This window comes from Pseudomonas sp. NFACC45 (assembly GCF_900113505.1).
Taxonomy (GTDB): Bacteria; Pseudomonadota; Gammaproteobacteria; order Pseudomonadales; family Pseudomonadaceae; genus Aquipseudomonas; species Aquipseudomonas tehranensis.
This window is the reverse complement of the sequence record NZ_FOPO01000016.1, coordinates 1-57,671: the sequence shown is the minus strand read 5'-3', so window position 1 is coordinate 57,671 and position 57,671 is coordinate 1. Positions and strand designations below refer to the sequence as shown.

The 57,671-nt window shown below is 59.6% G+C and carries 44 protein-coding genes, 3 tRNA genes and 1 pseudogene (1 of these 48 running past the window's edge); 32 read left to right on the top strand and 16 right to left on the bottom strand.

All coding sequences use genetic code 11. The annotated features are described in order from the left end of the window. On the top strand, positions 1-233 hold the 3' portion of the coding sequence (locus BM132_RS25795) for a hypothetical protein (RefSeq protein ID WP_047229061.1). Its footprint begins 172 nt before the window's first position; 233 of the gene's 405 nt are visible here — the last part of the coding sequence; its start codon lies off the left edge, out of view; its stop codon occupies positions 231-233. Positions 234-243: 10 nt separating this feature from the next. Here BM132_RS25795 and BM132_RS25790 read toward each other — a convergent pair whose 3' ends face one another. After that, positions 244-552 carry a YhbY family RNA-binding protein gene (locus BM132_RS25790; protein WP_003177852.1) on the bottom strand — a complete coding sequence of 103 codons (309 nt, stop codon included), beginning with the start codon at positions 550-552 and terminating at the stop codon, positions 244-246. A gap of 107 nt (positions 553-659) precedes the next feature. Between BM132_RS25790 and rlmE the strand changes: the two genes are divergently transcribed. The 16 genes from rlmE to BM132_RS25710 all read left to right on the top strand — a co-directional run bounded on the left by rlmE (position 660) and on the right by BM132_RS25710 (position 16,187). Further along, positions 660-1,310: a 23S rRNA (uridine(2552)-2'-O)-methyltransferase RlmE gene (gene rlmE / locus BM132_RS25785; RefSeq protein ID WP_047229060.1), complete on the top strand. Its 651-nt coding sequence runs from the start codon at positions 660-662 to the stop codon at positions 1,308-1,310. A gap of 192 nt (positions 1,311-1,502) precedes the next feature. Continuing rightward, positions 1,503-3,416, top strand: a complete 1,914-nt coding sequence (gene ftsH, locus BM132_RS25780) for an ATP-dependent zinc metalloprotease FtsH (RefSeq protein ID WP_047229059.1) — start codon at positions 1,503-1,505, stop codon at positions 3,414-3,416. 8 nt (positions 3,417-3,424) lie between these two features. After that, entirely contained in the window at positions 3,425-4,276 is an 852-nt protein-coding gene (folP, locus tag BM132_RS25775) for a dihydropteroate synthase (protein WP_092459606.1), read from the top strand. A gap of 16 nt (positions 4,277-4,292) precedes the next feature. Further along, on the top strand, positions 4,293-5,630 hold the full coding sequence (glmM, locus tag BM132_RS25770; protein WP_092394281.1) for a phosphoglucosamine mutase: 1,338 nt from the start codon (positions 4,293-4,295) through the stop codon (positions 5,628-5,630). A gap of 66 nt (positions 5,631-5,696) precedes the next feature. Continuing rightward, complete coding sequence (gene tpiA / locus BM132_RS25765; RefSeq protein WP_092459604.1) at positions 5,697-6,452, top strand: triose-phosphate isomerase; 756 nt, start codon at positions 5,697-5,699, stop codon at positions 6,450-6,452. Positions 6,453-6,456: 4 nt separating this feature from the next. After that, positions 6,457-6,840, top strand: coding sequence for a preprotein translocase subunit SecG (secG, locus tag BM132_RS25760; protein WP_047229055.1), 384 nt, complete (start codon positions 6,457-6,459; stop codon positions 6,838-6,840). A gap of 21 nt (positions 6,841-6,861) precedes the next feature. After that, positions 6,862-6,947, top strand: a tRNA-Leu gene (locus BM132_RS25755). A 97-nt stretch (positions 6,948-7,044) separates the two neighbouring features. Beyond that, positions 7,045-7,121, top strand: a tRNA-Met gene (locus BM132_RS25750). Between the two features lie 140 nt (positions 7,122-7,261). Next, positions 7,262-7,720, top strand: coding sequence for a ribosome maturation factor RimP (gene rimP / locus BM132_RS25745; RefSeq protein WP_025211790.1), 459 nt, complete (start codon positions 7,262-7,264; stop codon positions 7,718-7,720). A 59-nt stretch (positions 7,721-7,779) separates the two neighbouring features. Then, positions 7,780-9,261, top strand: coding sequence for a transcription termination factor NusA (gene nusA, locus BM132_RS25740; RefSeq protein WP_047229054.1), 1,482 nt, complete (start codon positions 7,780-7,782; stop codon positions 9,259-9,261). Between the two features lie 27 nt (positions 9,262-9,288). Beyond that, the gene (gene infB, locus BM132_RS25735; protein ID WP_092394272.1) at positions 9,289-11,811 is read left to right on the top strand and encodes a translation initiation factor IF-2; all 2,523 of its coding nucleotides are present in this window, start codon (positions 9,289-9,291) and stop codon (positions 11,809-11,811) included. 159 nt (positions 11,812-11,970) lie between these two features. Beyond that, the gene (gene rbfA / locus BM132_RS25730; protein WP_003177871.1) at positions 11,971-12,372 is read left to right on the top strand and encodes a 30S ribosome-binding factor RbfA; all 402 of its coding nucleotides are present in this window, start codon (positions 11,971-11,973) and stop codon (positions 12,370-12,372) included. A 3-nt stretch (positions 12,373-12,375) separates the two neighbouring features. Continuing rightward, on the top strand, positions 12,376-13,293 hold the full coding sequence (gene truB, locus BM132_RS25725; RefSeq protein WP_076383530.1) for a tRNA pseudouridine(55) synthase TruB: 918 nt from the start codon (positions 12,376-12,378) through the stop codon (positions 13,291-13,293). A gap of 142 nt (positions 13,294-13,435) precedes the next feature. Further along, positions 13,436-13,705, top strand: coding sequence for a 30S ribosomal protein S15 (gene rpsO / locus BM132_RS25720; protein WP_024684882.1), 270 nt, complete (start codon positions 13,436-13,438; stop codon positions 13,703-13,705). Positions 13,706-13,880: 175 nt separating this feature from the next. Then, positions 13,881-15,986 (top strand): polyribonucleotide nucleotidyltransferase, encoded by a 2,106-nt coding sequence (gene pnp / locus BM132_RS25715; RefSeq protein ID WP_047229052.1) that lies wholly within the window; start codon positions 13,881-13,883, stop codon positions 15,984-15,986. Positions 15,987-16,111: 125 nt separating this feature from the next. Continuing rightward, positions 16,112-16,187, top strand: a tRNA-Thr gene (locus BM132_RS25710). 10 nt (positions 16,188-16,197) lie between these two features. Here the strand turns inward: BM132_RS25710 and BM132_RS25705 are convergent. Then, on the bottom strand, positions 16,198-16,743 hold the full coding sequence (locus BM132_RS25705) for a hypothetical protein (RefSeq protein ID WP_092394269.1): 546 nt from the start codon (positions 16,741-16,743) through the stop codon (positions 16,198-16,200). Positions 16,744-17,042: 299 nt separating this feature from the next. On the opposite strand from BM132_RS25705, the gene BM132_RS25700 reads away from it, so the two are divergent. Beyond that, positions 17,043-17,348, top strand: a complete 306-nt coding sequence (locus tag BM132_RS25700; RefSeq protein WP_092394266.1) for a DUF6388 family protein — start codon at positions 17,043-17,045, stop codon at positions 17,346-17,348. 67 nt (positions 17,349-17,415) lie between these two features. On the opposite strand, the gene nadC is transcribed toward BM132_RS25700, so the two are convergent. Beyond that, positions 17,416-18,264 carry a carboxylating nicotinate-nucleotide diphosphorylase gene (gene nadC / locus BM132_RS25695; protein WP_092459602.1) on the bottom strand — a complete coding sequence of 283 codons (849 nt, stop codon included), beginning with the start codon at positions 18,262-18,264 and terminating at the stop codon, positions 17,416-17,418. 290 nt (positions 18,265-18,554) lie between these two features. Here nadC and BM132_RS25690 point away from each other — a divergent pair, with 290 nt between their 5' ends. From BM132_RS25690 to BM132_RS29020, 5 genes and pseudogenes are all read left to right on the top strand, one after another. Beyond that, a complete protein-coding gene (locus BM132_RS25690; RefSeq protein ID WP_092459600.1) occupies positions 18,555-20,762 on the top strand; it encodes a DUF1631 domain-containing protein in 2,208 nt (735 codons plus the stop codon). Between the two features lie 64 nt (positions 20,763-20,826). Continuing rightward, on the top strand, positions 20,827-21,387 hold the full coding sequence (gene ampD, locus BM132_RS25685) for a 1,6-anhydro-N-acetylmuramyl-L-alanine amidase AmpD (RefSeq protein ID WP_092459598.1): 561 nt from the start codon (positions 20,827-20,829) through the stop codon (positions 21,385-21,387). Continuing rightward, positions 21,384-22,220: a regulatory signaling modulator protein AmpE gene (ampE, locus tag BM132_RS25680; protein ID WP_092394254.1), complete on the top strand. Its 837-nt coding sequence runs from the start codon at positions 21,384-21,386 to the stop codon at positions 22,218-22,220. Before ampD ends, ampE begins: the two co-directional genes overlap by 4 nt. Positions 22,221-22,526: 306 nt before the next feature. Further along, positions 22,527-23,618 (top strand): annotated as a pseudogene (locus tag BM132_RS29025) (methyl-accepting chemotaxis protein); the annotation flags it as partial. Further along, a complete protein-coding gene (locus BM132_RS29020; protein ID WP_370695208.1) occupies positions 23,595-24,524 on the top strand; it encodes a methyl-accepting chemotaxis protein in 930 nt (309 codons plus the stop codon). The pseudogene BM132_RS29025 and the gene BM132_RS29020, both read left to right, overlap by 24 nt. Positions 24,525-24,645: 121 nt before the next feature. Here BM132_RS29020 and BM132_RS25670 read toward each other — a convergent pair whose 3' ends face one another. Then, positions 24,646-25,422, bottom strand: coding sequence for a TatD family hydrolase (locus tag BM132_RS25670; protein ID WP_092459596.1), 777 nt, complete (start codon positions 25,420-25,422; stop codon positions 24,646-24,648). Between the two features lie 20 nt (positions 25,423-25,442). After that, entirely contained in the window at positions 25,443-26,438 is a 996-nt protein-coding gene (gene cra / locus BM132_RS25665) for a catabolite repressor/activator (RefSeq protein WP_092459594.1), read from the bottom strand. Between the two features lie 289 nt (positions 26,439-26,727). On the opposite strand from cra, the gene ptsP reads away from it, so the two are divergent. From ptsP to BM132_RS25645, 4 genes are all read left to right on the top strand, one after another. Beyond that, positions 26,728-29,592: a phosphoenolpyruvate--protein phosphotransferase gene (ptsP, locus tag BM132_RS25660; protein WP_092459592.1), complete on the top strand. Its 2,865-nt coding sequence runs from the start codon at positions 26,728-26,730 to the stop codon at positions 29,590-29,592. Next, positions 29,592-30,533: a 1-phosphofructokinase gene (gene pfkB / locus BM132_RS25655; RefSeq protein WP_092394239.1), complete on the top strand. Its 942-nt coding sequence runs from the start codon at positions 29,592-29,594 to the stop codon at positions 30,531-30,533. Before ptsP ends, pfkB begins: the two co-directional genes overlap by 1 nt. A gap of 14 nt (positions 30,534-30,547) precedes the next feature. Beyond that, positions 30,548-32,290 carry a PTS fructose-like transporter subunit IIB gene (locus BM132_RS25650; protein ID WP_092459590.1) on the top strand — a complete coding sequence of 581 codons (1,743 nt, stop codon included), beginning with the start codon at positions 30,548-30,550 and terminating at the stop codon, positions 32,288-32,290. A gap of 200 nt (positions 32,291-32,490) precedes the next feature. Then, a complete protein-coding gene (locus tag BM132_RS25645) occupies positions 32,491-34,032 on the top strand; it encodes an alkaline phosphatase D family protein (RefSeq protein WP_092459588.1) in 1,542 nt (513 codons plus the stop codon). A gap of 53 nt (positions 34,033-34,085) precedes the next feature. Here the strand turns inward: BM132_RS25645 and BM132_RS25640 are convergent, their stop codons facing one another. Both BM132_RS25640 and BM132_RS25635 read right to left on the bottom strand, forming a co-directional pair. After that, positions 34,086-36,611 (bottom strand): PepSY domain-containing protein, encoded by a 2,526-nt coding sequence (locus BM132_RS25640; RefSeq protein ID WP_092459586.1) that lies wholly within the window; start codon positions 36,609-36,611, stop codon positions 34,086-34,088. 158 nt (positions 36,612-36,769) lie between these two features. After that, positions 36,770-37,933: a type III PLP-dependent enzyme gene (locus BM132_RS25635; protein WP_092394226.1), complete on the bottom strand. Its 1,164-nt coding sequence runs from the start codon at positions 37,931-37,933 to the stop codon at positions 36,770-36,772. Between the two features lie 625 nt (positions 37,934-38,558). Between BM132_RS25635 and BM132_RS25630 the strand changes: the two genes are divergently transcribed. The 3 genes from BM132_RS25630 to BM132_RS25620 all read left to right on the top strand — a co-directional run bounded on the left by BM132_RS25630 (position 38,559) and on the right by BM132_RS25620 (position 43,418). Then, a complete protein-coding gene (locus tag BM132_RS25630; protein WP_092459584.1) occupies positions 38,559-40,004 on the top strand; it encodes a DUF2599 domain-containing protein in 1,446 nt (481 codons plus the stop codon). 49 nt (positions 40,005-40,053) lie between these two features. Then, positions 40,054-41,625 carry a hypothetical protein gene (locus BM132_RS25625; protein WP_092459582.1) on the top strand — a complete coding sequence of 524 codons (1,572 nt, stop codon included), beginning with the start codon at positions 40,054-40,056 and terminating at the stop codon, positions 41,623-41,625. A 209-nt stretch (positions 41,626-41,834) separates the two neighbouring features. Beyond that, complete coding sequence (locus BM132_RS25620; protein ID WP_092459580.1) at positions 41,835-43,418, top strand: peptide chain release factor 3; 1,584 nt, start codon at positions 41,835-41,837, stop codon at positions 43,416-43,418. A gap of 497 nt (positions 43,419-43,915) precedes the next feature. Here the strand turns inward: BM132_RS25620 and BM132_RS25615 are convergent, their stop codons facing one another. Continuing rightward, the gene (locus BM132_RS25615; protein ID WP_092459578.1) at positions 43,916-44,275 is read right to left on the bottom strand and encodes a DUF6124 family protein; all 360 of its coding nucleotides are present in this window, start codon (positions 44,273-44,275) and stop codon (positions 43,916-43,918) included. Positions 44,276-44,960: 685 nt separating this feature from the next. On the opposite strand from BM132_RS25615, the gene BM132_RS25610 reads away from it, so the two are divergent. After that, on the top strand, positions 44,961-45,188 hold the full coding sequence (locus tag BM132_RS25610; RefSeq protein ID WP_092459576.1) for a hypothetical protein: 228 nt from the start codon (positions 44,961-44,963) through the stop codon (positions 45,186-45,188). 205 nt (positions 45,189-45,393) lie between these two features. Further along, entirely contained in the window at positions 45,394-45,855 is a 462-nt protein-coding gene (locus BM132_RS25605) for a hypothetical protein (protein ID WP_092459574.1), read from the top strand. 197 nt (positions 45,856-46,052) lie between these two features. Here BM132_RS25605 and BM132_RS25600 read toward each other — a convergent pair whose 3' ends face one another. The 8 genes from BM132_RS25600 to BM132_RS25565 form a co-directional block, all read right to left on the bottom strand. Continuing rightward, a complete protein-coding gene (locus BM132_RS25600; RefSeq protein WP_092459572.1) occupies positions 46,053-47,033 on the bottom strand; it encodes a peptide ABC transporter ATP-binding protein in 981 nt (326 codons plus the stop codon). Further along, positions 47,033-48,001, bottom strand: a complete 969-nt coding sequence (locus tag BM132_RS25595; RefSeq protein ID WP_092459570.1) for an ABC transporter ATP-binding protein — start codon at positions 47,999-48,001, stop codon at positions 47,033-47,035. Before BM132_RS25595 ends, BM132_RS25600 begins: the two co-directional genes overlap by 1 nt. 10 nt (positions 48,002-48,011) lie before the next feature. Then, positions 48,012-48,923: an ABC transporter permease subunit gene (locus BM132_RS25590; protein WP_092459568.1), complete on the bottom strand. Its 912-nt coding sequence runs from the start codon at positions 48,921-48,923 to the stop codon at positions 48,012-48,014. 10 nt (positions 48,924-48,933) lie between these two features. Then, positions 48,934-49,944, bottom strand: a complete 1,011-nt coding sequence (locus BM132_RS25585; protein WP_092394196.1) for an ABC transporter permease subunit — start codon at positions 49,942-49,944, stop codon at positions 48,934-48,936. Positions 49,945-50,020: 76 nt separating this feature from the next. After that, positions 50,021-51,616, bottom strand: coding sequence for an ABC transporter substrate-binding protein (locus BM132_RS25580; protein ID WP_092459566.1), 1,596 nt, complete (start codon positions 51,614-51,616; stop codon positions 50,021-50,023). Positions 51,617-51,691: 75 nt separating this feature from the next. Continuing rightward, positions 51,692-53,113, bottom strand: coding sequence for an OprD family porin (locus BM132_RS25575; protein WP_092394190.1), 1,422 nt, complete (start codon positions 53,111-53,113; stop codon positions 51,692-51,694). A gap of 171 nt (positions 53,114-53,284) precedes the next feature. After that, positions 53,285-54,886, bottom strand: coding sequence for an ABC transporter substrate-binding protein (locus BM132_RS25570; protein ID WP_092459564.1), 1,602 nt, complete (start codon positions 54,884-54,886; stop codon positions 53,285-53,287). A gap of 304 nt (positions 54,887-55,190) precedes the next feature. Beyond that, positions 55,191-56,816, bottom strand: a complete 1,626-nt coding sequence (locus tag BM132_RS25565; RefSeq protein WP_092394184.1) for an ABC transporter substrate-binding protein — start codon at positions 56,814-56,816, stop codon at positions 55,191-55,193. Positions 56,817-57,671: the final 855 nt, after the last annotated feature.

The window sequence follows — 57,671 nt, the reverse complement described above, 5'->3', positions numbered from 1 at the left end:
CTTTGGTGCTGGTTCAGGCCGAGGGCCTTGACAGTCTATGGCGCGACATTCGTGGGCAGTTGCTGCTCATGTCGTTGTATGCGTGCGGGATGTTTCTTGCTGTACGTCTCGGCTGGCCGGATGCGAGCCTGTGGCAGGTATTCAGTTATCTGGTGCTGGGTTTTTCCGGGTTGGTGCTGGTGTTGCAACCGGTACCCGGATGGAGCAGCAGGGTGCGCGAAGCACACCCCTGACCCTTTGGCATTACTTGAAGCGGTGAACGTTCGACAGTTGCTTGTTGACGCTGAAATTCTTGCGATAAATCAGTGCCATCTTGCCGATGACCTGCACCAGGTCTGCCTTGCCGGTCTTGCACAGTTCGGCAACGGCAGCCAGGCGGGCTTCGCGATCGAGAATATTGAGCTTGATCTTGATAAGCTCATGATCGCCCAAGGCGCGTTCCAGCTCAGCTAGAACACCTTCAGTCAAACCGTTGTCAGCCACAGTCAAAACCGGTTTCAGATGGTGGCCAATGGATTTGTATTGTTTCTTCTGCTCTTGAGTGAGCGGCATAATCTGACCCCTGCGTCTGATCTTGTAAAAAGCGGCGGCCAGTTTACCCGAGCGAGTCCGGGACCGCCCAGTTAATCACGACCCGTTTTATTTTTTAGAGGTGGCCCGTGGCCCGTTCCAAGACTAGCCAGAACTGGCTCAGAGAGCATTTCAACGATCCGTACGTCAAAATGGCGCAAAAAGACGGCTATCGTTCTCGTGCCAGCTATAAATTGCTCGAAATCCAGGAGAAGGATCGTCTGATCCGCCCAGGCATGACCGTGATCGACCTCGGCGCCGCGCCGGGGGGGTGGTCTCAGGTGACCAGTCGTCTGATCGGCGGTCAGGGGCGATTGATTGCTTCCGACATCCTGGAAATGGACAGTATCCCCGACGTGACCTTCATTCAGGGCGATTTCACCGAAGACGCCGTGCTGGCGCAGATTCTCGAGGCGGTCGGAAATACGCAGGTTGACCTTGTGATTTCCGATATGGCCCCCAATATGAGTGGATTAGCGGCTGTCGACATGCCTCGAGCCATGTTCCTCAGCGAGTTGGCCCTGGATCTTGCCGGGCGGGTGTTGCGCCCAGGTGGTGATTTTTTGATCAAGGTCTTCCAGGGTGAAGGTTTTGATGAATACCACAAGGGGATGCGCAAGCTGTTCGACAAAGTGCAGATGCGCAAGCCATTGTCGTCGCGCGATCGCTCTCGTGAGCAGTATCTGCTGGCGCGGGGCTTCCGGGGAATTGAAGGCGCAGCCAGTGATGAGCGTCTTTGATAAAGGCTGATAGTTTTTTTTGTCTCGCCTTGCAAGAGCCGTGTTACGAAAATTACGCGGTCAGAGTTTCACAAAGGGTTACAGACGGCGCCTGCCAGAGTCGTAGGTAATGTAGTAAGTTAGGCCGGTGAATATCATGCGAAGCGCGCGCCAGTAGCGGAGCTTGCTTCAGAGGGTAGTTAATTGAACGATATGGCAAAGAATCTGATCCTGTGGTTGATCATCGCCGCTGTCCTTGTGACCGTGATGAACAACTTCTCCAGCCCTAACGAGCCGCAGACCCTCAACTATTCCGACTTCATCCAGCAAGTCAAGGATGGCAAGGTCGAGCGCGTTGCCGTCGATGGTTATGTGATTACCGGCAAGCGCACCGATGGCGACAGCTTCAAGACCATTCGTCCGGCGATTCAGGACAACGGCCTGATCGGCGATCTGGTGGACAACCATGTCGTGGTAGAAGGCAAGCAGCCTGAGCAGCAGAGCATCTGGACCCAGCTGTTGGTGGCCAGCTTCCCGATCCTGGTGATCATCGCGGTGTTCATGTTCTTCATGCGCCAGATGCAGGGCGGTGCTGGTGGCAAGGGCGGGCCGATGAGTTTCGGCAAAAGCAAGGCCCGACTGCTCTCTGAAGACCAGGTGAAGACCACCCTGGCCGACGTCGCCGGGTGCGATGAGGCCAAGGAAGAGGTCGGCGAGCTGGTTGAATTCCTGCGTGATCCGGGCAAGTTCCAGCGCCTGGGCGGCCGTATCCCGCGCGGCGTGCTGATGGTGGGTCCTCCGGGTACCGGTAAAACCTTGCTGGCCAAAGCGATTGCCGGCGAAGCCAAAGTGCCGTTCTTCACGATTTCCGGTTCCGACTTCGTTGAAATGTTCGTCGGTGTGGGCGCCAGTCGTGTGCGCGACATGTTCGAACAGGCCAAGAAACACGCGCCTTGCATCATCTTCATCGACGAAATCGACGCTGTCGGTCGCCATCGTGGCGCCGGCATGGGTGGTGGTCACGACGAGCGCGAGCAGACCCTCAACCAGTTGCTGGTCGAGATGGACGGTTTTGAAATGAATGACGGCATCATCGTGATTGCCGCCACCAACCGTCCGGACGTGCTCGATCCTGCGCTGTTGCGTCCAGGTCGTTTCGACCGCCAGGTTGTGGTGGGGCTGCCGGACATTCGTGGTCGCGAACAGATCCTCAAGGTTCATATGCGTAAGGTGCCGATGGGTGACGACGTCGCTCCGGCAGTGATCGCTCGTGGTACTCCGGGTTTTTCCGGTGCCGACCTTGCGAACCTGGTCAATGAGGCGTCGCTGTTCGCTGCTCGGACCGGCAAGCGTGTCGTTGAAATGAAAGAATTCGAACTGGCCAAAGACAAGATCATGATGGGCGCGGAGCGCAAATCCATGGTCATGTCCGAGAAAGAAAAGCAGAATACGGCGTATCACGAGGCGGGTCACGCGATCGTTGGTCGTGTGGTGCCCGAGCATGATCCGGTCTACAAGGTTTCGATCATTCCGCGCGGTCGTGCCTTGGGTGTGACCATGTTCCTGCCGGAAGAAGATCGTTACAGCCTGTCCAAGCGGGCGTTGATCAGCCAGATCTGTTCGCTCTACGGCGGCCGTATTGCCGAAGAAATGACGCTGGGCTTTGACGGTGTAACCACCGGCGCGTCCAACGACATCATGCGTGCCAGTCAGATCGCCCGGAACATGGTCACCAAGTGGGGTCTGTCCGAAAAACTGGGCCCACTGATGTACGCCGAAGAAGAGGGTGAAGTGTTCCTCGGTCGTGGTGGCGGTGGCCAGCACGCAAGCTTCTCCGGCGAGACGGCAAAGCTGATCGACTCTGAGGTGCGCAGCATCATCGACCAGTGCTATGGCACCGCCAAGCAGATCCTCACGGATAACCGTGACAAGCTCGACGCCATGGCTGATGCCCTGATGAAGTATGAAACCATTGATGCCGAGCAGATCGACGACATCATGGCAGGTCGCGAGCCTCGCGAGCCTCGTGACTGGTCGGGCGGCGGCACCGGTACGTCCGGTACGCCTCCGGCGGTACAGGGCGAGCGTCCGGAGACACCGATTGGCGGTCCGGCTGCTGACGTTTAAGGCTTGAAATGACTTCTGTTCAGTCCTCAACCCGGTTGCCTTGCGGCAACCGGGTTCTTGATTTGTCCCATGTCCATGTCATGGGCATTCTCAATGTCACTCCCGATTCCTTTTCCGATGGCGGTCGATTCAGTCAGCTTGATGCTGCCTTGCGGCATGCCGAGGCTATGGTCGCTGCCGGCGCGACGCTGATCGATGTCGGCGGTGAGTCGACCCGGCCAGGCGCGCGGGCAGTTTCGCCCACCGAAGAGCTGGAGCGCGTGGCGCCGATTGTCGAGCGCATCCATCGCGAGCTTGATGTCATAATCTCGGTGGATACGTCCACGCCTGCGGTCATGCGTGAGACTGCGCGACTTGGAGCGGGTTTGATCAACGACGTGCGTTCCTTGCGGCGCGATGGTGCCCTGGATGCCGCAGCGGCTACGGGGTTGCCGGTGTGCCTGATGCATATGCTGGGCGAGCCCGGAACCATGCAGGACGACCCGCACTATCATGATGTGACCAGGGAAGTCGGTGAGTTTCTCGTGGAGCGCCTGGATCAATGTGCCGCCGCAGGCATTCCTGCGCAGCGGATCATTCTTGATCCCGGGTTCGGCTTTGCCAAGACGTTGGCTCACAACCTGAGCCTGTTCAAACATATGGAAGCCTTGCATGCCCTGGGGCGGCCCCTGTTGGTCGGGGTTTCGCGAAAGAGCATGATAGGCAATGCCCTGGGTCGTCCCGTGGGGGAGCGCCTGTACGGCGGTCTTGCGCTGGCGGCCCTGGCTATTACAAAAGGCGCACGCATATTGCGGGTGCATGATGTGGCCGAAACGATGGATGTTGTGCGGATGATCGCAGCAGTGGATTCAGCCGAATAAGAATGACGGAGCACTTATGAGCAAGAAATACTTTGGCACCGACGGTATTCGTGGTCGGGTCGGCGAATACCCCATTACCCCTGATTTCATGCTCAAGCTCGGCTGGGCTGCCGGCATGGCGTTCCGCAAGATGGGCGCCTGCAAGGTACTGGTTGGCAAAGACACGCGAATTTCCGGCTACATGTTCGAATCGGCGCTTGAGGCCGGCCTGACTTCGGCGGGCGCCGATGTGATGCTGCTCGGCCCGATGCCGACGCCGGCCATCGCCTACCTGACGCGCACGTTCCAGGCCCAGGCAGGTATCGTGATCAGTGCTTCGCACAACCCGCATGATGACAATGGCATCAAGTTCTTCTCCGGCCAGGGTACCAAGCTGCCGGATGATATCGAGCTGATGATCGAAGAGCTGCTGGACGCGCCGATGACTGTGGTTGAGTCGAGCAAGATCGGTAAAGTGTCGCGGATCAACGATGCTTCAGGTCGTTACATTGAATTCTGCAAAGGCAGCGTGCCCACCGGTACGAGCTTTTCGGGTCTGAAAATCGTCGTTGATTGTGCTCATGGCGCAACTTATAAAGTCGCACCAAGCGTATTCCGCGAGTTGGGGGCAGAGGTTGTCGTGCTCTCCGCCCAGCCTAACGGGCTGAACATCAACGACAACTGCGGTTCCACTCATACCGAGGCGCTGCAAGCGGCTGTGCTGGCCGAGCAGGCTGATCTCGGGATTGCCTTTGATGGTGACGGTGATCGGGTCTTGATGGTTGATCACACCGGCACTGTCGTCGATGGTGATGAGCTGCTGTTCATCATTGCTCGCGACTTGCACGGGCGCGGCAAGCTGCAGGGCGGTGTGGTGGGGACGTTGATGAGCAATCTCGGGCTCGAGCTGGCCCTGGCGGACCTGGATATTCCCTTCGTGCGGGCCAACGTCGGTGATCGCTATGTGATCTCGGAGCTGCTGGAGCGCAATTGGGTGATCGGGGGCGAGAACTCCGGGCATATCGTTTGTTTTGACCACACCACCACTGGTGATGCGATTATTGCTGCCTTGCAAGTGCTGATGGCGCTCAAGGCGCGCAATGAAGGACTGGCGCAGTCGCGTCAGGCATTGCGCAAATGTCCGCAGGTGCTGATTAATGTGCGTTTCGGCGGAGGTGCGAACCCTCTGGAGCATGCGACGGTCAAGCAAGCCAGCGAGCGCGTAACGCAGGCTATGGCCGGGCGTGGGCGCGTGCTATTGCGCAAGTCGGGTACCGAGCCGTTGGTGCGGGTCATGGTCGAAGGCGAGGATGAAGCACAGGTCCGCGGTTATGCTGAAGAGCTGGCGAAGCTTGTTAGTGAAGTTTCTGCCTGAATTCGGCTTGCCAGTCATCAATCGGTTGGGTAACATCTGCGCCCACTTTGACCGACGAGGTACAGCATGCGTCGCCCTATGGTAGCTGGTAACTGGAAGATGCACGGTACCCGCGCCAGCGTCGCTGAGCTGATCAACGGCCTTCGTCATCTGGCCTTGCCAAGCGGTGTTGATGTCGCGGTATTCCCGCCTTGCTTGTATATCAATCAAGTGGTTGATGGCTTGAAAGGCAAGTCGATTTCGGTCGGCGCGCAGAATTCTGCGGTGGAATCCATGCAAGGCGCGTTGACCGGTGAGATTGCGCCAAGTCAGTTGGTGGATGCAGGTTGTTCCCTGGTCCTGGTCGGGCACTCCGAGCGCCGCATGATCATGGGCGAGAAGGACGAGGCTCTGACTCGCAAGTTTGCGGCGGCCGAGGCTTGTGGTTTGATTCCGGTGTTGTGCATAGGGGAGACCCTTGAGCAGCGTGAGTCCGGGAAAACCCTTGAGGTTGTCGGGCGTCAGCTAGGCAGCATCATCGAAAGTCTGGGTATCGGTGCTTTTGCAAAGGCGGTCATTGCTTACGAGCCGGTCTGGGCCATTGGCACCGGACTGACTGCTTCGCCGCAACAGGCGCAGGATGTGCACGCCGCCATCCGCGCGCAGTTGGCGGCAGAGAATTCTGAAGTGGCACGAGGTGTGCGGCTTCTATACGGCGGCAGCGTGAAGGCGGCCAATGCGGTCGAACTGTTCGGCATGCCGGATATCGATGGGGGGCTCATTGGTGGAGCGTCCCTGAATGCAGATGAGTTCGGTGCGATCTGTCGCGCCGCGGGAAACTGAAAAAATGCTGGAAACAGTCGTAGTCGTTTTTCATCTGCTGGGTGCATTGGGTGTAGTTGCCCTGGTATTGCTGCAGCAGGGTAAAGGTGCGGATGCTGGTGCGTCTTTCGGTGCAGGTGCTTCAAATACTGTGTTCGGAAGCCAAGGTTCCTCTACCTTTCTTAGTAAGTTTACTGCTATACTCGCCGCCGGTTTCTTCATAACCAGCTTGGGGTTAGGTTACTTTGCTAAAGAGAAGGCTCAAGAGCTGACTCAAGTAGGTTTGCCAAACCCAGCGGTGTTGGAAGTACCAAAGCAACAACCGGCTTCTGATGATGTACCGGTGCTTCAAGAGCAACAGTCGGCCAATCCAGCGACTGACGTACCTCCAGCTCAAGAGCAGAAGTAAGAAGGTTTCAAACGCTGTATTGCCGAGGTGGTGGAATTGGTAGACACGCAACCTTGAGGTGGTTGTGCCCATAGGGTGTAGGGGTTCGAGTCCCCTTCTCGGTACCAATTATCAGGAGAGCCCGCGATTGCGGGCTTTCTTGTAGGTGGAAGGGTTACATTGACCCTGTAAGGGATCGGTCGTATACTTCCGCCCCAGCTTTGTCGCGGGATGGAGCAGTCTGGTAGCTCGTCGGGCTCATAACCCGAAGGTCGTCGGTTCAAATCCGGCTCCCGCAACCAGTTTCAGGGGCCCCTTCCAAGGGGCTTTTTGTTAGCTGGACACTTTATAACGCCGCTGTTCAACGGCGTTTCAGGGATGGGCTATTCGCCCATTTTTTTTTATTTGCACAGCATGCACAAACATGCACGAGGGGGTTCAGGTGTCGAGCAAGCTAGAACAGTTGCAGGCCTTGTTGGCCCCGGTGGTCGTGGCCCTTGGCTATGAATGCTGGGGTATTGAGTTTTCGGCTCAAGGTCGCCACTCACTGTTGCGCGTTTATATCGATAAGGAAGGCGGCGTATTGGTGGATGACTGTGCCATCGTCAGCCGTCAAATCAGCGGTGTATTGGATGTCGAAGATCCAATCACTTCCGAATACACCCTTGAAGTTTCCTCGCCTGGCATGGAACGCCCTCTGTTCACCCTTGAACAGTTCGCTTCGTTTGCCGGTGAACAAGTGAAGATCAAGCTGCGCTCGCCCTTCGAAGGTCGACGCAACTTTCAAGGCCTTCTGCGCGGTGTAGAAGAGCAGGATGTCGTGGTGCAGGTAGAAGACCATGAGTTCCTGTTGCCGATCGATATGATCGACAAGGCCAACATTATTCCCAGTTTTGACTGATACGTGCCAGATACTGCGGATCCCGCGGATCCAATGGCTTGCGAAAGGCGAGGCGTACGATGAGCAAAGAAGTACTGCTGGTTGTTGAGTCGGTATCCAATGAAAAGGGCGTACCGGCTAACGTTATTTTTGAAGCGCTGGAGCTGGCCCTGGCCACTGCTACCAAGAAGCGGTTTGAAGACGAAGTTGATTTGCGTGTGGAAATCAATCGTCACACCGGTGCCTATGAGACTTTCCGTCGCTGGACGGTAGTCGAAGAAGCCGACCTGGACGATCCGGCTATCGAAACCTGGCCAAGCAAGGTTGCAGAAACGCATCCTGGCGCCAAGGTAGGTGATGTAGTCGAAGAAAAGATCGAATCCATCGAGTTCGGTCGTATTGCTGCGCAGACCGCCAAGCAGGTCATCGTGCAGAAAGTTCGCGAAGCCGAGCGTGCGCAAGTCGTCGATGCTTATCGCGAGCGCCTGGGGGAAATCATCTCCGGCACCGTGAAAAAAGTCACCCGCGACAACGTGATCGTCGACCTGGGCAACAACGCCGAAGCGTTGCTGGCCCGTGAAGACATCATTTCTCGCGAAACTTTCCGGGTTGGCGTGCGACTGCGTGCGCTGCTCAAGGAAATCCGCACCGAGAACCGGGGCCCGCAGCTGATCCTGTCGCGTACCGCGCCGGAAATGCTGATCGAGTTGTTCCGCATCGAAGTGCCGGAAATTGCTGAAGGCCTGATCGAAGTAATGGCCGCCTCCCGTGATCCGGGTTCGCGTGCCAAGATCGCGGTCCGCTCCAAGGACAAGCGCATCGACCCGCAAGGTGCCTGCATTGGCATGCGTGGTTCGCGTGTCCAGGCCGTATCCGGCGAGTTGGGCGGCGAGCGTGTGGATATCGTCCTGTGGGACGACAACCCGGCTCAGTTCGTGATCAACGCCATGTCGCCTGCTGAAGTGGCGGCAATTATCGTCGACGAAGATGCCCATGCAATGGACATCGCCGTTGGCGCAGACAATCTCGCTCAGGCCATCGGTCGCGGTGGTCAGAACGTGCGTCTGGCTAGCCAATTGACTGGCTGGACACTGAACGTGATGACCGAATCGGACATCCAGGCTAAGCAGCAAGCTGAAACCGGCGATATCCTGCGCAACTTCATCGAAGAGCTTGAAGTCGATGAAGAACTGGCGCAGGTGCTGGTGGATGAAGGCTTTACCAGCCTGGAAGAGATTGCCTACGTACCGGTGGAGGAAATGCTCAACATCGACGGCTTTGACGAGGACATCGTCAACGAGCTTCGCGCTCGGGCCAAGGATCGTTTGTTGACCAAAGCCATCGCTACTGAGGAAAAGCTGGCAGACGCCCATCCGGCCGAAGACCTGCTCTCGCTTGAGGGCATGGACAAGGATTTGGCGATGGAACTGGCGGTGCGCGGCGTAATTACCCGCGAAGACCTGGCCGAGCAGTCTATTGACGATCTGCTCGACATCGACGGCATTGACGATGATCGTGCCGGCAAGTTGATCATGGCCGCCCGAGCCCACTGGTTCGAGTAATTAGGCGCGGCCTGAGGAGAGAAGTGCATGACGCAAGTCACGGTGAAACAACTGGCCGATGAGGTCAAAACACCGGTAGAGCGCCTGTTGCAGCAGATGCGTGAGGCAGGTCTGCCGCACACCGCCGCCGAGGAACATGTGACCGACAGTGAGAAGCAGTCCCTGCTGACTCACTTGAAGAGCAGTCACAAGGCGAAAGTGGAAGAACCGCGCAAGATCACTCTGCAGCGTAAAACCACCAGCACCCTGCGTGTTGCCGGTAGCAAAAGCATCAGCGTTGAAGTACGCAAGAAGAAAGTCTTCGTACAGCGCAGCCCGGAAGAAATCGAAGCCGAGCGCAAACGCGAACTGGAAGAACGTCGCGCAGTAGAAAATGCTGCACGTCAGAAGGCTGAAGAAGAAGCCAAGCGTCGCGCCGAAGAAGAAGCGCGTCGCCAGCCTGCTGCTGCGCAATCCGCTCCGGCCGAAGCCGTTGCGGCTCCAGCCCCGGCAGCCGAACCCGTGCGTGAAAGCGCGCCGGTCCTGGCAGCAGCTCCAGCACCTGCGGCCGATACTCGCAAGCGCGACGAACAGCGTCGTCCGGACAAACCACGTGCCGACGACAACCGTCGGGGCAGTGGCGATGGCGAGCGCAAAAACGCTCCTCATCGTGCTTCGGTCAAGGAAAAGGCGCCGGCGCCACGCGTTGCGCCACGTACCACCGACGAAGAAAGCGATGGCTTCCGTCGTGGCGGTCGCGGCAAGGCCAAGCTGAAGAAGCGCAACGCCCACGGTTTCCAGAGCCCTACCGGCCCTGTCGTGCGTGAAGTGAAGATCGGCGAGACCATCACTGTGGGCGATCTGGCCCAGCAGATGTCGGTCAAGGCTGCTGAAATCATCAAGTTCATGTTCAAGCTGGGTACGCCGGCGACCATCAACCAGGTACTGGATCAGGAAACTGCCCAACTGGTTGCCGAAGAGCTGGGCCACAAAGTGACCCTGGTCAGCGACACTGCCCTGGAGGATTCCCTGGCCGAGTCCCTGAAGTTTGAAGGTGAGGCGGTTTCCCGTGCGCCGGTCGTGACCGTAATGGGCCACGTTGACCACGGTAAAACCTCCCTGCTTGACTATATCCGTCGTGCGAAGGTTGCGGCAGGCGAGGCGGGTGGTATCACCCAGCACATCGGCGCCTACCACGTTGAAACCGACCGCGGCATGGTGACGTTCCTCGACACCCCGGGCCACGCTGCGTTTACCGCAATGCGTGCTCGTGGTGCCAAAGCGACCGACATCGTGATCCTGGTGGTCGCAGCGGACGACGGCGTGATGCCACAAACCATCGAAGCTGTTCAGCATGCCAAGGCAGCTGGCGTCCCTCTGGTGGTTGCGGTGAACAAGATCGACAAGCCGGGCGCCGATCTCGATCGCATCCGTAGCGAACTGTCGGTTCATGGCGTGACTTCCGAAGAGTGGGGCGGCGACACTCCATTCGTACCGGTCTCCGCGAAGATGGGTACTGGCGTTGACGAACTGCTCGAAGCCGTTCTGTTGCAAGCCGAGGTTCTGGAACTGACCGCTACACCTTCGGCTCCTGGCCGTGGCGTGGTCGTCGAATCCCGTCTCGACAAGGGCCGTGGCCCGGTTGCGACCGTTCTGGTTCAAGACGGTACCCTGCGCCAGGGCGACATGGTGCTGGTCGGTTCGAACTACGGCCGTGTACGTGCCATGCTCGACGAGAACGGCAAGCCCATCAAGGAAGCAGGTCCTGCTATCCCGGTCGAGATCCTCGGCCTGGACGGCACTCCGGACGCTGGCGACGAGATGAGCGTTGTGGCTGACGAGAAGAAAGCCCGTGAAGTGGCTCTGTTCCGTCAAGGCAAGTTCCGCGAAGTCAAACTGGCTCGTGCTCACGCCGGCAAGCTGGAAAACATCTTCGAGAACATGGGCCAGGAAGAGAAGAAGACGCTCAACATCGTCCTCAAATCCGACGTCCGTGGATCGCTGGAAGCGTTGAACGGCGCCTTGAACGGCCTGGGTAACGACGAAGTGCAAGTGCGCGTGGTCGGTGGCGGTGTCGGTGGTATTACCGAGTCCGACGCCAACCTGGCACTGGCCTCCAACGCTGTACTGTTTGGCTTCAACGTGCGTGCCGATGCCGGCGCTCGCAAGATCGTCGAGCAGGAAGGTCTGGATATGCGTTACTACAACGTGATCTACGACATCATCGAAGACGTCAAGAAAGCCCTGACCGGTATGCTGGGCAGCGATGTTCGCGAGAACATCCTGGGTACCGCTGAAGTGCGTGACGTGTTCCGTTCGCCGAAGTTTGGCGCGATCGCCGGTTGCATGGTGATCGAAGGTGTCGTTCACCGTAACCGTCCAATCCGTGTACTGCGTGAAGACATCGTTATCTTCGAAGGCGAGCTGGAATCCCTGCGCCGCTTCAAGGATGACGCTTCGGAAGTCCGTGCCGGCATGGAATGCGGTATTGGCGTCAAGAGCTACAACGACGTCAAGGTCGGCGACAAGATCGAAGTCTTCGAGAAGGTCCAGGTTGCTCGCAGCCTCTGACTCGCGTACTTCAAGAGCCGTACTGGGCAGCCGCATGAACATGCGCTGCCACTCAGGCGGACTCTAAACGCAACGCCCGGTCTGGCTTTTGTCAGGCCGGGCGTTTGCCGCTTTCAGACCTCACGGGTTTGACCGTGGGGCAGTAACAGGTAACAAGACATGGCAAAAGAATATAGCCGTACCCAACGAATCGGCGATCAGATGCAGCGCGAGCTGGCCCAACTGATCCGTCGCGAAGTCAAAGACCCGCGCGTCGGCCTGGTCACCATTACCGCAGTGGAAGTCAGCCGTGACGTCGGTCATGCAAAGATTTTCATCACCGTGATGGGGCAGGACAGCGCCGAAGAAATCGCCCAAAGCATCAAGGTGCTCAACTCGGCTGCCGGTTTCCTGCGTATGCAGTTGGCCCGGGAGATGAAGTTGCGCAGCGTTCCACAGTTGCACTTCCACTACGACGAAAGCGTCGTGCGGGGCGCGCATCTGTCGGCCCTGATCGAGCGCGCCGTGGCTGAAGACAGTCAGCACCCGGTTGCGGCTGAACCCGAAGACACCAAGGAGTAAATGGTGGCTCAGGTCAAACGTATCCGCCGTAACGTCAGCGGCATCATCCTGCTCGACAAGCCGCTGGGGTTCACCTCCAACGCGGCGTTGCAGAAGGTTCGCTGGCTGCTCAATGCCGAGAAAGCCGGGCACACCGGCAGTCTCGATCCGCTGGCCACCGGCGTGCTGCCACTGTGTTTTGGCGAGGCGACCAAGTTTTCCCAGTACCTGCTCGATTCCGACAAGGGTTATGAAACCCTGGCGCAACTGGGCAAGACCACCACCACGGCGGACGCCGAAGGTGAGGTGTTGCTGGAGCGGCCGGTGACCGTTGGTCAGGCTGATATCGAGGCTGTGTTGCCGGGTTTTCGCGGCCAAATCAGCCAGATACCGCCGATGTACTCTGCTCTCAAGCGTGATGGCCAGCCGTTATACAAGCTGGCCCGTGCAGGCGAAGTAGTGGAGCGTGAACCGCGTTCTGTTACTATTGCGCGCTTGGAATTGCTGGCCTTTGACGGTAATACTGCGCGGCTGGCAGTCGATTGCAGCAAGGGCACCTATATCCGGACCCTGGTGGAGGATATCGGTGAAAAGCTCGGCTGTGGTGCGTACGTGGCCGAACTGCGACGGACCCAGGCCGGACCTTTCACGCTGGCCCAGACGGTCACGCTGGAAGAGCTCGAAGCGGTACATGCCGAAGGCGGCAACGAAGCGGTCGACCGTTTCCTGATGCCATCGGACAGCGGCTTGCTGGACTGGCCGCTGTTGCAGTTCTCCGAGCACAGCGCGTTCTACTGGCTCAACGGCCAACCGGTACGTGCCCCGGATGCACCGAAGTTCGGCATGGTACGGGTACAGGATCACAATGGCCGCTTCATCGGTATCGGTGAAGTGAGCGAAGACGGGCGCATTGCGCCGCGTCGACTGATTCGGTCGGAATGACCGGAACCAGCCTGTGTAACAGCAGGTTGGCGAGTGTGGCTGTTAACAGGCACGGTCACTACTCATTTATAGATACAGGGATTTGTCCCTGGCCTGTTGGTACGGTTTCCTTGGGAACGGTACCTTACAAGAGGAAAGCCACATGGCACTCAGCGTTGAAGAAAAAGCTCAGATCGTGACCGACTACCAGCAAGCTGTTGGTGATACTGGTTCGCCAGAAGTGCAAGTTGCACTGCTGACCGCCAACATCAACAAACTGCAGGGTCACTTCAAGGCCAACGGTAAAGATCACCACTCCCGTCGTGGTCTGATCCGCATGGTAAACCAGCGTCGTAAGCTGCTGGATTACCTCAAGGGTAAGGACGTAAGTCGTTACAGCACCTTGATCGGTCGCCTGGGTCTGCGTCGCTAATCAGCGATTGCGCTATGAGGTTGGTTGTCTGCCTGTTGCCTGCGTTTTGCGCCGGCAGCCGGCAGGCTCCCAGCCTCAAGTTTTATCTGGACAGTCGTTGGGCCGATTCCCCGCACTGCCCAAGAATTTCGCAAGAAGACAAGTTCCCCAAGAGCCACAAAGAAGGTAGGACACCGTGAACCCGGTAATCAAAAAATTCCAGTTCGGTCAGTCGACCGTTACCCTCGAGACTGGCCGTATCGCCCGTCAGGCCTCCGGCGCAGTGCTGGTCACCGTTGACGACGACGTCAGCGTATTGGTGACCGTTGTCGGTGCCAAGCAAGCCGATCCAGGCAAGGGCTTCTTCCCTCTGTCTGTCCACTACCAGGAAAAGACTTACGCTGCCGGTAAGATCCCTGGCGGTTTCTTCAAGCGCGAAGGCCGTCCTTCCGAGAAGGAAACCCTGACTTCCCGACTGATCGACCGTCCGATCCGTCCGCTTTTCCCTGAAGGTTTCATGAACGAAGTGCAGGTTGTCTGCACCGTCGTTTCCACCAGCAAGAAGACCGATCCGGACATCGCTGCGATGATCGGTACTTCGGCCGCGCTGGCGATCTCCGGCATTCCTTTCGATGGTCCGATCGGCGCTGCCCGCGTTGCGTTCCACGAAAGCACCGGTTACCTGCTGAACCCGACCTACGAGCAACTGAAAGCTTCGAGCCTGGACATGGTCGTGGCCGGTACTTCCGAAGCTGTGCTGATGGTTGAGTCCGAAGCCAAAGAGCTGACCGAAGACCAGATGCTGGGCGCCGTACTGTTCGCCCACGATGAGTTCCAGGTGGTGATCAACGCCGTCAAGGAACTGGCCGCCGAAGCCGCCAAGCCAACCTGGACCTGGGCTCCACAAGCCGAAGCCACCGAACTGCTGGGCGCGATCCGTGCCGAGTTCGGCGAAGCGATCTCCCAGGCTTACACCATCACCGTCAAGGCCGATCGTTATGCGCGCCTGGGCGAGCTGAAAGACCAGGTGGTTGCCAAGCTGTCCGGTGAAGAAGGCCAGCCGACTGCCGCTGAAGTCAAAGCCGCTTTCGGTGAAATCGAATACCGCACCGTTCGCGAAAACATCGTCAACGGCAAGCCACGTATCGACGGTCGCGACACTCGCACCGTGCGTCCTTTGAACATTGAAGTCGGCGTTCTGCCAAAGACCCACGGTTCGGCGCTGTTCACCCGTGGCGAAACCCAGGCCCTGGTCGTTGCAACACTGGGCACCGCCCGTGACGCGCAACTGCTGGACACCCTGGAAGGCGAGAAAAAAGACCCGTTCATGCTGCACTACAACTTCCCTCCGTTCTCGGTGGGCGAGTGTGGTCGCATGGGTGGCGCCGGTCGTCGCGAAATCGGTCACGGCCGTCTGGCCCGTCGTTCGGTCCAGGCCATGCTGCCAGCCGCTGACGTGTTCCCGTACACCATTCGTGTGGTATCGGAAATCACCGAGTCCAACGGTTCGAGCTCCATGGCTTCGGTCTGCGGCGCTTCCCTGGCCCTGATGGACGCCGGTGTGCCAATGAAGGCTCCAGTTGCCGGTATCGCCATGGGTCTGGTGAAAGAAGGCGAGAAGTTCGCCGTCCTGACCGACATCCTGGGTGACGAAGACCACCTGGGCGACATGGACTTCAAAGTGGCCGGTACCGCCAAAGGCGTGACCGCACTGCAGATGGACATCAAGATCAAGGGCATCACCGAAGAGATCATGGAAATCGCCCTGGGCCAAGCCCTGGAAGCGCGCCTGAACATCCTCGGCCAGATGAACCAGATCATTGGTCAGTCGCGTACCGAGTTGTCGGAAAACGCCCCGACCATGATCGCGATGAAAATCGACACCGACAAAATCCGTGATGTCATCGGTAAAGGCGGCGCGACCATCCGTGCAATCTGTGAAGAGACCAAGGCTTCGATCGACATCGAAGACGACGGCTCGATCAAGATCTTCGGCGAAACCAAGGAAGCGGCAGAAGCAGCACGTCAGCGCGTCCTGGGCATCACCGCAGAAGCCGAGATCGGCAAGATCTACGTCGGCAAGGTTGAGCGCATCGTCGACTTCGGCGCGTTCGTCAACATCCTGCCGGGCAAGGACGGTCTGGTTCACATCTCCATGCTGAGCGATGCTCGCGTCGAGAAAGTGACCGATATCCTCAAAGAAGGTCAGGAAGTGGAAGTGCTGGTACTGGACGTGGACAACCGCGGCCGTATCAAGCTGTCCATCAAGGACGTAGCGGCAGCCAAGGCGTCGGGCGTTTAATCACCCCCTCGCTTAGTCGCTGAACAAGCAAACGCCCCGACTGGTTCGGGGCGTTTTGCTGTGCGGCGAAAATCCCTGTGTCGCGGGTTGCCTGGCCGCAGGGGACGATGCTAGGTTTAGCCACCGCCCGTGTAGCTCAGTCGGTAGAGCAGCGCACTCGTAACGCGAAGGTCGCAGGTTCGATTCCTGTCTCGGGCACCATTTCCCCTCGCTATTTCACCTTTCTGCTCAGTTCATCGACAGTGCGTTTGAGCTGATCCATCTCGCGATCCTGATCGCTGAGTTCCCGTTTCAGGGACGAAATTTCGCTGTTGTTCGAGCTCGAGTTGGAGCCGCTGTTGCGCTTGAGTTCTTCCACTTGCTTGGCAAGGTCTTTCAGATCGCTTTCCTGGTCCTTGAGTGTGCGCTTGAGATCCTCAATCTCCTTACTGCTGGAGTTGGAACTGGTCCCACTGTTGCGCTTGAGCTCCTCAATCTGGCGAGCTTGCTCGTGGAGGGTGCGCTTTTGATTTTCCAGCTCGGCGGCGTTGTCCTTCACCGTTTTTGGCAGGTTTTCCAAGGCCCCTACGCTGATGTTGGTCTTGACGAGTATGTCCTTATCAAATGAGTTTCGAAGAGCAGGAATTGTGTCGGACGCCAACGGCAAGTCGGAGGTGGCTTCGACAGCGGCTTGAGCAAGGCTGGCCATTGTCAGGCTGCCGAGCAGCAAGGTGGCGGTCGCAAGCCGGGTAGAGGGAAGCTTGGAAAAACTGCGCATCACTGGGTTCCTTGTGAAATGCTGATGTGGCACATGGCTATGGCCGGATGTTATGACATATGTTCCCAGCTTCCTGCGCACCTTGCGCAACTGTTTTTTGTGGAATAGATGTAAAGAGCCGTGTAAATCATCGGCAAAACATCCTATATTCGTGGTTGCACGAGCATCGCCAAGCAGTTTTCAGATGATCCCCGAATGGTTCTGAAGGCCAGGAAAACCGGGCTTGTAACGGTTTCTGCGGCAGAGAGATCCTTGATGATCCAGATCCATCTTCCATTCCCAAGATCAGCGAGAACGCCATGACCGTTAAAGAATTGACCCAGGAAGCCAGGCACGAAGAGGCGCTGAAGAAATACGTGCTGGATGCGCCCCAGTTGCTTGAAGAGATCAAGGACTTGTCCGCCGACGATCAGAAAGACCAGATCCAATGGGCGTTTGAGGATGAGGCCGAAGCCCAGGGGTTACAGCCTTGGGAGTTGACGCTCAAGTACACCAGCACACCTGAAGAGTTCGAGGAACAGCGCCTTGCCTTGCACAAGGAAGCCGCCGAGGTGCTGGGTGTGGAATGGGATGAATACTGCGAGATGAATAATCTTGTAGTTTGAGAGCAGCTACAAGCTGCAAGACAAGCGTCACACCGCTTGAAGCTTGCAGCTTGAGCCTTGAAGCTGCTCAGAGACTGAGCCGCATCGACAGGTCCACCGCTTTCACATCCTTGGTCATTGCCCCGATCGAGATGTAGTCCACCCCGGTCTCGGCAATCGGGCGCAACGTGCTTTCGTTGATCCCGCCGCTGGCCTCCAGCTTCGCTTTGCCGCCGTTCAGGCGCACGGCTTCGCGCATGTCATCCAGGCTCAGTTCGTCGAGCATGATGATGTCGGCATTGGCCGCCAGCGCTTCTTTCAATTCGGCCAGGCTTTCCACTTCGATTTCCACCGGTTTGCCCGGGGCGATCTTGTGGGCGGCAGCAATGGCCTGGGCGATGCCGCCGCAGGCGGCGATGTGGTTTTCCTTGATCAGGAAGGCATCGTAGAGGCCGATGCGGTGATTATGGCAGCCGCCGCAGGTGACGGCGTACTTCTGGGCCAGGCGCAGGCCAGGGAGGGTTTTGCGAGTGTCCAGCAGCTTGACCTGGGTGTCGGCAACAAAGTCGGCCAGGTAGCGGGCCCGGGTGGCCACGCCAGAAAGCATCTGCAGAAAGTTCAGCGCGCTGCGTTCGCCGGTGAGCAGCGAGCGGGCCGGGCCTTCGAGGTGGAACAGCGCCTGGTCGGGGCTTGCCCGGTCGCCATCGCGCACTTGCCAATGCACGGCGACGCGCGGGTCCAGTTGCCGGAACACGGCATCGACCCAGGCCGTGCCGCTGATGACCGCGGCGTCCCGGGTAATGATGGTGGCTTTGGCCAGGCGTTCGGCGGGGATCAGTTGCGCGGTGATGTCGCCGCTGCCGATGTCTTCGAGCAACGCGCGGCGCACGTTAGCCTCGATTTCGGCGGTCAGATCGGCGAGACGTAGATTCGGCATAACGGGCTCCACAAACAAAGTGGCCCGATTATAGGGCCAGTGGCTTGTCTCACAAACAATGTTCCTTATGGGGGGGGCGGAGCCGGACGTCTGCGCCAGGCATCGAAACCTGCATTTGGTCGCATCCTCGCAACATTTCCCCGATTGTTTGGTCACTTATTGCGGAGTATTTCGACCTGGGTCACAGACTCTGCTGGCATGACCGGGTTCTTTTACCAGATAATCCGCCTTTCGATTGACGTCATGGCTTTGACGTTTCGAACGCAAGAGCACCCTTTCAGGAGACCAGGATGCACAACGACGGGAATGTAGTGCCCTTGCACAAGGTTTCTACCGATCAGGCGAACCGTTCGCCGCTCGCCCGCCTGCCTGTGATTCTGCTTCAGGTGCGCGACAAGGCCGCCCAGCAGTTGCGCCTGGGCTTGCAGGGGCTGTTCGACAATGCCGACGACACGCTGTTTGAAATGGCCGATCGGGCGCGCAACGATGTCGATCAGAACTTGTTCTTCGAAGCCATGCGGGACTTGCGCCTCAAGCGCAAAAGCATTGAGCGCGAATTTATCGAGCAGTTTTTCGAAGCGTTCGTCAGCCTTGCCCAATACGATCCGACCCAAGCCACTTTGGCGCCGGCGCAGGCCGGCGGCCCTCAGGTTCAGCGCACGCATGATGACCTGGAGCGTCATCTGGCGGTGGAGGCCATGGTCACCCGCGTGCTCAGTCGCGATAGCGTGGCTCTTGAGCAACTAACGGCGCGGCTCAGCGTCCTGTTGACCAGGCCGCTGGCAAACCAGCAGAACCCTTTGAGCCCGGCGCTTTTGTGTGAAAACTTTCTACAGGCCGGTCGCAACCTGGGGGTGGAGATCAAGGTCAAGCTGATCTTGCTCAAATTGTTCGAGCGCTATGTGCTCAGCGAGTGCGATCAACTGTATACCGAGGCCAACCAGTTGCTGGCCGCTACGGGCATCCTGCCGGATCTCAAGATTTCGCCATCGCGAAGGGCCTCGGATCGCACCGATGACGCCCCGCGTACCAAGACTGAAAGTGCCGGCCCCAAGGCTGCCGAAGTCGATGACAGCGTGCAGGAAGTGTTTGCTGCGTTGCAGAAACTATTGATGCAGGTACGTGGCAGTGTGGCGCCGACCCTGGAGGCCAGCGCACCGGCCCAGCCGATCTCGACCCGTGATTTGCTGCGCCTGCTTTCCCATTTGCAGCAGTACGTGCCGGCGCCAGCCATCGAGGATGAGTTCGACCTGCGCAGCCAGCTCGAGCAGTTGCTGACCCGGGTGAGCGTGCGAAGCGGCAAGTCGCGGGTGGTCGACGACGCCGATGAAGACGTGATCAACCTGATCTCGATGATGTTTGAATTCATTCTCGACGACCATAACCTGCCGGACTCCTTCAAGGCGTTGATCGGTCGTCTGCAGATTCCGATGCTCAAGGTTGCGGTGCAGGACAAGAGCTTTTTCAGCCGGGGCAATCATCCGGCCCGCCGGCTGCTCAATGAAATCGCCGCTGCTGCCACGGGCTGGGGCGATTGCGACGACCATCAGCGCGACAGCCTCTATCTGCGCATTGAACAGGTGGTGCAGCGGTTGTTGAATGATTTTGTCGATGACCCGGCGATCTTCTCTGAATTGCTGGCCGATTTCCTCGCCTTCACCAGCGATGAAAGACGTCGCAGCGAACTGCTCGAACAGCGCATTCGTGACGCCGAAGAAGGTCGGGCCAAGGCCGAACTGGCGCGCCTGCGCGTCGAAGGCGTGCTGAACCAAGTCATGCTGGGCAAAGTGTTGCCGCAGGCGGTGGTGGAGTTCGTGCAACACGCCTGGAGCCAGGTGTTATTGCTGACCTGCTTCAAGCACGGCAAATATTCAGCCGAGTGGCAGGCCGACGTTTTGACGCTGGAACAACTGATCTGGAGCGTCCAGCCTCACGAAGAACCGGATGCCGGCCTGCGCTTGCTGACGATAGTGCCGCAGCTGCTCAAAGCCTTGCGTGAAGGCCTGAGCCGTTCGGCGTTCGACCCGTTTGCCACCAGCGAGTTTTTCAGCGAGCTGGAAACCCTCCACGTGCTGGCCCTCGAACGCATGGGACAGGCAACGGAACAAACCCAGTCGTTAAATTCGCCGGCCATGGTCCTGGTCTCGGAGAAAGTTGTCCTGCGCACCGCTCAAAAGGCTTCGGAGGACACTGCAGTGCACCTGCCGGCCGATGATGTGGGCCTGCTTCAGGTCGATCAGTTGCGATTGGGAAGCTGGGTTGAGTTCCAGGAGGACGATGACAACAGCTTGCGTTGCAAACTGGCGGCGATCATCGAGGCCACCGGCAAATACGTCTTCGTCAACCGCACCGGCCTTAAAGTGCTGGAGCACAGCCGCACCAGCCTGGCCCTGGAATTTCGCCGGGGAACGGCGCGTCTGTTGGACGACACCTTGCTGTTCGACCGGGCGCTGGAATCGGTGCTGGGCAATCTGCGTCAGCTCAATCGCGGCAAGTGATCGCACAGCCAGGGCCGATCGCGGCATACTGGCGGCATTCACTGACGTCATCGAAGGAACCTGTATGCAGTTGGACCCCGCCAGTGGTTGGTGCGATGGCGTGCGGCATTGCCCATCACCCAACTTCAATGCGCGCCCCGAGGGCGAAATTTCACTGCTGGTGATCCACAACATCAGCCTGCCGCCGGCACAGTTTTCCACGGGCAAGGTGCAGGAATTCTTCCAGAATCGTCTGGATGTCACGCAACACCCCTATTTTGCCGGTATCGCCGATCTGCGTGTGTCTGCGCACTTTCTGATCGAGCGTGATGGCGCGATTACCCAGTTTGTCTCCTGTCTGGATCGTGCCTGGCACGCGGGCGTTTCGTGCTTTGAAGGGCGGGAGACGTGTAACGATTTTTCCCTGGGCATCGAGCTGGAAGGCACCGATGATCTGCCCTTCACTGACGCGCAATATGCCGCCTTGGTCTGCCTGACCCGGCAGTTGCAGGCGGCGTTCAAGGCGATCACGCTGCAGCGCATCTGCGGGCACAGCGACATCGCTCCGGGTCGCAAGACCGATCCGGGACCGGCATTCGACTGGGCGCGCTACCGCGCGGCTCTGACAGAAGGGGAAGGGCAATGAGTTTTCTGGTACTGCTGCTGGCGATCTGGATCGAGAAGTTCTCGGCGTTGCGCCATCGGGTCCAGCGTGACGGCGGTTGGCTGCGCGAACTGAACAAACTCGAGACCGGCCCGCGCTGGGTCAACCGGCCCTGGCTGGTGCTGATTGTGCTGATCCTGCTGCCGGTGGCGCTGTTGGCTCTGTTGCTGTGGGTGTTGGAACCGGTGGCCTATGGTCTGCTGGCTTTGCCGGTGCATCTGCTGGTGGTGATTTACAGCCTGGGTCGAGGGGATCTGCTCGCTGACCTGGGGCCGTTTCGTGACGCCTGGCGGCGGGAAGACCTGCAAGCGGCCGACCATGTGGCCAAGCGCGATCTGAATATTGAGGCCGATAGTGGCGAGCAGTTGCTGGAACGGGTCCAGGGGCATCTGCTGTGGCAGGCTTATCAGAGTTTTTTTGCGGTGATTTTCTGGTATTTCCTGCTGGGGCCGGTGGCGGCGCTGAGCTATCGCCTGCTGGCGCTGGCCGCCGAGCACAGTCAGAACCCCGGTGTGGCGGAGCGGGCGACGCAACTGCGTCATGCCTTCGATTGGGTGCCGGTGCGGCTGCTGACCGCAAGCTTCGCCCTGGTGGGCAACTTCGTAGCAGTCAGCCGGGTCATGCTGCATGAGTTGCTGAACTGGAACATCAGCGCGGCAGATCTGATCGGCAAGGTCGGGCTGGTGGCTGGCGAGATTCCCGACCCTGTTGCCGGGCCGGACGGCATCAACAGCCTGGATCGGCTGTGGGAGCTGTTGTTGCGTGCCGCGGTGCTCTGGTATGCCGGGTTTGCGTTGTGGACGCTGCTGGCTTAGGCGAGCGCACGCTCTGTGGCGAGGGGATTTATCCCCGCTGGGATGCGCAGCAGCCCCATTGATTGCGGGCTTTAAGATAGCTAGGGGCCGCTTCGCGCCCCAGCGGGGATAAATCCCCTCGCCACAAGAACCGTGCCACGGCTCGTCGTTAACCTTAAGTTACAAATCTTCCCGCCGATTTAGGCTATACAGGGACAGCGCCCAAATAGTGGCTATCTGCTGTCTCTGTGCGCCTGCCCATAAAAACAAGAAATACAACCGGGAGACTTCCTTGTGAAGAGTTTGCTCTGGCCCGCCGTCGCGCTGATGAACCGCCTGAGCTTCGGCATGAAGTTCAGCTTGATCAGCGTGTTGTTCCTGCTGCCGATGCTGGTGACCAATTTCTTTTTGGTGCGCGAGTCCTATCGCGAATTCCAGGGCACGCAAGTGGAGCTGCAAAGCCTCGACCTGCTGGGCAACAGCCTGACCCTACGGCGCGACCTGGAAACCCTGAACAATCTGGTGCAGATCAATGCCAGCCTCGGTCAGTCCGGCAAGGCCGGGGACGTGGAGGCGAAGATCGGCACCCTTGAAAAACAGGTCCTGGCGCGGTTGCAGAGCTTGAACGCCATGGCCGTCGATCCTGAACAGGTCAGCGCGTTCGCTGCCAAGCGCGACGAAATGATTGCCGCTTTCAAGGCCCAGCAGGCCGAGCGCTCCCTGCAAAGCAAAAGCGCACTGATCGGCAAGCTGCTCAATAGCGCGCAGATGTTCAGTCAAATCATCGCCAGCCAGGCTGGCCTGAGCCGCGACAATCAGGGCGACATCCGCCAACTGAGTGAATTGATCATCGGCGTGACCCCCAACGTTACCCAAACCCTGGGTGAAGGCCGTGCGCTGGGCGCTGCGTCCCTGGGCCTGGGCTTTCTCAATTCGGCGTCGAGCACCCGGTTCGACGAGTTGCTGGGGCAAATCGAAAAGCTGCAGGGTGAATACGACCTCAAGCTCCAGGACGCCCTGGGTTCCAGCAAGGCGGCCGAGCAGGCGCTTGCCACTCAGGCCGAAGGCAGCAAGGCGACCCTGAAGAAAGCCGCAGAACTGATCGAAGAGCAGGTGGTGATGGCTGACACGCTGGATGCACCCTGGCTGCCGTTTTACGAGCAGGTCAGCAGCCTGATGGAGCAGACCTACCGACTGAACGATGTGACCCTGGGTTTTCTGGACGTGCAGTTGCAGCATCGCCTGGAGCAGAATCGCAGCCACATGGTGCTGCAAGCGGTGGCGCTGGTCGCTGTATTCCTGCTGATCTTTTACCTGTACGCAGGCTTCTACGCCTCGACCCGCACCACCCTCAAACATCTCGGCGAGATGATGGACAAAGTCGCAGCGGGCGACATGACAGTCAACTTCGTGGCGCGCAGCAAGGATGAGTTGGGGGAGTTGGGTGAAGTGTTCAATGGCACGGTGGCGAAGATCCATGACCTGATCGAACAGGTCGGCCGGACCGTTGCCGAGGTCGAGCGCCAGGCCGGGCAGGTGGAGGCGGTGTCGGCCCAGAGCAACCAGGCCGTGTCCGGCCAGCGCAGCCAGATCGAACTGGTCGCCACGGCGATGAACCAGATGTCGGCCACCGCCCAGGAAGTGGCTCGCAGCGCTGCCGCGGCGGTCAGTAGCGCCCACAGCGTGAACGACGAAACCCTCAGCGGGCGCGGGCTGGTGGAGTCGCAACAGAGCAGCATCGTGCGCCTGGCCAGCGAGATCGATCAGTCGGTGCAGGTGATCAATCAATTGGCGACTGACAGCCAGGCCATCAGTCGTGTGCTGGACGTGATCAAGAGCATCGCCGAACAGACCAACCTGCTGGCACTCAACGCTGCGATCGAAGCCGCACGGGCCGGAGAGCAGGGGCGCGGTTTCGCGGTGGTGGCTGACGAAGTGCGGACCCTGGCCAAGCGCACCCAGCAATCGACCGAAGAAATCGAAGAAATGATCACCCGCCTGCACGGCGGCGTGGGCGCTGCCGTCAAAGCCATGGGCACCAGTCATGAGATGGCCAGTGGCACGGTGGGGCAGTCGGAAAAGGTCCAGCAGGCGCTGGAAAATATCCTCGGTGCCGTCGGTATGATCGTCGACCAGAACCAGCAGATCGCCGCCGCGGTGGAGCAGCAGACGGCCGTGGCCCATGACATCGACCAGAACATCGTCGAGATCAACCGCGCCGGTGAACGCACCGCCGAAGGCGCGCACCAGACCGAGGACGCCAGCCGTGAGTTGTCCGCCCAGGTGGTGCAGCTCAAGCAGTTGATCAATGCGTTTCGGGTGTGATTCTGGCTGATTCGCCGCAAATCCAATGTGGGAGCGGGCTTGCTCGCGAAGGCGTTGTGTCAGTCAATGATGAGATCACCTGATACACCGCCTTCGCGAGCAAGCCCGCTCCCACAGGGGGTCACCAATTGAACAATTGGCTGGCGTTGGCCGTGCTGGCTTCTGCCAACTGCTCAGGGCTGATCGACATAATCCCAGCCAGTGCTTCACAAATGGCCGGCAAATGCGCCGGGCTGTTGCGTTGGCCGGGGAACATCGCCGGGGCCATGTCCGGCGAATCGGTTTCCAGCACCACCGTGTCCAGCGGCAGTTTTGCCAGTACCCGATGCATGCGCAGGGCCTGAGGCCAAGTGGCGGCGCCACCGAGGCCGAGCTTGAAGCCGAGCTTGATGTACTCGCGAGCCTCCTCAAAACTGCCGGCGAAGGCGTGGATAATCCCCCCGCGCTTGAGGCCCATGCGCTTGAGCGTAGCGATCACGGCGGCATGGCTGCGGCGCACGTGGATCAGCGCCGGCAATTCAAATTCCGCCGCCAGTTGCAGTTGCGCCTCGAACAACGTCTGCTGGCGCTCACGGTCCAGGGTTTCGATGTAGTAATCGAGGCCGATTTCCCCCACTGCACACAACTGCCGGTGCCCGGCCAGGCGGATCAGCCACTGGCGCAATTGCCCCAGGTCGTCGGGACGATGCTGATCGAGATACACCGGATGCAGGCCCAGGGCTGCGTGCAGGTCCGGGTCGGTTTGCACCAGATCCCAGACCCGTTGCCAGTTGTCCCGATACACCCCCAGCACGACCATCTGCCGGACGCCCAAGGCGCGGCTTTCGGCCAGCAGCGCCGGGCGATCCGCATCGAAGTCGGGGAAATCCAGATGGGTGTGGGTATCGATCAGTTCCATGCTTCAATCCTGAAGAATGCTCAGCCCTGATGAATGCGCTGCTTGAACGTGCGTGCGATGGCCTGCACACCGGGTTGGTAATCATCGTTTTCGATGGCGGCCAGGGCCAGCGCCAGGGCCTTGTCGGCGATCAGTTGATGCTGCTGGGACATGGCGTTGACCGGTAGCGGCAGGAAGTCCAGCAGTTGCGTATCACCAAAGGTGCCCAACCGTAGCGGACGCGACTTGAGCGGGAAATCGTGCAGGGCGTCGAACACCCCTTGCAGCAGCACATAGGAGGTGGTGATCAACGCATCAGGCAGGTGTCCCAGTCGCGCAAGCAATTCTTCCATCAACTGGCGGCCGCATTCACGGCTGAACGACTCGCCGTGCTCGATCAGCACCTGGCCTTCGAACCCGGCCAGGGCTTCGTTGAACCCGGCGGTGCGTTCCTGGCTGATGCTCAATTCGGGCCGGGCGCTGATCAGCGCGATCTGGCGGGGATGGGTTTGCAGCAGGCTACGGGTCAGTTGCAGGCTGGCCTGGCGGTCATCGCTGATCACCGAGCAGAAATGCGCAGGCTCCATCACCCGGTCGATGGCGATGATCGGGATACCCTTGGCCTGCAACTGGCGATAACTGTCGTCCCCGGCCGGCAAACAACTGGCGACGATCAGCGCGTCGCAGCGCCGGGCGCGGAACAGTTGCAACAGTTGCCGTTCGCTCTCGGGCGCATCGTCGGAGCTGGCAATCAGCAATTGATAGCCCCGCGCTCGGGCGCCCTGTTCCAGCAGTTTGGCGATGCGCGCGTAACTGGGGTTTTCCAGGTCCGGGAGGATGAAACCCAGCGTGCGCGTATGCCGGCTGCGCAACCCGGCAGCCTGGGGGTTGGGCGTGAAGCCATGCTCCTCGACCACGGCGCGCACACGTTCGACGGTGGCGCTGCTGATGCGTTGCTGTTCGGCCTTGCCATTGATGACGTAGCTGGCGGTGGTCACGGACACACCGGCCAACTGGGCGATATCACTGAGTTTCAACCCGGTTTTCCTTGTTTTTTCGAGTTTGCCCCGACAATGAGGGGCATCCTACCCGATTCAGGATGACGGTTGCTGTCGCAACGGCGGCGACAAGTTGCACTTCAAGGATGAGAGATTATCGAGTAACGTGCCAATCTTTCTAGATTAAACGTTTCAGCAAGCGTATTTTCAAGGTTAGCAGGATTTTTTGGCCCGTCTGCCGCGATAGCGCCAAAAGTCGTCCTGTAACGCTAAGCTGATTCATTCAAAACAATACCTGGCGCCAACCCGACGCCAAAAAGGAGAAAGCATGCTCGAGCTCACTCTAGAGCAGATATCCATGGCCCAGACGGCTGTGGATAAAGACGCCGCGCTGCAATTGCTCGCTGACAAACTGGTGGCCGATGGCCTTGTAGCCGAGGGTTACCTGGCCGGCTTGCAGGCTCGCGAGGCCCAGGGCTCGACCTTTCTTGGCCAAGGTATTGCCATCCCCCACGGCACCCCGCAAACCCGCGATCTGGTTTACTCAACCGGTGTACGTTTGTTGCAGTTCCCCGAGGGTGTGGACTGGGGCGACGGGCAGATCGTTTACCTGGCGATCGGTATCGCGGCCAAGTCCGACGAACACTTGCGTCTTTTGCAACTGCTGACCCGCGCCCTCGGCGAGACCGACCTGGGCCAGGCCTTGCGCCGCGCAGGCTCGGCCGAAGCGCTGTTGAAGCTGTTGCAAGGCGCCCCGCAGGAATTGGCCCTGGATGCGCAGATGATCGGTCTTGGCGTGTCGGCCGACGATTTCGAAGAGTTGGTCTGGCGCGGTGCCCGTCTGCTGCGCCAAGCCGACTGTGTGAGCAACGGCTTTGCCGGTGTGTTGCAGCAGGTCGAGGCGTTGCCGTTGGGCGATGGTTTGTGGTGGTTGCACAGCGAACAGACCGTCAAGCGTCCGGGCCTGGCCTTCGTCACGCCGGACAAGCCCATCCGTTACCTCGGTCAGCCCTTGAGCGGTCTGTTCTGTCTCGCCAGCCTCGGCGAGGCGCACCAGGCCTTGCTCGAAAGGCTCTGTGCGTTGTTGATCGAAGGTCGCGGTCATGAACTGGGGCGCGCCACCAGCAGCCGCAAGGTCCTGGAAGTGTTGGGCGGCGAACTGCCCGCCGATTGGCCCAGCGCCCGCATCGGCCTGGCCAATGCCCATGGTTTGCACGCGCGTCCGGCGAAGATCCTCGCGCAACTGGCCAAAAGCTTCGAAGGCGAGATCCGCGTGCGCATCGTCGACGGCCAGGACAGCGCCGTGTCGGTCAAGAGCCTGAGCAAGTTACTGAGCCTGGGCGCCCGTCGCGGCCAGGTCCTGGAGTTCATCGCCGAACCGAGCATCGCCGCCGACGCCTTGCCGGCCCTGTTGGCCGCGATCGAGGAAGGCCTGGGCGAAGAAGTCGAGCCGCTGCCGCCACCGAGTGCGCCACAACAAACCACCATGGCCGAAGTGGCTACCGTCATGCTGGCGCCGGAGTCCGGCAGCTTGATCCAGGCCGTTGCCGCCGCGCCGGGCATTGCCATCGGCCCGGCCCACATCCAGGTGTTGCAGGCCTTCGATTATCCGTTGCGCGGCGAGTCGGCGGCCATCGAGCGTGAGCGTCTGCAAAACGCCTTGAACCAAGTGCGCCGCGATATCGAAGGTCTGGTCGAACGCGCCAAGGCCAAAGCCATCCGCGAAATTTTTATCACCCATCAGGAGATGCTCGACGATCCGGCGCTGACCGACGAGGTCGACACCCGATTGAAGCTGGGCGAAAGTGCGCAAGCGGCGTGGATGGGCGTGATCGAAGCGGCTGCCAAAGAACAGGAAGCGTTGCAGGACGCGCTGCTCGCCGAACGTGCCGCCGACCTGCGGGACGTCGGTCGACGTGTGCTGGCGCAACTGTGCGGTGTCGAAACCCCGAGCGAACCCGAGCAACCTTACATTCTGGTGATGGACGAAGTGGGTCCATCCGACGTCGCCCGTCTGGACCCCGCTCGCGTAGCGGGGATTCTCACCGCGCGTGGCGGCGCCACTGCCCACAGCGCCATTGTCGCGCGAGCCTTGGGTATCCCGGCGCTGGTGGGGGCCGGAGCGGCGGTGTTGCTGCTGGCACCGGGCACTTCCCTGTTGTTGGACGGCCAGCGCGGTCGCTTGCACGTGGACCCCGACGCGCCCACGCTGCAACGGGCCACCGAAGAGCGCGACACCCGCGAGCAACGTCTCAAGGTTGCTGCCGAACAACGTCATCAACCGGCGTTGACCCGTGACGGCCACGCCGTGGAAGTATTCGCCAACATCGGCGAGAGCGCCGGTGTCGCCAGTGCGGTGGAGCAGGGCGCCGAAGGCATCGGCCTGTTGCGCACCGAACTGATTTTCATGGCTCACACCCAGGCGCCGGACGAAGCGACTCAGGAAGCCGAATACCGCAAGGTGCTCGATGGCCTGGCCGGGCGGCCGCTGGTGGTGCGTACCCTCGATGTGGGCGGCGACAAACCGCTGCCGTACTGGCCGATCGCGAAAGAGGAGAACCCGTTCCTCGGCGTGCGCGGCATTCGCCTGACTTTGCAGCGTCCGCAAGTCATGGAAGCGCAATTGCGCGCCTTGTTGCGTTCGGCGGACAACCGTCCGTTGCGGATCATGTTCCCGATGGTCGGCAGCGTCGATGAATGGCGTCAGGCCCGGGACATGACCGAGCGCCTGCGTCTGGAGATCCCGGTGGCGGACCTGCAACTGGGGATCATGATCGAGGTGCCATCCGCGGCACTGCTGGCGCCGGTGCTGGCCAAGGAAGTCGACTTCTTCAGTGTCGGCACCAACGACCTGACGCAATACACCCTGGCCATCGACCGTGGTCACCCAACCCTTTCGGCCCAGGCTGACGGCCTGCACCCGGCGGTGCTGCAACTGATCGACATCACCGTGCGTGCCGCTCATGCCCATGGCAAATGGGTTGGCGTGTGCGGTGAGCTGGCGGCCGATCCGTTGGCGGTGCCGGTGCTGGTGGGCTTGGGCGTAGACGAGCTGAGCGTTTCGGCCCGCAGCATTGCCGAGGTCAAGGCGCGGGTGCGCGAAGTGAGTCTGGCGCAGGTGAAAATCCTGGCCCAAGAGGCCTTGGCCGTGGGCAGCGCCAATGACGTGCGCGCATTAGTGGAGGCGCTGTAATGGCCAAGATCCTTACCTTGACCCTCAACCCGGCGCTCGACCTCACGGTGGAGCTGGCGCGGCTGGAACCCGGTCAGGTCAACCGCAGCGATGCCATGCACAGCCACGCCGCCGGCAAGGGCGTGAATGTGGCCCAGGTGCTGGCTGACCTCGGTCACACAGTGACCGTCAGTGGTTTTCTCGGTGAAGACAACGCCCAGGCGTTCGACACGCTGTTCGCCCAGCGCGGTTTTGTCGACGCCTTTATTCGCGTGCCCGGGGAGACTCGCAGCAACATCAAGCTGGCCGAGCAGGACGGACGCATCACTGACCTCAACGGCCCAGGCCCGGTGATTGATGACGCCGCGCAGCAAGCGTTGCTTGAGCGACTGGAACAAATCGCCCCAGGCCACGATGTCGTGGTGGTGGCGGGCAGCCTGCCCCGGGGCGTCAGCCCGCAATGGTTGCAGGCGCTGATCATTCGCTTGAAGGCATTGGGCTTGAACGTAGCTCTCGACACCAGCGGTGAAGCCTTGCGCGTCGCCCTCGCAGCGGGACCGTGGCTGATCAAGCCAAACACCGAGGAACTGGCCGATGCGCTGGGTTGCGAGGTGGTGAGCGAACTGGCCCAGGCTGAAGCGGCGCAACGCCTGCACGCCCAAGGCATCGAGCACGTGGTGATTTCCCACGGCGCCGACGGTGTGAACTGGTTCAGTGTCGGTTCAGCGTTGCATGCTTCGCCGCCCAAGGTCACCGTCGCCAGCACCGTGGGGGCCGGCGATTCGCTGCTGGCCGGCATGCTGCATGGCCTGCTCAGTGCCGACACACCGCAGCAGACCTTGCGCACCGCCACGGCCATTGCCGCGATGGCCGTGACGCAGATCGGTTTTGGTATCCATGACACCGCGTTGCTGGCGTCGCTTGAACAGGGCGTGCGCGTGCGCCCCCTGACCGAACAATAAGAGGGTTCGCAAGAATGAAATTAGCCATTGTGACGGCCTGCCCGAACGGTATGGTCACCAGTGTGTTGTGCGCCCGTCTGCTGGACGCGGCGGCCCAGCGCCAGGGTTGGAGCACCAGCGTCGAAGTCCATGACGCGGCCCATCCTGAACGTCAATTGTCGGCCGCAACCTTGGACGCGGCTGAATGGGTATTGCTGGTTGCCAGCGGCCCGGTGGACATGTCGCGGTTCGTTGGCAAGCGTCTGTTCCGCAGCACTCCGGCCCAGGCGCTGCAAGACGTTGACTCGCTGCTGCGCCGTGGTGCCGAAGAGGCCCAGGTTTTTACCGAGTCGGATGTGCTGGAAGAGACGCCGATGGTATCGGCCGAGCGCGCTCCGCGTCTGGTCGCCATTACCGCTTGCCCGACCGGCGTTGCCCATACCTTCATGGCCGCCGAGGCATTGCAGCAAGCGGCGAAGAAGTTGGGCTACGATCTGCAAGTGGAAACCCAGGGCTCGGTGGGCGCTCGCAACCCGCTGAGCCCCGAGGCCATCGCCGAGGCCGACGTGGTGCTGCTGGCGACCGACATCGAGGTTGCCACTGAGCGTTTCGCCGGCAAGAGAATCTACCGTTGCGGCACCGGCATCGCCTTGAAGCAGGCCGAAGCCACGCTGAACAAAGCGTTGGCCGAAGGCCGCCAGGAAAGCGCCGCGAGCGGCGCCAGCGGCCCGACCAAAGCGGAAAAAACCGGCATCTACAAACACCTGCTCACCGGGGTGTCGTTCATGCTGCCGATGGTGGTGGCCGGTGGTTTGATGATCGCCTTGTCATTCGTGTTCGGCATCGAGGCCTTCAAGGAACCTGGCACCCTGGCGGCCGCGCTGATGCAGATCGGCGGCGACACCGCGTTCAAACTGATGGTGCCGTTGCTGGCCGGCTATATCGCCTATTCAATCGCCGACCGCCCAGGCCTGGCGCCCGGCATGATCGGCGGGATGCTGGCAAGCACCTTGGGCGCGGGGTTTATCGGCGGGATCATCGCCGGCTTCCTGGCGGGTTACGCGGCCAAGGCGATCAACCGCTACGCGCGCCTGCCCCAGAGCCTGGAAGCGCTCAAGCCGATCCTGATTATCCCGCTGCTGGCGAGCCTGTTTACCGGTCTGGTGATGATCTACATCGTCGGCAAGCCGGTGGCGGGCATGCTCGATGGCCTGACCCATTTCCTCGACAGCATGGGCACCACCAACGCGATTCTGTTGGGCGTTTTGCTAGGGGCGATGATGTGTGTCGACCTTGGCGGGCCGATCAACAAGGCCGCCTATGCGTTTTCCGTGGGGCTATTGGCGTCGCAGAGTTATGCGCCGATGGCGGCGGCCATGGCCGCTGGCATGGTGCCGCCGATTGGCCTGGGCATCGCAACCTTTATCGCCCGTCGCAAGTTTGCCCAGACCGAACGCGAGGCCGGTAAAGCGGCGCTGGTGCTGGGGCTGTGCTTCATCTCCGAAGGGGCGATTCCGTTCGCCGCCAAGGACCCGTTGCGGGTGATCCCGGCCAGCATCGCCGGTGGCGCGTTGACCGGTGCGCTGTCGATGTACTTCGGCTGCAAACTGATGGCGCCGCACGGCGGGCTGTTCGTGATGCTGATCCCTAACGCCATCAACCATGCGTTGTTGTATCTGCTGGCGATCGTGGCGGGAAGTCTGCTGACGGCGGTGTCCTATGCGCTGCTCAAGCGCCCGGAAGTGGTGGAGATGGCGTTGGAGCCGGCCAAGGCCTGAACACGTTAGTTTGAACAATGAAAATTCCCTGTGGGAGCGAGCCTGCTCGCGATAGCGGTGTATCAGTCGACAATGGGTCGCCTGACACTCAGCAATCGCGAGCAGGCTCGCTCCCACAGTGGTTTTGGGGTGTTCACAAGATCCCTGTCACGCCTGATTAACACTGCCATGCTTAAGTCTCCCCATTTGGGGGAAACACCATGAGCGAATTCGACCTGGGCCGTCGCCGTGTGATGCAAGCCGTGGGGGCGGGGTTGTTGTTGCCGGGGCTGGCGCCGGCGGTGATTGCTTCGGTCAAGGATCGTCCGGTGCTCACCGATGGCGTGCAGTCTGGCGATTTGCAGGGCGACCGGGCGATGATCTGGAGCCGCTGTGACCGCCCGGCCCGGATGGTGGTGGAATGGGACACCCGCAGCCAGTTGCCCAACCCGCGGCGTTTTGTCTCGCCACTGGTCGACAGCCGCAGCGATTTTACCGCCCGGGTCGAGCTCACCGGGCTGCCGCCTGACCAGGCGATTTTCTACCGGGTGCATTTTGAAGATGCCCAGACCGGTGTCGCCAGTGAACCCTGGCTCGGTCACCTGCGTAGCGTGCCGCAGTTCAAGCGCAACATTCGGTTTGTCTGGAGCGGCGACACCGTCGGCCAGGGCTTCGGGATCAACCCGGACATCGGCGGGATGCGCATCTACGAAGCCATGCGCTTGCGCCTGCCGGATTTTTTTATCCACAGCGGCGACACCATCTATGCCGACGGTCCGGTGCCGGCGCAGATCACCACCGAAGGCGGGCGCATCTGGCGCAACCTCACCACTGAAGCCAAGAGCAAGGTCGCCGAGACCCTGGACGAATATCGTGGCAACTACCGCTACAACCTGATGGACGAGAACGTGCGTCGTTTCAACGCCCAAGTGCCGCAGATCTGGCAGTGGGACGACCATGAGGTGGTCAACAACTGGTCGCCGGGCAAACAACTGGATGGACGCTACCAGACCAAGGATATCCACAGCCTGGTGGGCCGTGCGCGGCAGGCCTGGCTGGAATACGCCCCCATGCGCTTGCAGAAGGCCGACGGCGGCGGGCGGATCTACCGCAAGCTCAGTTACGGGCCGATGCTGGATGTGTTCGTGCTGGACATGCGCAGCTACCGCGAAGCCAACGACGCCAACCTCGGCGCAGCCAAACCCTTTCTCGGTCGCGAGCAGTTGAACTGGCTCAAGGGCGAACTGAAGCAGTCCCGGGCCCAGTGGAAAGTCATTGCTGCTGATATGCCCATCGGCCTGGGCGTGCCCGACGGCGAAGTCAGCCCCGGCGTGCCGCGCTGGGAAGCGGTCGCCAACGGTGATCCGGGCGCGGCCCAGGGCCGGGAACTGGAGATCGCCGAGTTGCTCGGCTACCTGCGCAAGCATCAGGTGCGCAACTACGTCTGGCTCACCGCTGACGTGCACTATTGCGCCGCCCACCATTACCACCCGGAACAGGCCGCGTTCCAGGATTTCGAACCCTTCTGGGAGTTTGTCGCCGGGCCGTTGAACGCCGGCAGCTTCGGGCCCAACCCTCTGGACAAGACGTTCGGCCCCGAAGTGGTGTTCCAGAAAGCACCACCGGCCCAGAACACCTCGCCGTTTGCCGGGTATCAGTTCTTTGGCGAGGTGAACATCGACGGCCAGAGCGGGGAGATGAGCGTGGTGTTGCGGGATCTGGAAGGCGTGGCGGTGTTTGAGAAGAGGTTGCAGCCGGTTTGATTCAAGGATCACCGCTCCCACAGGAGAAATGTGTTCTCTAGAACAGAGGATTGTCAGTAGACATCCCGCCGATACCGCCCCTGTTCGATCAAGCGCTCCACTGCCTCGGCTCCGAGCACGTCGTTGAGCACCTGTTCCACGCCCGACGCCATGCCCTGCAAGCTGCCGCAGACATAGATCGTCGCACCGTCGGCCAGCCATTGCTTGAGCAGGACCGAGGATTCGCGCAGGCGGTCCTGGACATAGATTTTCTGTTCCTGATCCCGGGAAAATGCCAGGTCCAGGCGTTCCAGATCGCCGGATGTCACCCATTCCTGTAACTCATCACGGCAGTGGAAATCATGCTCGCGCTGGCGCTCGCCAAACAGCAGCCAGTTGCGCTGCATGCCCTCGGCCACGCGCGCCTTGAGCAGGCTGCGCAGGCCGGCCAGACCGGTGCCGTTACCCAGCAATATCATGGGCACGCCCTGGGGCGGTAGATGGAAGCCGCTGTTGCGGCGCACCCGCAGACTGATGGCGCTGCCCAGCGGCGCATGCTCGGTGAGCCAACCGGAACCTATACCCAACGTGCCGTCGGTGTGACGTTCCTGGCGCACAATCAGTTCCAGCCGGCCATCGGCGGGAATCGAAGCGATGGAATATTCGCGCAGTGCCAGTGGCGCCAGGGCATCCACCAGGGCCTGGGCATGCATGCCCACCAGATGGGCGCGATTTTCCGGCAGTTGGCGGTTGGCCAGCGCCTGATCGAGACGTTGAGGCAAGCCATCGACCTGCACGCGAGCAACGCCGGCGATGCCCAGGCCCTCCAGGAAATGTTCGATGGCCGACAGGTCATTGCGCGGCAGGATTTCCACCAGGTCTCCGGCCAGCCAACTGTTCGGGCCGGGCGCGGTGAGACCCAACAGATACACGCCAGAGCCGCTGCTCTCGGGGTTGAGCAAGGTGCGCTGGTGCAGGGTCCAGTTCTCGAAACTGGGCGCTTGCCAAGTGTCCAGCGGAGCCTGTCCGGTCAGTTCGGCCAATTGCTGTTGCCAGTGACGCAAGGCGTAAGGGTCGCCACTGTCGACTTCCACCGGCGCGAACAGGGCCTTGCCGCCGTGCTCCGACAGCCAGGTGTGCAGGCGTCGGGCGAAGCCGCAGAAGTTTTCGTATTGCCGATCGCCCAGGCCCAGCACCGAATACTGCAGGCGCTCCAGGCTCATGGCCCGGCCCAGCACGTTGCGCTCGAAACCCCGGGCGCTGTCCGGTCCTTCGCCGTCACCAAAGGTGCTGACGACGAACAAGGCGTGGCTGCAGTCGCTCAGCTCCTGCTCGCTGACACCGGCCAGCGGCTGGACCTTCACCGGCAAACCGGCAGCCTGGAGCTGGCCGGCGGTCTGCCAGGCCAGTTGCTCGGCGAAACCGCTCTGGCTGGCGAACCCGATCAGCCAGGCGGGCGCATCGCTACGGTTGGCACCTAGCGCCTGGCGGGCATTCTTGATTTGGCGCTGCTTGCGGCGACGGTCCAGGTACAGCAACCAGCCGGTGATGAAGAACAGCGGCATGGTCAGCGCGGCGACCGTCACCAGGATCCGCCCGATCAGTCCGAAATAGCTGCCGATATGCAAGGCATAGACGCTGGTCAGCAACTGCGCCTTGAGGCTCCTGTCGCTGTAGCGGCTGTGAGCACTGATGACTCCGGTGGCCGGGTCGAGGAGGAGCTGGTTCAGCGCCCGGTCATGAGGCGCGTTTTTCAGCAGGTAGAACACCGTTGCCGGTTGCCCGGCCACCGGCGGCATGCGCACGTTGTAGGAGATCAGGCCAGGGCCCGCGGCGCTGTAGATGCTGCTCCACATGGCTCGATAATCGGCCACCGGCGGCGGGCCGCTCGGCGCTGGGCCGCGGTTGCGCAGCCGTTCTTCTTCGGGGGAATCGGAGAGCAGGCGGGTCACGCCTTTGTTGTACCAATCGTAGGACCAGGTCAGCCCGGTCAGCGCCGCCAGCAAATAGAACGCCAGGCACCAGGTGCCCGCCACCGAGTGCAGGTCCCAGTTGAAGCTGCGGCCTTTTTTCGCCCAGTCGAGAGTCAGCCAGGCACGCCAGCTTTTCCATTGGCGTGGCCAGCGCAGGTACAGTCCGGACAGGCAGAAAAACACCAGGATCAGCGTGCAGGCACCGGTAATCTGTCGACCCACATCCTCCAAGGCCAGGACGCGATGCAGCCTGAGTATCAGAGCGAAGAGATCCTGGCCCAGCACATCGCCCATGAATTGTGCGTTGTACGGGTTGAAATAGCGCATGGGCCCGCGCTTTTCCCCAGGCGGGGCGGCGAAAATTGCCCGTGCGGCGTGGCCGCTGTCGGTCTCGACCCAAAGCATGGCGACGGTTTTACCGGAAGCGGCCTCGATCTGTTGCACCAGTTCGGCAGGCGGCAGGACGCCTTCCGGTTGTTTCGGGACCATCAACACCTGGGGGTTCAACGCCCGCAGGATTTCGTCCTGAAACGACACCGCGGCACCGGTAATGCCCATAAACGCCAGGACCAGCCCGGCGCTGATGCCGAAAAACCAGTGCAACTGGAACAGGGTTTTCTTGAACACGTCGCCCGCCTTTCAGTCATTGCTGTTCATCACGGCGCGCATGTTATCGAGAACCATTCATAGACACACATAAAAAGCCACGCTGATGGGCGCGTTTCGTCCTATTACAAAAAAGCCCGTGACACAGTCACGGGCTTTCGGGTCCAGCGACCAGCCAATTACACGTAGAACGACTTCAGCGGCGGGAAGCCATTGAATTCCACCGCGCTGTAGCTGGTGGTGTAGGCACCGGTCGACAGCCAGTACAGACGGTCACCGATGGCCAGGTTCAGCGGCAAACCGTACTTGTAGTTTTCGTACATGATGTCGGCGCTGTCGCAGGTCGGGCCGGCGATGACCACTTCTTCCATCTCGCCTTTCTTCTCGGTCCAGATCGGGAACTTGATGGCTTCGTCCATGGTTTCGATCAGGCCAGAGAACTTGCCCACGTCCGTGTACACCCAGCGCTCGACGGCGGTACGGGATTTACGGGCCACCAGCACCACTTCGCTGACCAGGATGCCGGCGTTGGCAATCAGCGAACGGCCCGGCTCCAGGATGATCTCCGGCAGGTCGTCGCCGAAGTCTTCCTTGAGGAAACGGATGATTTCCTCGGCGTAGGTTTCCAGGCTGTTGGTGCGGGTGATGTAGTTGGCCGGGAAGCCGCCACCCATGTTGATCAGCTGCAAGACGATGCCGTCTTCTTCTTTCAGACGCTCGAAGATCACCTTGACCTTGGCGATCGCCGCATCCCAGACGCTGATGTCACGCTGTTGCGAACCGACGTGGAAGGAAATGCCGTACGGCACCAGGCCCAGGTCGCGGGCCAGGATCAGCAGGTCCATGGCCATGTCGGTCTGGCAGCCGAACTTGCGCGACAGCGGCCAGTCAGCGGTGGTCGAGCCTTCGGTAAGAATGCGCACATAGACTTTCGAGCCCGGCGCGGCCTTGGCGATGTTGCGCAGGTCTGCTTCGGAGTCGGTGGCATACAGGCGCACGCCCTTCTCGTAGAAGTAGCGGATGTCCCGGGATTTCTTGATGGTGTTGCCATAGCTGATCTGATCCGGGCCTACGCCACGGCTCATGACTTTATCCAGCTCATAGATCGAAGCGATGTCGAAGTTCGAGCCTTTATCCTTGAGCAGGTCGATGATTTCCACTGCCGGGTTGGCCTTGACGGCGTAATAGACCTTGGCGAATTCGAAACCGGCGCGCAGGTCGTCATAGGCCTGGGAGATCATCGCGGTGTCGATCACCACGAACGGGGTTTCCTGCTTGTCGGCGAACGCCTTCATTTTCTGAAAGGTCTCGCGCGCGAAATAATCTTCGACCTGGATCGACATACTTGGGACTCCTACTGGCAAACATCAGGATCAATGGGTGTAAGGGCAAGCAGCCCTCGTGAACGTCCTCCGTATCCCCACTTTGGTTCGCCTACTTCCCAAGGCATGTCGCCGAAAGCAAAAAGGCCACGGGATGCTTGATTCCCTTGGCCTTGCTGTCTCGTCGTCAGTACTTGAGCCGGATGGATCGTTTCCAGCATGGACGTTCGGCGCGAACTTTAGGGCGTGAGGGGCCTGAGATCAACAAAAAATGTCGCGTTTTTGCACTCATTCGTCGTGCGGCCCGCGACAGCTCCTGATGTAACCGACCTGTGTGACAGTCAGATGTTCCTCGGCAATGCGACACAGACCTCCAGGCTGGCCATTTGCACATGGAAGCCTGGGGGGTATGGCAGATCATTTGTTGATTGATTGTCGGCCGGTTATGAGGAAATCGTTTAAACAGATCTAAAAGACTGTAAGTTTTGACAGTGGGCGCGACGAAGCGATTATCGAATACTCATGACTCAAGTTGTACTCGCCGCTGAATATAACCGGTGTTGGGATTATGTCCGGGTGCGCGGCTTATTAGGCGGGGTTTTATGACAGATTGAATTGAGCGAAGAAAAAGCTCTAGGAGAGAGTCATGCGCAAACGTCGGGTCATCCGGATATTAAACATTTCTTTGTTTCTCGGGTTTGTATCGGGCTCCAGCCTGTTGCAGGCAAGCCCTGGCACCGATACGGCCAAACTGATGGAGTACTGGTATCGATTGACCGCACGGGATTGTGGAAGTGGCAGGTTGGCGTCTGATTGCTCTGGATTGATACTTCGAGGAATCGTCAGTAAACAAAGTTATTTGCCGTGGGATGCCAGTCCGTTATCGCATAGCCTGGAAGCGGGGGGCTCGGGTATTGCCGCCGGAGGTACATCGGTTTCATATCTAAGAAAAGATGTGGAATTCAATGGGCTGGGCATGCTCAGGTTCAATGGTTTTGCCTTGGTGCCCAATGATTTTGTGAATGAGCGAGAGCAATTCAAAATCAAAGTGTTGTGTGCCTTTCCTATTGATTCCTGGACGAATTATCGAACCAACAGTGGCTGTGGCGACTATCAGGAAAACGGGAACTCCCTCGGCGTTGTCGAGGACTATTGCCAGAAGCTGGGCATTAGCAATGCCAAGGCGTGGATGGAACACTATGACCGTCAAACCCGAGACCCGGAAGCGACGAAAGCGCACAAGTTTCAATGCGGTTTTGATACCACGAAAGACTACTTCGGTACCTACAACAAGGCTGATGCATTCAATACGTTTGTCGAGGCACGAAAGATTTTGGCCAACGATCCTGATGAAAAGGGTGATGCGATCCATACCCAGTCGGAGCTGAGAATTGAAACCTGGCCGGATAATAAATACTGGAAAAGGGACTGGAGCAGCCAGGAACGGGTAAAGTTTGACGCGCCTGTCGCCAGTGACAGCGACTCAGCGAAAGCCACGTACCTGGAACTCCCTATCGCTGCTTTTATTTATGAGAGTGGTGTTGATTACATTGACAGAACTACAAAGACTTTTAGGTCTCGTGAGCTTGCTCGAGATGATCAGCGTCGATGGGTAGAGCAAGGCAATACGTGGAAGCCGATCATCAAGATACAGTTTCCTAAATCGATCGCTGAGGACGCGAAATTTGCCTACTACCCCGTCGATCAGCACGTTCAACCACCCGTGGATAGTCGCTCCTGTGATAACTACATAGAAAAGATCGAGTGGGACAACAATTATGTAGAGCCCGTATTGGGGAAAATTTCATCGCTCAAGGTCACGCCCACGGCGTGCGGAAGAAAAGCCGGCGTAGGAAAAACCAATGTCGTGCTGGCCGAGTTGGCGATCAAGGCGGCTGCCCTTGATCCGAATCGCAAGGACTGGAATTTCGACAACATGGGCAGCAGCATGCGCCGACAGTTGGCCTGCCATCTTGACTCCCCCGATATCGCCGAGAAGAAACCTACGTGGAGCCTTGAGCCCGCTCGTCCCTATGTTGCCCATGATGTGATTATGAAGTTGCCGGGTGATAACCGCTGTAATCCTCATTGAAGGGGCAGATCAGGCTGTTGACCCGACCGGGATACTCAAGGCGACGAACATGGCAAATCTCACGTTTAAAAAATCAGCAGAGCTGTTGATTCTACTGGGCAGTCTGTGTGTTTCGCCGCTGTCCTTTAGCGAAGCACTGGTGGGCACGATCGTGCAGTCAGGAGAAGCAACGGCAGCCGCCTTGACCCGCAACTACTACGACACCGCGGTCAACTGCGGGGCTGCCACGGCACCTGCTTTTTTATGCACGGGTGTCCTGGCACGCACGACCAATGCAGGAAACTTCGATCCTTGGGACCATAGCGAATTTTCCAGGACCAGCGGCGCGGTCTCATTTTCCTACCTGAGGGCCGACGCCAAGTTCGGTGGTGCGCCATGGGGCAACAACGAAGCCCGGCATGGCTATATTTTTTATCCCACCCTCCGGGCTCCGCAGGGAAAAATGAAGCCCTTGATCATCTGCTATTTTCCCTACGATGGCGCGACGATCTATCGCAGCAAACCGGGCGCCCGCGGTTGCCGTGACAGCATTACCCAGTTCGTCTATCCCCTGAGTAAACCTTGTAATGAACAGAATATTTTCACTGCCAGGGCCTGGCTGACCCATTTTCGAAGGGTCAGTTACGGAAATCCTGCCAGTTGCGCGTGGATGCTCAACGATGCGTTGAATGAGCAAGCCGTGGCTAACTTCAATGCGGGATTGCAAGTCAGAAAACTTGTTGAACTTGAGCCCGGAGGCGCCGATTTCAATTTCAAAAATCACAACGAGCTTCGAATCGAAGCCTGGCCGGAAAAAAATCCGACTCCGCTGCCCATCCAGGCGTTTTTCTGGATCACCGGCTCAAACGATCTGGAAGCCTCCCGAATCGACCAAAAAAAATACTATGAGCGCACCAACGGTCTTGTTGTCCCCATCGTTCGTGTCACATTGCCCCCCAGCCCCAAAGGTCATTTCAGTTTCCAGTATGTGAGTGCGGACCAGGCGATCTCCCCGGTTCTCCCGATGCCCGCTTTGGCCCCACCCACCATTCCCAAGGCTTACAGCTCCGTCTCTGGCGACCGTCTGAACACTAAGGATATCTATAGGGATGAGTACCTCATCGTGCAATTGCCCACCGAGGCGATTGCCGCCTCCGATATCCTGAGTGTTCGATGGGGAGGCCGCGTGCCATACAGCAGTCCGCCGGTCGTATATGGCGAGCTCCCCGCGGACAAACAGGTGCTGATTCCCCGCATTGAGGTCGTCGATAGCATTGGGCTTACCGTACCGGTGAGCTACACGATCAAAAAAAGTGGTGCCGGTGAAACCCTGGAGTCTGGGGTGCGGTTTCTGACCATCGATCCCCAGGCGCTGGTTCTTCCGGCACCCAGTTATGCCTCGGGGACCGTCACGGTCAACTCTCCAGCTCCGACGGGCTCGACCCTGCGTGTACGTGTCATGGGGCAAACCCTCCTTGATACGCCCCATCAAATGGTTACGGCCGGTAAGCCCAACGTTTTCGTGCTTGACCCGACCTGGGTCTCGAAACACAAGGGAAAAACGGTACTGATCAATTATTCGGTGTTTACCACGCTCAGCCCGCAGTGGTTGTTTTCCCAAGTGCTCCGGGTCCAGCTATAAACGTCAGGCCGACGCAGTCTCGGCTGGTAAAACAACACGGGGCTTGCCTCCACAGGACTTGCGGTTGATGGCGGCTACCGCGCCGAAAGGTTCATCCATCAGCAATAACGGGTATCTGGCCACCCCGGATGTACCCAAGGGTTCGGTTCCTGGTACAAGTTGAGCTATAATCGCCGCCCTTTTTTGAATCACCTGCCAGGCGATTTCCCATGACCAAACAGGCCGCCGAAGTCGCGAAACGCCGCACTTTCGCCATTATTTCCCACCCCGATGCCGGTAAGACCACCATCACCGAAAAGCTCTTGCTGATGGGCAAGGCGATTGCGGTGGCCGGCACGGTGAAATCTCGCAAGTCCGACCGCCATGCCACCTCCGATTGGATGGAAATGGAAAAACAGCGGGGTATTTCCATTACCACGTCGGTCATGCAGTTCCCGTATCGCGATCACATGATCAACCTGCTCGACACCCCGGGCCACGAAGACTTCTCCGAAGACACCTACCGTACCCTCACGGCGGTGGACTCGGCGCTGATGGTCCTCGACGGCGGTAAAGGTGTTGAGCCACGGACCATCGCGCTGATGGACGTCTGCCGTCTGCGGGATACCCCGATCGTCAGCTTCATCAACAAACTCGACCGGGACATCCGCGACCCGATCGAACTGCTCGACGAGATTGAAGCGGTTTTGAAGATCAAGGCTGCGCCGATCACCTGGCCGATCGGCTGCTACCGCGATTTCAAGGGCGTGTACCACCTGGCTGACGACTACATCATCGTCTACACCGCCGGGCATGGTCATGAACGCACCGAAACCAAAATCATCGAGAAGCTCGACTCCGACGAGGCCCGCGCCCACCTGGGCGACGAGTACGACCGTTTTGTCGAGCAACTGGAGCTGGTGCAAGGCGCCTGCCATGAGTTCGACCAGCAGGAATTCCTCGACGGCCAACTGACCCCGGTGTTCTTCGGTACCGCGTTGGGCAACTTCGGTGTCGACCATGTGCTCGACGCCGTGGTCGATTGGGCGCCACGTCCGCTGCCGCGCGTGGCCAACGAACGCACCGTGGAACCGGTGGAAGAGAAGTTCACCGGGTTCGTGTTCAAGATCCAGGCGAACATGGACCCCAAGCACCGCGACCGCATCGCGTTCATGCGCATCTGTTCCGGCAAATACGAGAAAGGCATGAAGATGCGCCACGTGCGCACCGGTAAGGATGTGCGCATCGGCGACGCCCTGACGTTCTTCTCCTCGGAACGCGAGCAACTGGAAGAAGCCTTTGCCGGTGACATCATCGGCCTGCACAACCATGGCACCATCCAGATCGGCGACACCTTCACCGAAGGTGAAGTGCTGGGCTACACCGGCATCCCGCACTTCGCCCCGGAGCTGTTCCGCCGCGTGCGCCTGAAGGACCCGCTCAAGTCCAAGCAACTGCGTCAGGGCCTGCAGCAGTTGGCCGAGGAAGGCGCCACTCAGGTGTTCTTCCCGACTCGCAGCAACGACATCATCCTCGGGGCCGTCGGTGTGCTGCAGTTCGACGTCGTCGCCAGCCGTTTGAAAGAGGAATACAAGGTCGAGTGCTCCTACGAGCCCATCACCGTGTGGTCCGCCCGCTGGGTCGATTGCGCCGACAAGAAGAAATTCGAAGAGTTTTCCAACAAAGCCGTGGAAAACCTCGCGCTCGACGGCGGTGGTCACCTGACCTACCTGGCGCCGACCCGGGTCAACCTGGCACTGATGGAAGAGCGCTGGCCGGATGTGAACTTCCGCGCGACCCGTGAGCATCACTAAGCGCTGAGCTTTACACCCAGAACCCCGCACCGAAAGCTGCGGGGTTTTTTGTTTCCACTTAATGATTGGACACCACCAATCCCCTGAGGGAGCGGGCTGGTCGCAGGACCCATGTTCACCTCAGATCCCTGTGGGAGCGAGCCTGCTCGCGAAAGCGGTAGGTCTGCTTGCATCCATGTTGAATGTATCGCCGCCTTCGCGGGCAGGCCCGCTCCCACACGGGTATCGGGCTGGCCGCAGGACCCATGTTCACCTTAAATCCCCTGTGGGAGCGAGCCTGCTCGCGATGGCGGTAGGTCTGCTTGCATCCATGTTGAATGTATCGCCGCCTTCGCGGGCAGGCCCGCTCCCACACGGGTATCGGGCTGGCCGCAGGACCCATGTTCACCTTAAATCCCCTGTGGGAGCGAGCCTGCTCGCGATGGCGGTAGGTCTGCTTGCATCCATGTCGAATGTAGCGCCGCCTTCGCGAGCAGGCTCGCTCCCACAAGGGGCGTCTAACGTGGGTCGGCGATGTCCAACGCTCGATTTGCCAACAGTTCGCTCAGCTCAATCACTTGCTGGATACCCAGCGCAACATGCCGGCGAGAACCTTGAAGATCGAATGCCAAATCGCTGATCATGGCGTTGGCCGAGGCCAGGTTTTCGCTGAGGTTGGCGAGCAGGCTTTCGCTGTCGACCCCCTCCACGATGGTGAAGAGTTGGCCTGCCGGCGGCTCTTTCTTGGATTTGGCCTGTTCCGGCTTCAAATAATAATTGAGTGCCCGCTCAGTGGCTTCGTGGAATTTTTCCGGATCGAGGCTTGAGTAGGAAGAGGTGGGGTCTGTTTCGGGGGGATTGGGTGTGACCTTGAACATGATGACGCTCCTAGGGGTAATGGAGTCGCCAGACATCGCTGCTAAACGAAGAGGGTGGCGACTGTACGCGGGTTAGCAGACCGGACCCCTAGAAGCCGGCAGACCCGAAGGTCTCCCACGCACAACCGCCATTACATACATGGCAGGCACTAAAACCTGCTCCATGATGTGGAGCACTGTGCATCTAGGGATTCAGGCTGCTAAACCCGACCGCTGATTTTCAGCGACCAGATAACCATAGAGCCCGGCCCCAAGGCGCACAATCGGGCGGATTCTGGCTTAGTTGTAGGCAATGGCGCAAGGCGATGTAGCCTCGGGATTAGTGCTCCGTGTTACTGGGAATTTGTCTGTAAGGCTCAATGTCTGCCGTTAAGAGAACGGGAGCTACGCGGGACGAACCTGTGGGAGCAAAGCTTGCTCGCGATGGCTGCGGGTCAGTCAATCTCAAGGTGGCTGACCCACAGCCATCGCGAGCAGGCTCGCTCCCACATTCGGTCGCTGGGTGGGTTAAAAGCGGTTTCACTTCATAGCCTTTCGGGATAAGCCTTATTCGAAAGCAATCTGTGCCTGGATGGCATTTCTCGCTGTGCATAAGCGTCCTATTTGATGAACCGGTCGTTCAGAACCAGCATTTCTTGAGCGCCGTCCGGCTTAGGCTTTAACCAGAGAAAAAAAGGAATCGGCTATGAACACATTTCTACGCGCGATGATTTTGCTGAAGGTTTTAGTGTTGCTGTCTCTCGGTTCGTCAGCAGCCTGGGCCGAATGCGATGAGCATGAAAAACAAGCGGCGTACGGGCAGGTGGCGCAGGGCGAGTTGATGCTTGCCGCGAACGAGGAACAGACGCCCGGCGATCAGGACAATGACGACTCGTCGATTGATGAAGATCTTGATGGTGATAGCCAGACTTGATCCAAATACTGAGCTGATGGTTCCCCTCTGCATAAAAAACGCCCTGATATCAGGGCGTTTTTTATGCACGACTTCTGCAGTATCCGAATAAGGTGACGCCGCAGATATACATCGACCTGTCAGGTCTGACAGTAGACGGTATTGCAGCCGGCTCTTATAACTTTGGGCAGCGATTGTTCAACTGCTAAGGAGCCAGGAGAACACTATGAGAAACAGCGACCAGTCTAAAAGAGCCAAAGGACACCTGGCGGGATGGGTGGGCGGCGTTGCGTTTGATTCGGCCAGCCTGACATTAGTGGCTGACGCCGACAGTGAGGATTTCGTGATTCAAGCCAGTTGGAGCGATGGCGGTGGAAGAGACCTGACGTTCTACATGCCTGAACGAGGCCCGGAGCGCAAGGTATACACGTTTGCTGCTGCGCAAGGCGCTGGCGCTTACTACGAGATGGCTGGGGAGCGGACGATGGAGTGGCAGGGGGGCTCCATCACGCGAGAAAAAGCGGAGTTCTCTTCATCTGATCCGAATCAATGGCGGGTAGTGATCGGTTTCAATTTTGAAGTCATTGTTGATGACCAGGCTGTCTGGATAAAGGGCGAAGGTGACCTCACGGGGGCGACTCCCTGGAACAGGGGGATGCGCGAGCGATTTCCGACGCGCAAAGGTTAGGAACTAATACAGGACCCGTGGCGAGGGGAGCTTGCTCCCGCTTGACGGTAGGAGCTGGCGAAGCCTGCGATCTTTTGATCTTTCGCTTGAGATTCAAGTGGCAGGGGAAAGATCGCAGCCTCGTTGCACTCGACAGCTCCTACAGGTCCAGCGGGAGCAAGCTCTCTCGCCACAGGTGCTTTTCTGCCTTTTTAGCCTTACGCCGCGCCGTCGAGGAACTGCTCGGCGTAATGGCAGGCCACCTGCCGGTTATCCAGCAACCGCAAGGCCGGTTCTTCGGTCTGGCAACGCTCGGTGGCGTACGGGCAGCGCTTGTGGAAGGCGCAGCCGGACGGTGGGTTGAGCGGGTTGGGCAGTTCGCCGACGATCTTGATCTTCGGCTTGTTCGGGTCCGGGTGGATGGTCGGGGTGGCCGACAGCAGCGCCTGGGTGTACGGGTGTAGCGGGCGGCTGTAGATGGACTCGTTAGGGCCCATTTCCACCGGACGACCGAGGTACATCACCATCACGTCGTCGGCCACGTGCTGCACCACCGCCAGGTTGTGGGAAATGAACACGTAGGCGGTGTTGAATTCCTCCTGCAAGTCCATGAACAGGTTCAGCACCTGGGCCTGGATCGACACGTCCAGCGCCGATGTCGGTTCGTCCGCCACCAGCACCTTGGGTTGCAGCATCATGGCGCGGGCCAGGGCGATGCGCTGGCGTTGGCCGCCGGAGAACATGTGCGGGTAGCGCTGGTAATGCTCGGGGCGCAGGCCCACCTGCTTCATCATCGCCTGGACTTTTTCCCGCCGCTCGGTGGCCGACAGGTTGGTGTTGATGAGCAAAGGCTCGGCCAGTTGATCACCGACTTTCTGCCGTGGGTTGAGGGACGCATACGGGCTCTGGAAGACCATCTGCACGTCTTTGCGCAACTGCTTGCGTTCGGCCTTGTTGGCGCCGGCCACTTCCTGGCCGGCGATTTTCAGCGAGCCGGTGGACGGCTCTTCGATCAGTGTCAGGGCGCGGGCGAGGGTGGATTTGCCGCAACCGGATTCACCCACCACGGCCAGGGTCTTGCCGGCTTCCAGTTCGAACGACACACCGTTGAGGGCGCGAACGGTGGCATGGCCCTTGAACATGCCACGGGACACTTCGTAATGACGGGTCAGGTCACGGGCGGTAAGTACGACGGCCATCACGCCACCTCCTGGTTCAACGGGTAGAAGCAGCGGGCGAGGCTGGCGGCTTTCGGGTCAAGGGCTGGGCGCTGTTGACGGCAGTTGTCCTGCACGTACGGGCAGCGCGGCGACAGCAGGCAGCCTTGCGGACGGTCGTAGCGACCGGGAACGATGCCCGGCAGCGTCGCCAGGCGCTCGGCGCCCATGCTGTGTTCGGGAATCGCCGCCAGCAGGGCTTCGCTGTACGGGTGCGCGGGGATGTCGAACAGCTCGGGCACCTTGCCCACTTCCACGGCTTGACCGGCGTACATCACGCACACGCGCTGGGCGGTTTCAGCGACCACGGCCAGGTCATGGGTGATCAACACCAGGCCCATGTTCTGCTCTTTCTGCAGGGCCAGCAGCAGGTCCATGATCTGCGCCTGGATGGTCACGTCCAGCGCGGTGGTCGGTTCGTCGGCGATCAACAGTTTTGGCTCGCCGGCAATGGCCATGGCAATCGCCACACGCTGGCTCATGCCGCCGGAGAGTTGATGGGGGTAGGCATTCATGCGACTGGCGGCGCCGGGGATTTCGACTTTCTCCAGCAGTTCGATGGCGCGCTGGCGGGCGGCCTTGCCGGACATTTTCAGGTGCAGGCGCAGCACTTCTTCGATCTGGAACCCCACGGTGTAGCTGGGGTTGAGCGCGGTCATCGGGTCCTGGAAGACCATCGCCAGATCCTTGCCGACGATCTGCCGGCGCTGGCGGCTGCTCAGCTTGAGCATGTTCTTGCCGTCGAAGTTCAGCGCGTCGGCGGTGACGATGCCGGGGTGCTCGATCAGGCCCATCAGCGCCATCATGGTCACGGATTTACCCGAGCCGGATTCACCGACGATGGCCAGGACTTCGCCTTTTTCCACGGTCAGGTCCAGACCGTCGACCACCGGGACGGCGGTGGCGTCGCCGAAGCGAACGTTGAGATTCTTGATTTCTAGCAGTGACATGGGAATCTCCTCAGGCGGCATTCTTGAGTTTCGGGTCCAGCGCATCGCGCAAACCGTCGCCCATCAGGTTGATTGCCAGCACGCTGAGCAAAATGGTCAAGCCAGGCAGGCTCACCACCCACCAGGCGCGTTCGATGTAGTCCCGGGCCGAAGCCAGCATGGTGCCCCACTCCGGGGTGGGCGGCTGGACGCCGAGGCCGAGGAAGCCCAGGGCGGCGGCGTCGAGGATCGCCGAGGAAAAGCTCAAGGTGGCCTGCACGATCAGCGGCGCCATGCAGTTGGGCAGCACAGTGATGAACATCAGGCGCGGCAGGCCGGCACCGGCCAGGCGCGCGGCAGTCACGTAGTCACGGTTCAGCTCGCCCATCACGGCGGCGCGGGTCAGGCGCACGTAGGACGGCAGCGACACGATGGCGATGGCGATCACGGTGTTGATCAGGCCTGGGCCGAGGATGGCGACAATCGCCACGGCCAGCAGCAGCGAAGGCAGGGCGAGCATGATGTCCATCAAACGCATGATGGTCGGGCCGAGCAGACGCGGGAAGAACCCGGCGAACAGCCCCAGCAGGATGCCCGGGATCAGCGACATCACCACCGACGACAAGCCGATCAGCAGCGACAGGCGCGAACCCTGGATCAGCCGCGACAGCAAATCGCGTCCCAGTTCGTCGGTGCCCAGCAGGAACTGCATCTGACCGCCTTCGAGCCAGACCGGCGGCGTCAGCAGAAATTCGCGGTACTGCTCGCTCGGGTCATGGGGGGCGACCCACGGGGCAAAGAGCGCGCAAAACACGATCAGGATCATGAACATCAGCCCGGCCACGGCGCCCTTGTTGCGGGAAAACGCCTGCCAGAATTCTTTGTACGGGGACGGGTACAGCAGGCTTTGATCGACTGCTACCGAGGTAGTTGGAGTACTCATGGTTTTGATCTCAGCGCTGGTGACGGATACGTGGGTTGGCAAAGCCGTAGAGCACATCCACGACGAAGTTGACCAGAATCACCAGGCAGGCGATTAACAGGATGCCGTTCTGCACCACGGGATAGTCCCGGGCGCCGATGGCTTCGATCAGCCACTTGCCGATACCCGGCCAGGAGAAGATCGTTTCGGTCAGGACTGCACCGGCCAGCAGGGTGCCGACTTGCAGGCCGACCACGGTCAGCACCGGGATCAGTGCGTTGCGCAGGCCATGCACGAACACCACGCGCGACGGCGACAGGCCCTTGGCGCGCGCGGTGCGGATGTAGTCTTCGCGCAGCACTTCGAGCATCGAAGAGCGGGTCATGCGGGCAATCACTGCCAGCGGAATAGTGCCCAGCACAATGGCCGGCAGGATCAGGTGGTGCAGAGCGTCGAGGAACGCGCCCGGCTCATCGGCCAGCAGGGTGTCGATCAGCATGAAGCCGGTTTTCGGCTCGATGTCATACAAAAGGTCGATCCGCCCCGACACCGGCGTCCAGCCCAGGGACACCGAGAAGAACATGATCAGGATCAGGCCCCACCAGAAGATCGGCATCGAATACCCCGCCAGGGAGATGCCCATCACCCCATGGTCGAACAGGGATCCTCGCTTGAGTGCCGCGATCACCCCGGCCAAAAGGCCCAGGATACCGGCGAACAACAGGGCGGCCAGGGACAGTTCCAGGGTCGCGGGAAACAGGGAACTGAACTCGGTCCAGACGCTTTCGCGGGTGCGCAGCGATTCGCCGAGATCGCCCTGGGCCAGTTTGCCGATGTAGTCCAGATACTGGGCATACAGCGGTTTGTTCAGGCCAAGGCGTTCCATTGCCTGAGCGTGCATTTCGGGATCGACCCGACGTTCGCCCATCATCACTTCCACGGGGTCGCCGGGGATCATGCGAATCAACGCGAAGGTCAGCAGGGTGATGCCGAAGAACGTGGGGATCAACAATCCCAGTCGGCGGGCAATAAAACTAAACATCTTAAGGTGTACCTCATCAGCCGGTTAGGCGTGCCCGGCGACGCTTGTGGTCAAGTGTCGCCGGGCGTTTTCTTATCTACTTCACCTGGGTGGTGGCGAAGTTATTGGTCGTCAGCGGGCTAATCACATAGCCCTCTACGTTCTTGCGCATTGCGGTAAACATGCGGGTGTGGGCCATGCTGATCCACGGTTGGTCCTGGTTGAAAAGCACTTGGGCCTGTTCATAGAGCTTGGTGCGCTCCTCGGGGTTCACTGTGGCGCGGGCCTGGTCGATCAGCGCCTGGAATTGCTCGTTGCACCAGCGCGCGTAGTTTTCGCCGTTCTTGGCCGCTTCGCAACTGAGCATAGGCGTCAGGAAGTTATCCGGGTCGCCGTTATCGCCCGCCCATCCGGCGGAAACCATGTCGTGCTCGCCGTTCTTGGCGCGCTTGAGCATTTCGCCCCATTCCATCACGCGGATGTCGACCTTGATCCCGACCTTCGCCAGGTCCGCCTGCATCATCTGCGCGCCGAGCATCGGGTTGGGGTTGGTCGGACCGCCGCCGTTACGGGTGAACAGAGTGAACACGGTGCCTTCAGGTACGCCGGCTTCCTTGAGCAACTCACGGGCCTTGTCCAAGTTGCGGGGCGGGTTCTTCAGGTCGTGATTGAAGCCCAGCAGCGTCGGTGGATACGGGTTGACCGCCACGGTGGCGTTGCCCTTGCCGAACAGCGCATTGACGTAGGCTTCCTTGTCGAAGGCCAGGTCGATGGCTTTGCGCACCCGCACATCGCTCATGTATTTGTGGCTGGTGTTCATGGCCGTGTAGGAAACGGTCATCGCGTCCAGCTCAGCGACTTTCAGGTTCGGGTCTTTCTTGATGCTGGGGATGTCGTCGGGTTTGGGGTACAGCGCGATCTGGCACTCGTTGGTCTTGAGCTTTTGCATGCGCACGTTGTTGTCGGTGGCGATGGCCAGAATCAGTGCATCGGCCGGTGGCTTGCCACGGAAGTAATCCGGGTTGGCCTTGAAGCGCACCTGGGCGTCCTTGTTGTAGCGCTGAAAGATGAACGGGCCGGTGCCAATCGGTTTGCTGTTCAGATCGCCGGCCTTGTTGGCCTTGAGCAACTGGTCGGCATACTCGGCCGGGTAGATCGAAGAGAAGGCCATGGCGATGTCGGCCAGGAACGGCGCTTCACGGCGAGTCAGGCTGAACTTGACCGTGTGCTCGTCGACTTTCTCGACGCTTTTGAGCAGCTCTTTGAAGCCCATGCTTTCAAAGTAGGGGAAGCCTACGCTCGACAGCTTGTGCCATGGGTGATTCGGGTCCAGTTGACGCTGGAAACTCCAGACCACGTCGTCGGCATTCATGTCGCGGGTCGGCTTGAAATAATCGGTGGTGTGGAACTTGACGCCTTTGCGCAGATGGAAGGTGTACGTCAGGCCATCGTCACTGATGTCCCAGGATTCGGCCAGGGCCGGAATCACTTCGGTGGTGCCGGGCTTGAAGTCGGCCAGGCGATTGAAGATGGTTTCTGCCACGGCGTCGGCAGTGACTGCAGTCGTGTACTGGACCATGTCGAAGCCTTCCGGGCTGGCTTCTGTGCAAACCACCAGGGGCTTGGCCGTGGCGCCAACGGCGACACTCAGCAACGCCGCGGCGATGGCGGCGCGTAGGGGATTCATGTTCATCGGCAATCCTCTGCAATCGGTTAAACGCAAAAAACCGAACGACCGACCTTGTGAGTCGGCCGTTCGGCGGAGGGTTTAGAGAATGTTGAACGGGATGGTGGTGACCAGGCGGAACTCGTTGATGTTGCCATCAGCCTGGTTTTCGCTGGCGCGGTGCGTGGTGTAGGTCGCACGAATCGCGGTGGCCTTGAGTGGGCCACTTTGCACGGCGTAGGAGGCGCCAACACCGTATTCGTAGTGAGTTTCGCCATCCATCAGGCTCAGGTCGCCGCGCTGGGTACCTGGTGCGGTGTAGGCCGTGCCACGGTAATGCGTGCCGTCGATGCCCCAGCCGCGTGCCTGATAGATGTTGAACTTCAGGCCCGGTACGCCGTACTCGGCCATGTTGAGGCCGTAGGCGATCTGGAACGATTTCTCGTTCGGGCTGTTGAAGTCCGACAGCAAGGAGTTGGCCAGGTAGATGCCATTGGTTTCGTGCAGGTAGTCGAAGTACTCGTCGCCGTTCACTTCCTGATAGGAGAACGTCAGGCTATGGGCCTGGTGAGCAAGGCCGAGCGACAGGGAGTAGGTATCGTTATCGATATTCCCCATCAGCTTTTTGCCCTCATCAACGGTTTTGTAGTAGTTCAGGCCGGTGGTCAGACTCAGCACCTGGCTGTCACCCAACTCGTGGGTCGCGCCAAAGTAGTACTGGTTCCAGAAGTCTTCAACATTGGCGCCATACAGGCTGGTTTTCAGGCTCTTGAACGGCTGGTAGTTCACGCCGGCGGTGAGGACTTTGTCGGTTTCCACGCCAGTGGCGGAATACTCGCTGCGGAACTTCGACAGGCTCTGCTCGGTACGCGGCGAAACGCGATCGAAACCGGCCACGTCGAACGACAGGTTGTTGAATTCCTCGCTATGCAGACTCACACCTTCGAAACTCGAAGGCAGTGCGCGGTTGCCGATAACGTCGACGATAGGCGTACTGAAATTCTGACGACCGGCGGTGAGCGTTGTGTTCGATACGCGGAACTTGACGTTGGCCAGACCCAGCTTGCTCCACTGGTCGACGGCATCACCGTTGGAGTCGGCCAGGGTGCGGTTGGAACCGCCGGCGATGTGCTTGCGGTCTTGATCCAGCACGATGGCGTTGTAGGCGGCTACTTCCGTGCTGACGCCGACTGTGCCTTGGGTAAAGCCCGAGGTGTAGTTGACGATGGTGCCCTGAACCCAGTTGATACGACGTGCAATGGGCGTAGCTGGCACGGAAGGATCATTTTTTACGCTGTTAGGCTTATAGCTGAATCGGTCATCACGACGTTTCAGTTCGTTGGCGTACCAGTTACGGGTCGTGCCGCCCAAGCTCTGTCCATCGATAAAACCTTTAGCCTCGCTTTGAGCGCTGCTGCCAGCCAGGGTGGTCGGAACGAATTCCTGACTTGCAGACTCAGCATAGGCTGTGGCCGTAACGCTGCTGATGGCCAAGGCCAGTAACGCGGTGTTGCTCAGTTTCATCGGTAACGCTCCTTTTCTTTCTTTTTTAATGCCGGTCTTTTTTAGTGATACGGCTATCGGTTTTTACAACTCATCGGCACATCGCAAACGTTTGCACGGTGCCAGATCGGCGAATTCCGGCAAGACGTCGGCGTGAGGGCCCAAGTGGGCCCTCGCTGTGTGGCTAATCGGTTATGGGTTCAGGCTGACGCCCGAGAACACGTTGCGACCGAAGGGGCTGACTTTGAACCCTTCGACTTTGGTGCTCAGCGGCTGGTTGACCGTCGAGTGGGCAACCGGGGTGATCGGCACTTGCTGCTTGAGCAACTGCTGGGCCTGTTTGTAAAGCACGGTGCGCTGGTCGCGATCGGTGACGACCTTGGCCTGCTTGATCAGCTTGTCGTAGTCCTGATCACACCACATGGAGTAGTTGTTGCCGCCAATGGCATCGCAGCTGTACAGCGTGCCCAACCAGTTGTCCGGGTCCCCGTTGTCACCGGTCCAGCCGATCAGGCTGACATCGTGCTCGCCGTTCTTGGTGCGCTTGATGTACTCGCCCCATTCATAGCTGACAATCTTCACCTTCAGGCCGATCTTCGCCCAGTCGGCCTGGAGCATCTCGGCCATCAGCTTGGCGTTGGGGTTGTACGGACGTTGCACCGGCATGGCCCAAAGGGTGATTTCGGTGCCTTCCTTGACCCCGGCGGCCTTGAGCAGCTCCTTGGCTTTTTCCGGGTTATACGGCGTGTCCTTGATCGTGTCGTCGTAGGACCACTGGGTTGGCGGCATGGCGTTGACCGCCAATTGGCCCGCGCCCTGGTACACGGCGTTGAGGATGCTCTGCTTGTTCACCGCCATGTCCAGCGCCCGGCGTACTTCGACCTGATCGAACGGTTTGTGGCGGGTGTTATAGGCGATGTAGCCGAGGTTGAAACCCGGTTTCTCGATCAGTTGCAGTTTCGGGTCGTTTTTCAAGGCCGGCACATCGGCTGGACGCGGATGCAGGGTGACCTGGCATTCGTTGGCCTTGAGTTTCTGCACCCGTACCGAGGCATCGGTGTTGATGGAGAAGATCAGGTTGTTCAGCTTGACCCGTTCCGGCGCCCAGTACTGCTTGTTGGCGACGTAGCGAATGTTGGAATCTTTCTGGTAGCTCTTGAACTCAAACGGTCCGGTGCCAATCGGCTTCTGGTTGATGTCGCTGGGCTTGCCGTTCTTGAGCAACTGATCAGCATATTCGGCCGACAGGATCGAAGCGAAGCTCATGGCGATGTTCTGGATGAACGCGGCGTCCACGCTGTTGAGGGTCATGACCACGGTCAGCGGCCCGGTCGCCTCGACCTTGGCGATGTTCTTGTTCAGGCTCATGCCGTTGAAATACGGAAACTCGGTCGGGTAGGCCTTGCGGAACGGGTGCTGCGGGTCAAGCATGCGGTTGAAGGTGAACAGCACGTCGTCGGCGTTGAAATCCCGGGTCGGCGTGAAGTAGTCGGTGGTATGAAACTTCACACCTTCACGCAGGTGAAAGGTGTATTTCAGGCCATCTTCGGAAATGTCCCAGCGAGTCGCCAGGCCAGGTACGACGTTGGTCGCGCCTTTTTCAAATTCGGCCAGGCGGTTGTACAGCGGTTCGGCGGCATCGTTGTCGGTGGCCGTGGTGTATTGCGCGGTGTCGAAACCGGCGGGGCTGCCTTCGGAACAGAACACCAGGCTGCCGCCGGCGGCCTGGGCCATGGAGGTGGCGGCCAGCAGGCCGGTGCCCAGCAATGCGGATAAAACCAAGGTATGGCGCATGACGCTCCCTCTCTCTATGGGGTGTTTAACAGTGACCGGCGCCCTTGCAGGACCTGTCCGGGCACTGAGTTCAATCCATTGCGAACAGCGATGCCGCAGCGCCAGCAGATCGACCTGGCTCCCGACGGTATGGGCCGCGGGCCAGGCAGTAAATGCGTAACGCCTGAAAGACTTGTGGGAAAAGGCGATACGTCCTAAACCAGCTGCTGTGGTACGCAGTGCTTTTGGATGTAGGCGTTTTCCTGAGTCTTGGTCTCGGCAGATAAAGCAACGGCGCCGTCAGAAACGCCGCCGTTGCCTACCCTTATTTGCTGACGCTGACGCCGTAGAAGGAGTTCAAGCCAAACGGGCTGATCTTGAAGTCCTGCACATTGGCGCGCATGGGTTGATACACCGTCGAGTGAGCGATAGGTGTCATTGGCACAGCGTCCTTGAGGACGTGTTGCGCCTGTTTGTACAGTTCGGTGCGCTTGGCCTGGTCGGTCGTGCGCTTAGCTTGCTTGACGAGGTCGTCGAACTTCTTGTCGCACCATTTTGAGAAGTTGTTGCCGGCCAGCGAGTCGCAGCCGAACAGCACGTTGAGCCAGTTGTCCGGGTCACCGTTATCACCGCTCCAGCCAATGATCATGGCCTGGTTCTCGCCGCCCTTGGAACGCTTGATGTACTCGCCCCATTCGTAGCTGACGATGTTGACGTTCAGGCCGATCTTCTTCCAGTCGGACTGCAGCATCTCAGCCATCAGTTTGGCGTTCGGGTTGTACGGACGCTGTACCGGCATCGCCCACAGGGTGATGTTGGTGCCTTCCTTGACGCCGGCTTCCTTGAGCAGCGTCTTGGCCTTCTCAGGGTCGTACTTGGCATCCTTGATGGTGGTGTCGTAGGACCATTGGGTCGGCGGCATGGCGTTGACCGCCAGTTGGCCCGCGCCCTGATAGACCGAATCGATGATCTGCGGCTTGTTGACCGCCATGTCCAGCGCCTGGCGTACTTTCAGGTCCGCCAGAATGTTCGGCTCGTTGCTGCCCTTGATCTTGTCCATCACGTTGTAAGCGACGTAGCCCAGGTTGAAGCCGGCCTGGTCAGGCATCTTCAGCGCTTTGTCTTCTTTCAATGCCTTGAGATCGGCGGGGCGCGGGAAGAGGGTGATCTGGCACTCGTTCTTCTTCAGCTTCTGCATGCGCACCGACGGGTCGGTGGTGATGGCGAAGATCAGGTTGTCGATCTTCACGTCTTCAGGCTTCCAGTAATCCTTGTTCCCGGTGTAGCGGATGTTGGAGTCTTTCTGGTAGCTCTTGAACACGAATGGGCCGGTGCCGACCGGTTTCTGGTTGATGTCGGTAGGTTTGCCGTCCTTGAGCAGCTGGGCGGCGTACTCGGCGGACTGGATCGAGGCGAAGCTCATGGCCATGTTCTGGATGAACGCGGCGTCAACATCCTTGAGGGTGAACTTGACGGTGTGGTCGTCGACTTTATCGATCTTGGTGATGTTGGTGTCCATCCCCATGTCGGTGAAGTACGGGAATTCGGTCGGGTAGGCCTTACGGAACGGGTCATCCTTGCTGATCATGCGATTGAAGGTGAACAGCACGTCGTCGGCGTTGAATTCACGAGTCGGCTTGAAATACGGGGTGGTGTGGAACTTGACGCCTTCACGCAGGTGGAAGGTGTAGGTGAGGCCGTCTTCGGAAATGTCCCACTTGGTCGCCAGGCCAGGAATCACAGCGGTGCCGCCGCGTTCGAACTGGGTCAGACGGTTGAACATGGTTTCTGCAGAGGCGTCGAAGTCGGTTCCGGTGGTGTACTGACCAGGGTCAAAACCGGCCGGGCTGCCTTCGGAGCAGAACACCAGGTTAGTCGCCGCTTGGGCGAAAGGTGCGCTGGCTAATAAGCCTGCGCCGACTAAAAACGGAATGACCGCTTGTTTAAGCATGTTGGCCTCATGATTTGTTGTCATTTTTGATTTGAGGGCGACCTCGTGAGTCGACCTGCGGATACTTATGCAGGCCCCATACCCAATGCAAGATCCAGAGCCGTTACAAGCCTGAAACAGTGGCACGTACGTACCTTAATGTCGCATCCGTGTAACTTCTGACGCATTTGATCGTTTGCGAGGGCGCTTTTGGCTTGAGTGGCGCTCCTTGCCGGTGCATCTCGAAGCTGCTGATGCACCGGGTTGGGGCGGGTATTACCTCTTGAAACCCGTGAGGTAGAACGGTGCAACCAAAGTGTCCTGGCGTGTTTAGCGGGGCGGTTTTTGTGTGTATTACGGGCGACTGTATTTGGCCGCTTATCTGTGGGAGCAAAGCTTGCTCGCGAGGCGGTCTGGCAGCTGGCCAGGATTTTTTTGACCGGGTACATATCCGTTACTGCGGTAACGGCTACTTATGGTTCCGCTCTTACAGCGGGTCACTTTCGAAAAGCGCGAAAGTAACCAAAGCGCTTTGCCCCACCACTCGGCACCTCGCCTAGGCTCGGTGTGCCCTCACTCCGGCATTGCTCCGTGGGCCCGCCGCGAAGGGCCATCCATGGCCCAGCGCGGCTAACCCGGCATCCATGCCGGGTTGCCCACTGCGCAATACCTGCGTTCGGCCAGCGTGGTTAACGGGGCGCCCAGATCAAAAGCCGGGACGAGGCGGCCTTATAGCCGACCTGGTTCTCCCGGTCGCACCCCGATCCAATTGTGGGAGCGGGCTTGCTCGCGAAGGCGGCCTTATAGCCGGCCTGTTTGCCACGGTTGTACCCGATCCCACTGTGGGAGCGGGCTTGCTCGCGAAGGCGGCCTTAT

Coding starts and splice junctions, on each gene's coding strand:
- BM132_RS25790 (WP_003177852.1), bottom strand. CDS start 552: ATGCCGCTCACTCAAGAGCAGAAGAAACAATACAAATCCATTGGCCAC.
- ftsH (WP_047229059.1), top strand. CDS start 1,503: ATGGCAAAGAATCTGATCCTGTGGTTGATCATCGCCGCTGTCCTTGTG.
- folP (WP_092459606.1), top strand. CDS start 3,425: ATGACTTCTGTTCAGTCCTCAACCCGGTTGCCTTGCGGCAACCGGGTT.
- glmM (WP_092394281.1), top strand. CDS start 4,293: ATGAGCAAGAAATACTTTGGCACCGACGGTATTCGTGGTCGGGTCGGC.
- tpiA (WP_092459604.1), top strand. CDS start 5,697: ATGCGTCGCCCTATGGTAGCTGGTAACTGGAAGATGCACGGTACCCGC.
- secG (WP_047229055.1), top strand. CDS start 6,457: ATGCTGGAAACAGTCGTAGTCGTTTTTCATCTGCTGGGTGCATTGGGT.
- nusA (WP_047229054.1), top strand. CDS start 7,780: ATGAGCAAAGAAGTACTGCTGGTTGTTGAGTCGGTATCCAATGAAAAG.
- infB (WP_092394272.1), top strand. CDS start 9,289: ATGACGCAAGTCACGGTGAAACAACTGGCCGATGAGGTCAAAACACCG.
- rbfA (WP_003177871.1), top strand. CDS start 11,971: ATGGCAAAAGAATATAGCCGTACCCAACGAATCGGCGATCAGATGCAG.
- rpsO (WP_024684882.1), top strand. CDS start 13,436: ATGGCACTCAGCGTTGAAGAAAAAGCTCAGATCGTGACCGACTACCAG.
- BM132_RS25705 (WP_092394269.1), bottom strand. CDS start 16,743: ATGCGCAGTTTTTCCAAGCTTCCCTCTACCCGGCTTGCGACCGCCACC.
- BM132_RS25700 (WP_092394266.1), top strand. CDS start 17,043: ATGACCGTTAAAGAATTGACCCAGGAAGCCAGGCACGAAGAGGCGCTG.
- nadC (WP_092459602.1), bottom strand. CDS start 18,264: ATGCCGAATCTACGTCTCGCCGATCTGACCGCCGAAATCGAGGCTAAC.
- BM132_RS25690 (WP_092459600.1), top strand. CDS start 18,555: ATGCACAACGACGGGAATGTAGTGCCCTTGCACAAGGTTTCTACCGAT.
- ampD (WP_092459598.1), top strand. CDS start 20,827: ATGCAGTTGGACCCCGCCAGTGGTTGGTGCGATGGCGTGCGGCATTGC.
- ampE (WP_092394254.1), top strand. CDS start 21,384: ATGAGTTTTCTGGTACTGCTGCTGGCGATCTGGATCGAGAAGTTCTCG.
- BM132_RS29020 (WP_370695208.1), top strand. CDS start 23,595: ATGACAGTCAACTTCGTGGCGCGCAGCAAGGATGAGTTGGGGGAGTTG.
- BM132_RS25670 (WP_092459596.1), bottom strand. CDS start 25,422: ATGGAACTGATCGATACCCACACCCATCTGGATTTCCCCGACTTCGAT.
- ptsP (WP_092459592.1), top strand. CDS start 26,728: ATGCTCGAGCTCACTCTAGAGCAGATATCCATGGCCCAGACGGCTGTG.
- pfkB (WP_092394239.1), top strand. CDS start 29,592: ATGGCCAAGATCCTTACCTTGACCCTCAACCCGGCGCTCGACCTCACG.
- BM132_RS25650 (WP_092459590.1), top strand. CDS start 30,548: ATGAAATTAGCCATTGTGACGGCCTGCCCGAACGGTATGGTCACCAGT.
- BM132_RS25645 (WP_092459588.1), top strand. CDS start 32,491: ATGAGCGAATTCGACCTGGGCCGTCGCCGTGTGATGCAAGCCGTGGGG.
- BM132_RS25635 (WP_092394226.1), bottom strand. CDS start 37,933: ATGTCGATCCAGGTCGAAGATTATTTCGCGCGCGAGACCTTTCAGAAA.
- BM132_RS25630 (WP_092459584.1), top strand. CDS start 38,559: ATGCGCAAACGTCGGGTCATCCGGATATTAAACATTTCTTTGTTTCTC.
- BM132_RS25625 (WP_092459582.1), top strand. CDS start 40,054: ATGGCAAATCTCACGTTTAAAAAATCAGCAGAGCTGTTGATTCTACTG.
- BM132_RS25620 (WP_092459580.1), top strand. CDS start 41,835: ATGACCAAACAGGCCGCCGAAGTCGCGAAACGCCGCACTTTCGCCATT.
- BM132_RS25615 (WP_092459578.1), bottom strand. CDS start 44,275: ATGTTCAAGGTCACACCCAATCCCCCCGAAACAGACCCCACCTCTTCC.
- BM132_RS25610 (WP_092459576.1), top strand. CDS start 44,961: ATGAACACATTTCTACGCGCGATGATTTTGCTGAAGGTTTTAGTGTTG.
- BM132_RS25605 (WP_092459574.1), top strand. CDS start 45,394: ATGAGAAACAGCGACCAGTCTAAAAGAGCCAAAGGACACCTGGCGGGA.
- BM132_RS25600 (WP_092459572.1), bottom strand. CDS start 47,033: ATGGCCGTCGTACTTACCGCCCGTGACCTGACCCGTCATTACGAAGTG.
- BM132_RS25595 (WP_092459570.1), bottom strand. CDS start 48,001: ATGTCACTGCTAGAAATCAAGAATCTCAACGTTCGCTTCGGCGACGCC.
- BM132_RS25590 (WP_092459568.1), bottom strand. CDS start 48,923: ATGAGTACTCCAACTACCTCGGTAGCAGTCGATCAAAGCCTGCTGTAC.
- BM132_RS25585 (WP_092394196.1), bottom strand. CDS start 49,944: ATGTTTAGTTTTATTGCCCGCCGACTGGGATTGTTGATCCCCACGTTC.
- BM132_RS25580 (WP_092459566.1), bottom strand. CDS start 51,616: ATGAACATGAATCCCCTACGCGCCGCCATCGCCGCGGCGTTGCTGAGT.
- BM132_RS25575 (WP_092394190.1), bottom strand. CDS start 53,113: ATGAAACTGAGCAACACCGCGTTACTGGCCTTGGCCATCAGCAGCGTT.
- BM132_RS25570 (WP_092459564.1), bottom strand. CDS start 54,886: ATGCGCCATACCTTGGTTTTATCCGCATTGCTGGGCACCGGCCTGCTG.
- BM132_RS25565 (WP_092394184.1), bottom strand. CDS start 56,816: ATGCTTAAACAAGCGGTCATTCCGTTTTTAGTCGGCGCAGGCTTATTA.